The organism is Streptomyces sp. NPDC085927 (assembly GCF_044540975.1).
Classification (GTDB): Bacteria; Actinomycetota; Actinomycetes; order Streptomycetales; family Streptomycetaceae; genus Streptomyces; species Streptomyces hirsutus.
The window spans coordinates 57,672-114,157 of sequence record NZ_JBITSN010000009.1 but is presented as its reverse complement, the minus strand read 5'-3'; the positions used below and the strand labels follow the sequence as shown (position 1 = coordinate 114,157).

At 71.6% G+C, this 56,486-nt stretch carries 52 protein-coding genes and 1 pseudogene; 29 read left to right on the top strand and 24 right to left on the bottom strand.

Annotation, left to right across the window (positions count from 1 at the left end):
- Positions 1-306 precede the first annotated feature (306 nt).
- The 6 genes from ACIF80_RS23455 (at position 307) to ACIF80_RS23430 (ending at position 6,733) form a co-directional block, all read left to right on the top strand.
- On the top strand, positions 307-2,127 hold the full coding sequence (locus ACIF80_RS23455; RefSeq protein WP_399807802.1) for an AMP-dependent synthetase/ligase: 1,821 nt from the start codon (positions 307-309) through the stop codon (positions 2,125-2,127).
- Between the two features lie 59 nt (positions 2,128-2,186).
- A complete protein-coding gene (locus tag ACIF80_RS23450) occupies positions 2,187-2,819 on the top strand; it encodes a TetR/AcrR family transcriptional regulator (protein ID WP_399807800.1) in 633 nt (210 codons plus the stop codon).
- 323 nt (positions 2,820-3,142) lie between these two features.
- A complete protein-coding gene (locus ACIF80_RS23445; protein WP_399807798.1) occupies positions 3,143-3,424 on the top strand; it encodes a polyprenyl synthetase in 282 nt (93 codons plus the stop codon).
- Entirely contained in the window at positions 3,417-4,469 is a 1,053-nt protein-coding gene (locus ACIF80_RS23440) for a polyprenyl synthetase family protein (RefSeq protein ID WP_399807796.1), read from the top strand. Before ACIF80_RS23445 ends, ACIF80_RS23440 begins: the two co-directional genes overlap by 8 nt.
- Before the next feature lie 82 nt (positions 4,470-4,551).
- Positions 4,552-5,715: an oxygenase MpaB family protein gene (locus tag ACIF80_RS23435; RefSeq protein WP_399807793.1), complete on the top strand. Its 1,164-nt coding sequence runs from the start codon at positions 4,552-4,554 to the stop codon at positions 5,713-5,715.
- Positions 5,716-6,067: 352 nt separating this feature from the next.
- A complete protein-coding gene (locus tag ACIF80_RS23430; RefSeq protein WP_399807791.1) occupies positions 6,068-6,733 on the top strand; it encodes a maleylpyruvate isomerase family mycothiol-dependent enzyme in 666 nt (221 codons plus the stop codon).
- Between the two features lie 37 nt (positions 6,734-6,770).
- On the opposite strand, the gene ACIF80_RS23425 is transcribed toward ACIF80_RS23430, so the two are convergent.
- The 5 genes from ACIF80_RS23425 to ACIF80_RS23405 all read right to left on the bottom strand — a co-directional run bounded on the left by ACIF80_RS23425 (position 6,771) and on the right by ACIF80_RS23405 (position 11,113).
- A complete protein-coding gene (locus ACIF80_RS23425) occupies positions 6,771-7,694 on the bottom strand; it encodes a LysR family transcriptional regulator (RefSeq protein ID WP_399807788.1) in 924 nt (307 codons plus the stop codon).
- A 27-nt stretch (positions 7,695-7,721) separates the two neighbouring features.
- Positions 7,722-8,861, bottom strand: coding sequence for an NAD(P)/FAD-dependent oxidoreductase (locus tag ACIF80_RS23420; RefSeq protein WP_399807785.1), 1,140 nt, complete (start codon positions 8,859-8,861; stop codon positions 7,722-7,724).
- Positions 8,858-9,046 carry a ferredoxin gene (locus tag ACIF80_RS23415; RefSeq protein ID WP_399807783.1) on the bottom strand — a complete coding sequence of 63 codons (189 nt, stop codon included), beginning with the start codon at positions 9,044-9,046 and terminating at the stop codon, positions 8,858-8,860. The genes ACIF80_RS23420 and ACIF80_RS23415 overlap by 4 nt, the downstream gene beginning before the upstream one ends.
- Complete coding sequence (locus ACIF80_RS23410) at positions 9,043-10,215, bottom strand: cytochrome P450 (RefSeq protein WP_399807781.1); 1,173 nt, start codon at positions 10,213-10,215, stop codon at positions 9,043-9,045. The genes ACIF80_RS23415 and ACIF80_RS23410 overlap by 4 nt, the downstream gene beginning before the upstream one ends.
- A 376-nt stretch (positions 10,216-10,591) precedes the next feature.
- Positions 10,592-11,113, bottom strand: coding sequence for a cupin domain-containing protein (locus ACIF80_RS23405; protein ID WP_399807779.1), 522 nt, complete (start codon positions 11,111-11,113; stop codon positions 10,592-10,594).
- Positions 11,114-11,274: 161 nt separating this feature from the next.
- Between ACIF80_RS23405 and ACIF80_RS23400 the strand changes: the two genes are divergently transcribed.
- On the top strand, positions 11,275-11,991 hold the full coding sequence (locus ACIF80_RS23400) for a TetR/AcrR family transcriptional regulator (RefSeq protein WP_399807777.1): 717 nt from the start codon (positions 11,275-11,277) through the stop codon (positions 11,989-11,991).
- 222 nt (positions 11,992-12,213) lie between these two features.
- Here the strand turns inward: ACIF80_RS23400 and ACIF80_RS23395 are convergent, their stop codons facing one another.
- From ACIF80_RS23395 to ACIF80_RS23385, 3 genes are all read right to left on the bottom strand, one after another.
- Positions 12,214-13,611: a globin domain-containing protein gene (locus tag ACIF80_RS23395; protein ID WP_399807774.1), complete on the bottom strand. Its 1,398-nt coding sequence runs from the start codon at positions 13,609-13,611 to the stop codon at positions 12,214-12,216.
- Between the two features lie 439 nt (positions 13,612-14,050).
- Positions 14,051-15,400, bottom strand: coding sequence for an LAETG motif-containing sortase-dependent surface protein (locus ACIF80_RS23390; RefSeq protein ID WP_399807771.1), 1,350 nt, complete (start codon positions 15,398-15,400; stop codon positions 14,051-14,053).
- Between the two features lie 81 nt (positions 15,401-15,481).
- Positions 15,482-17,146 carry a sigma-70 family RNA polymerase sigma factor gene (locus ACIF80_RS23385; RefSeq protein ID WP_399807768.1) on the bottom strand — a complete coding sequence of 555 codons (1,665 nt, stop codon included), beginning with the start codon at positions 17,144-17,146 and terminating at the stop codon, positions 15,482-15,484.
- Between the two features lie 556 nt (positions 17,147-17,702).
- Between ACIF80_RS23385 and ACIF80_RS23380 the strand changes: the two genes are divergently transcribed.
- The 10 genes from ACIF80_RS23380 to ACIF80_RS23335 all read left to right on the top strand — a co-directional run bounded on the left by ACIF80_RS23380 (position 17,703) and on the right by ACIF80_RS23335 (position 28,791).
- Positions 17,703-18,368, top strand: coding sequence for an urease subunit gamma (locus ACIF80_RS23380; RefSeq protein WP_399807765.1), 666 nt, complete (start codon positions 17,703-17,705; stop codon positions 18,366-18,368).
- Entirely contained in the window at positions 18,349-20,181 is a 1,833-nt protein-coding gene (locus ACIF80_RS23375; protein WP_399807762.1) for an urease subunit alpha, read from the top strand. The genes ACIF80_RS23380 and ACIF80_RS23375 overlap by 20 nt, the downstream gene beginning before the upstream one ends.
- Before the next feature lie 82 nt (positions 20,182-20,263).
- On the top strand, positions 20,264-20,938 hold the full coding sequence (locus ACIF80_RS23370; RefSeq protein ID WP_399807759.1) for an urease accessory protein UreF: 675 nt from the start codon (positions 20,264-20,266) through the stop codon (positions 20,936-20,938).
- A 27-nt stretch (positions 20,939-20,965) separates the two neighbouring features.
- Positions 20,966-21,661 carry an urease accessory protein UreG gene (ureG, locus tag ACIF80_RS23365; RefSeq protein ID WP_399807756.1) on the top strand — a complete coding sequence of 232 codons (696 nt, stop codon included), beginning with the start codon at positions 20,966-20,968 and terminating at the stop codon, positions 21,659-21,661.
- A complete protein-coding gene (locus ACIF80_RS23360; RefSeq protein ID WP_399807753.1) occupies positions 21,658-22,500 on the top strand; it encodes an urease accessory protein UreD in 843 nt (280 codons plus the stop codon). Before ureG ends, ACIF80_RS23360 begins: the two co-directional genes overlap by 4 nt.
- A gap of 190 nt (positions 22,501-22,690) precedes the next feature.
- Positions 22,691-24,970 (top strand): catalase, encoded by a 2,280-nt coding sequence (locus tag ACIF80_RS23355; protein WP_399807751.1) that lies wholly within the window; start codon positions 22,691-22,693, stop codon positions 24,968-24,970.
- 185 nt (positions 24,971-25,155) lie between these two features.
- The gene (locus ACIF80_RS23350; protein WP_399807748.1) at positions 25,156-26,634 is read left to right on the top strand and encodes an aminotransferase class I/II-fold pyridoxal phosphate-dependent enzyme; all 1,479 of its coding nucleotides are present in this window, start codon (positions 25,156-25,158) and stop codon (positions 26,632-26,634) included.
- A gap of 220 nt (positions 26,635-26,854) precedes the next feature.
- Positions 26,855-27,541, top strand: a complete 687-nt coding sequence (locus tag ACIF80_RS23345; RefSeq protein ID WP_399807745.1) for a HemK2/MTQ2 family protein methyltransferase — start codon at positions 26,855-26,857, stop codon at positions 27,539-27,541.
- Positions 27,525-27,803 (top strand): CDGSH iron-sulfur domain-containing protein, encoded by a 279-nt coding sequence (locus ACIF80_RS23340; RefSeq protein ID WP_399807742.1) that lies wholly within the window; start codon positions 27,525-27,527, stop codon positions 27,801-27,803. Before ACIF80_RS23345 ends, ACIF80_RS23340 begins: the two co-directional genes overlap by 17 nt.
- Complete coding sequence (locus tag ACIF80_RS23335) at positions 27,784-28,791, top strand: iron-containing redox enzyme family protein (protein WP_399807739.1); 1,008 nt, start codon at positions 27,784-27,786, stop codon at positions 28,789-28,791. Before ACIF80_RS23340 ends, ACIF80_RS23335 begins: the two co-directional genes overlap by 20 nt.
- Before the next feature lie 73 nt (positions 28,792-28,864).
- Here ACIF80_RS23335 and ACIF80_RS23330 read toward each other — a convergent pair whose 3' ends face one another.
- From ACIF80_RS23330 to ACIF80_RS23315, 4 genes and pseudogenes are all read right to left on the bottom strand, one after another.
- Positions 28,865-30,397, bottom strand: coding sequence for an FAD-dependent oxidoreductase (locus ACIF80_RS23330; RefSeq protein WP_399807737.1), 1,533 nt, complete (start codon positions 30,395-30,397; stop codon positions 28,865-28,867).
- Positions 30,398-30,539: 142 nt separating this feature from the next.
- Positions 30,540-31,208, bottom strand: coding sequence for a histidine phosphatase family protein (locus ACIF80_RS23325; RefSeq protein ID WP_399807735.1), 669 nt, complete (start codon positions 31,206-31,208; stop codon positions 30,540-30,542).
- Positions 31,209-31,368: 160 nt separating this feature from the next.
- Positions 31,369-31,545 (bottom strand): annotated as a pseudogene (locus ACIF80_RS23320) (response regulator transcription factor); the annotation flags it as partial.
- A gap of 347 nt (positions 31,546-31,892) precedes the next feature.
- Positions 31,893-33,026 carry a glutathione-independent formaldehyde dehydrogenase gene (locus tag ACIF80_RS23315; protein WP_399807732.1) on the bottom strand — a complete coding sequence of 378 codons (1,134 nt, stop codon included), beginning with the start codon at positions 33,024-33,026 and terminating at the stop codon, positions 31,893-31,895.
- Between the two features lie 164 nt (positions 33,027-33,190).
- Between ACIF80_RS23315 and ACIF80_RS23310 the strand changes: the two genes are divergently transcribed.
- Positions 33,191-33,382 carry a hypothetical protein gene (locus ACIF80_RS23310; protein WP_364745500.1) on the top strand — a complete coding sequence of 64 codons (192 nt, stop codon included), beginning with the start codon at positions 33,191-33,193 and terminating at the stop codon, positions 33,380-33,382.
- Between the two features lie 22 nt (positions 33,383-33,404).
- Here the strand turns inward: ACIF80_RS23310 and glpK are convergent, their stop codons facing one another.
- The 3 genes from glpK to ACIF80_RS23295 form a co-directional block, all read right to left on the bottom strand.
- Positions 33,405-34,922, bottom strand: a complete 1,518-nt coding sequence (glpK, locus tag ACIF80_RS23305; protein ID WP_399807729.1) for a glycerol kinase GlpK — start codon at positions 34,920-34,922, stop codon at positions 33,405-33,407.
- A gap of 191 nt (positions 34,923-35,113) precedes the next feature.
- Entirely contained in the window at positions 35,114-36,001 is an 888-nt protein-coding gene (locus ACIF80_RS23300) for an MIP/aquaporin family protein (protein WP_399807727.1), read from the bottom strand.
- Between the two features lie 218 nt (positions 36,002-36,219).
- On the bottom strand, positions 36,220-36,672 hold the full coding sequence (locus tag ACIF80_RS23295) for an MmpS family transport accessory protein (RefSeq protein WP_399807724.1): 453 nt from the start codon (positions 36,670-36,672) through the stop codon (positions 36,220-36,222).
- A gap of 218 nt (positions 36,673-36,890) precedes the next feature.
- Here ACIF80_RS23295 and ACIF80_RS23290 point away from each other — a divergent pair, with 218 nt between their 5' ends.
- The 6 genes from ACIF80_RS23290 (at position 36,891) to ACIF80_RS23265 (ending at position 43,398) form a co-directional block, all read left to right on the top strand.
- Positions 36,891-37,904: a GlxA family transcriptional regulator gene (locus ACIF80_RS23290; RefSeq protein ID WP_399807722.1), complete on the top strand. Its 1,014-nt coding sequence runs from the start codon at positions 36,891-36,893 to the stop codon at positions 37,902-37,904.
- Positions 37,905-38,013: 109 nt separating this feature from the next.
- Positions 38,014-38,652, top strand: a complete 639-nt coding sequence (locus ACIF80_RS23285) for an HD domain-containing protein (protein WP_399807719.1) — start codon at positions 38,014-38,016, stop codon at positions 38,650-38,652.
- Between the two features lie 256 nt (positions 38,653-38,908).
- A complete protein-coding gene (locus ACIF80_RS23280; RefSeq protein ID WP_399807717.1) occupies positions 38,909-39,136 on the top strand; it encodes a DUF2945 domain-containing protein in 228 nt (75 codons plus the stop codon).
- Positions 39,133-39,474 carry a DUF3140 domain-containing protein gene (locus ACIF80_RS23275; protein ID WP_399807715.1) on the top strand — a complete coding sequence of 114 codons (342 nt, stop codon included), beginning with the start codon at positions 39,133-39,135 and terminating at the stop codon, positions 39,472-39,474. Before ACIF80_RS23280 ends, ACIF80_RS23275 begins: the two co-directional genes overlap by 4 nt.
- 331 nt (positions 39,475-39,805) lie before the next feature.
- Positions 39,806-42,301, top strand: coding sequence for a glycoside hydrolase family 2 protein (locus ACIF80_RS23270; RefSeq protein WP_399807712.1), 2,496 nt, complete (start codon positions 39,806-39,808; stop codon positions 42,299-42,301).
- Between the two features lie 80 nt (positions 42,302-42,381).
- The gene (locus ACIF80_RS23265; protein WP_399808238.1) at positions 42,382-43,398 is read left to right on the top strand and encodes a LacI family DNA-binding transcriptional regulator; all 1,017 of its coding nucleotides are present in this window, start codon (positions 42,382-42,384) and stop codon (positions 43,396-43,398) included.
- Between the two features lie 78 nt (positions 43,399-43,476).
- Here the strand turns inward: ACIF80_RS23265 and ACIF80_RS23260 are convergent, their stop codons facing one another.
- From ACIF80_RS23260 to ACIF80_RS23250, 3 genes are all read right to left on the bottom strand, one after another.
- Positions 43,477-45,156: a multicopper oxidase family protein gene (locus ACIF80_RS23260; RefSeq protein WP_399807709.1), complete on the bottom strand. Its 1,680-nt coding sequence runs from the start codon at positions 45,154-45,156 to the stop codon at positions 43,477-43,479.
- Between the two features lie 272 nt (positions 45,157-45,428).
- Positions 45,429-45,671 (bottom strand): hypothetical protein, encoded by a 243-nt coding sequence (locus ACIF80_RS23255; RefSeq protein WP_399807707.1) that lies wholly within the window; start codon positions 45,669-45,671, stop codon positions 45,429-45,431.
- The gene (locus ACIF80_RS23250; RefSeq protein ID WP_399807704.1) at positions 45,668-45,928 is read right to left on the bottom strand and encodes a hypothetical protein; all 261 of its coding nucleotides are present in this window, start codon (positions 45,926-45,928) and stop codon (positions 45,668-45,670) included. Before ACIF80_RS23250 ends, ACIF80_RS23255 begins: the two co-directional genes overlap by 4 nt.
- Positions 45,929-46,210: 282 nt before the next feature.
- Between ACIF80_RS23250 and ACIF80_RS23245 the strand changes: the two genes are divergently transcribed.
- A complete protein-coding gene (locus tag ACIF80_RS23245) occupies positions 46,211-47,047 on the top strand; it encodes a helix-turn-helix domain-containing protein (protein WP_399807702.1) in 837 nt (278 codons plus the stop codon).
- Positions 47,035-47,244, top strand: a complete 210-nt coding sequence (locus ACIF80_RS23240; protein ID WP_399807699.1) for a DUF397 domain-containing protein — start codon at positions 47,035-47,037, stop codon at positions 47,242-47,244. The genes ACIF80_RS23245 and ACIF80_RS23240 overlap by 13 nt, the downstream gene beginning before the upstream one ends.
- Positions 47,245-47,537: 293 nt before the next feature.
- Here the strand turns inward: ACIF80_RS23240 and ACIF80_RS23235 are convergent, their stop codons facing one another.
- From ACIF80_RS23235 to ACIF80_RS23225, 3 genes are all read right to left on the bottom strand, one after another.
- Positions 47,538-48,392 (bottom strand): alpha/beta fold hydrolase, encoded by an 855-nt coding sequence (locus tag ACIF80_RS23235; protein WP_399807696.1) that lies wholly within the window; start codon positions 48,390-48,392, stop codon positions 47,538-47,540.
- Between the two features lie 214 nt (positions 48,393-48,606).
- Positions 48,607-48,810, bottom strand: a complete 204-nt coding sequence (locus ACIF80_RS23230; protein ID WP_399808236.1) for a TOBE domain-containing protein — start codon at positions 48,808-48,810, stop codon at positions 48,607-48,609.
- Between the two features lie 62 nt (positions 48,811-48,872).
- Positions 48,873-49,832, bottom strand: a complete 960-nt coding sequence (locus ACIF80_RS23225; RefSeq protein ID WP_399807694.1) for an ABC transporter substrate-binding protein — start codon at positions 49,830-49,832, stop codon at positions 48,873-48,875.
- An 84-nt stretch (positions 49,833-49,916) separates the two neighbouring features.
- Between ACIF80_RS23225 and ACIF80_RS23220 the strand changes: the two genes are divergently transcribed.
- Genes ACIF80_RS23220 through ACIF80_RS23210 form a run of 3 tightly spaced genes read left to right on the top strand, consistent with a single transcriptional unit; the run spans position 49,917 to position 52,881 of the window.
- Positions 49,917-50,915, top strand: a complete 999-nt coding sequence (locus ACIF80_RS23220; RefSeq protein ID WP_399807691.1) for a FecCD family ABC transporter permease — start codon at positions 49,917-49,919, stop codon at positions 50,913-50,915.
- Positions 50,912-52,021: a FecCD family ABC transporter permease gene (locus ACIF80_RS23215; protein ID WP_399807688.1), complete on the top strand. Its 1,110-nt coding sequence runs from the start codon at positions 50,912-50,914 to the stop codon at positions 52,019-52,021. The genes ACIF80_RS23220 and ACIF80_RS23215 overlap by 4 nt, the downstream gene beginning before the upstream one ends.
- Positions 52,018-52,881 (top strand): ABC transporter ATP-binding protein, encoded by an 864-nt coding sequence (locus ACIF80_RS23210; RefSeq protein ID WP_399807685.1) that lies wholly within the window; start codon positions 52,018-52,020, stop codon positions 52,879-52,881. The genes ACIF80_RS23215 and ACIF80_RS23210 overlap by 4 nt, the downstream gene beginning before the upstream one ends.
- 282 nt (positions 52,882-53,163) lie before the next feature.
- Here the strand turns inward: ACIF80_RS23210 and ACIF80_RS23205 are convergent, their stop codons facing one another.
- From ACIF80_RS23205 to modA, 3 genes are read right to left on the bottom strand one after another with little or no spacing between them, the layout of a single operon-like run.
- The gene (locus ACIF80_RS23205) at positions 53,164-54,264 is read right to left on the bottom strand and encodes an ABC transporter ATP-binding protein (protein WP_399807682.1); all 1,101 of its coding nucleotides are present in this window, start codon (positions 54,262-54,264) and stop codon (positions 53,164-53,166) included.
- The gene (gene modB / locus ACIF80_RS23200; protein ID WP_399807679.1) at positions 54,261-55,124 is read right to left on the bottom strand and encodes a molybdate ABC transporter permease subunit; all 864 of its coding nucleotides are present in this window, start codon (positions 55,122-55,124) and stop codon (positions 54,261-54,263) included. Before modB ends, ACIF80_RS23205 begins: the two co-directional genes overlap by 4 nt.
- Positions 55,121-55,942: a molybdate ABC transporter substrate-binding protein gene (gene modA, locus ACIF80_RS23195; protein ID WP_399807677.1), complete on the bottom strand. Its 822-nt coding sequence runs from the start codon at positions 55,940-55,942 to the stop codon at positions 55,121-55,123. The genes modB and modA overlap by 4 nt, the downstream gene beginning before the upstream one ends.
- Between the last annotated feature and the right edge of the window lie 544 nt (positions 55,943-56,486).

Here is a 56,486-nt window from a genome sequence, read left to right as displayed (position 1 = left end):
TCGGCGAGGACGGCCATGGACGGCTACTGGCTTCCTGTCAATAGTCCGGGAGGCGTCAACTCGCCTATGACAATTGAGGTGTTGGGCTTCCTCTCACCGGTCGACGAGGGGTTTCGGATCGCCTTGTGCGCACTGTTGACGAGTTGCCAAGAGTGACTCACTGTGGGGACCCGCCCGAGGAGTCCGCTCGAGGACTTTGCCCGTGGGGTCCGCCCGTGGCGTCCGCCCATGAGGTCCGCCCGAGGACTCCGCGCGAGAAGTCCGTTCAACGAGTCCGTGCACGGTTCGCGATGGAGGGAGCCCGCCGTGGCCACAGCGGAGCACATGTCCGAGTCCGTCGAAGGGCTGACGATCCCCAGGCTGTTGCGCCGGAACGCCCGGCAGTTCGGCGACCGTCCCGCTCTGACCACCGGCCCCGGCCCGGAGGCCGGAACCCTGCTGTGGTCGCAGCTGCGCGCCGAGGTCGCCGCTCTCGCCCGCGGTTTCGGCGTGCTCGGTCTCCAGCGCGGCGACCGGATGCTCATCGCGATGTCCAAGCGGGCGGAGCACTGGATCGCCGACCTGGCCGCCGTCCACGTCGGCGCCCTGCCGTGCAGTACGTACGACACGCTGAGCACCGAACAGATCGGAGCCGTGGCCCGGCACAGCGCGGCCACCGTCCTCGTCCTGGAGGGCGAGGAGCAGATGCGGCGCTGGCAGCCGGTTCTGGACGACCTGCCGCACCTGCGCGCCGTCGTCCTCCTCGACTGGAGCGCCGCCCCGGCCGGCGGCGATCCGCGCTTCGTCAGCTACACGGCCGTACGCGGCGCGCTGCCTCCCGACGACGCGGGGTTCGAGGCGCTCACGGACGCCGTCACCCCCGACCAGCCCCTGGCCCTGGTGTACACCTCGGGCACGACCGGTGACCCCAAGGGCGTGGTGCTCTCCCACCGCAACGTGATCCACGAGTCCCTGATGCAGGACCGGCTCTTCCCCGTCCCGGACCACCCCCGGTCGGTCGCCCACCTGTCGATGGGACACATCGCCGAGCGCGTGCTCGGAATCCACCTGCCCGTCTGCAACGCCGGCCACGTCACGATCTGCCCGACGCCCGAGCAGCTCCTGCCCACCCTCCTCGCGGTGCGCCCGCACGGCTTCTTCGGAGTGCCCCGGGTGTGGGAGAGGCTCGCCGCCGCCCTGCGGGCCGGGCTCGCCACGCTGCCCGAGGGGCGGGCCACGGCCGTGGAGCAGGCGCAGAAGACCGCCCTGGAGGCGTACCGCCTGCGCTCCGAGGGCAAGGACGTCCCGGCGGACCTCGCCGAGACACTGGAACAGCTCGACGCGCGGGTCATGCTGCCCGTCCGGGCCGCCGTCGGGCTCGATGACTGCCGCCGGGCCTTCAGCGGCGCGGCCCCGATCCCGGTCGGCGTCCTGGAGTTCCTGGCGAGCGTGGGACTTCCGGTGTACGAGGTGTGGGGTCTGAGCGAGACCACCGGTGCGGCGACGGTGAGCACACCCGAGGCGTTCGCCCCCGGTGCGGTCGGCCGGCCGGGGCCGGGCATCGAGGTCAGGGAAGCCGGCGACGGCGAGCTGTTCGTCCGGGGCCCCGTCGTGTTCGCGGGCTATCTGCGAGCCGACGGCCGCATCGAACCCGGGACCGACGAGGAGGGGTGGCTGCCCACCGGTGATGTCGGAACGGTCGACGCGCGTGGCCTGGTCACCGTCACCGACCGCAAGAAGGAGATCGTCGTCACCGACGGCGGGGAGAACATCGCACCGACCAGGATCGAATCCCTGCTGCGGGCACACCCCCTGGTCGCCCATGCCGTCGTGATCGGTGACCGGCGGAGCTACCTCACCGCCCTCCTGGTGCTGGACGAGGAGAGGGCCCCGCTCTGGGCACGGGAGAACGGGATCACCGCCTCCGGCCCGGACGCGCTGGCCCGCCACCCGCAGGTGCTCGCGGCCCTGGACCAGGCGGTCGCCGAGGCGAACGCGGTGCTCTCCCGCGCGGAACAGGTGAGGAAGCACCGTGTCCTGGCCGGTCCCTGGACCGTGGAGACCGGCGAGCTCACGCCCAAGCTGAGCCTGCGCCGCCGCGCCATAGACGAACTGCACACCGCCACGATCGAGTCGATGTACCCGTAGGCCTGCACCCCGCGTACTTGTAGGCCGGTACCCCGCGCCCCCCGGAAGGAGCCCACCCCATGGGCGTTCAGCGCCAGGCCCGGCGACGTCGCATGGAACCGGACGCCCGGCGCGCCGAGATCCTCGGTGCCGCGCGCGGGCTGTTCGGGGCCAGGAGCTACGGCACGGTGTCCCTCGCGGACATCGCGGCGGAGGCCGGCGTGACCCGTGCCCTGGTGAGCCACTACTTCGGCAGCAAGCGCCGGCTCTACCTGGAGGTGGTCCGGCAGATGATGGTCGTCCCGGCCTCCGTCTCCGCGAGGCTCCCGCCGGCCACCGCGGAGGAGCGGGTGGCGATCTGCGTCGACCGGTGGCTCGAGGTCGTGGAACGCAACCGGGAGATGTGGCTCTCGGCGATCGGTCTGGAGGCGCTCGGCAACGATCCGGAGATCGACCAGATCATGCTCGAGGCCGACGAGATCGCCACGGACCGGGTCCTGGAGGCCGCGATGATGGCCGACGTCACCGTCGGCCGGCAGAAGCTCCGGGCGATGATCCGCGCCCACAGCGGCATGCTGAAGGCCGCCTCCCGCGAATGGCTGGTCCGCGGCACCCTCAGCCGTGGTGACCTGCACGTGATGCTGACGCGCACCGTGCTCCACCTGGTGCACACCGTGTTCCCCGCCCTGAGGGACGACCGGGAACACCCGTGAGTCCCTGCCCCCGCGGCCCCTCGCCGAGGAGAGACGAGGGTCGTGCCCCGAGTCCTGACCGGCGAACGGCGTGACCCGGTCAAGGCGGTGGCCGCCCTCTGCCGCCGCGGCCGACGGTTCGCCGGCGCTCACGTCCGCGGCCCGGCCCGGCCCGCAGGGCGGGGCGCGTACGGAGGGGAGGGGCCGCGGCTCGTACGTCTGTCCCGGTCTGTCGCTCGATCCGGTAAAGCGCTCCCTGCGCGGTGACCGTGGAGTCAAGCTGTCACCGACGGTCGTCGCCGGTCGGCGGCCACGGTGAGTGAACCGGTACGGGGGGCATCGACATGACAGGCACTCCAGGAAGTGGGCCGCGCGCCGACGAGCAGGTGGTTCTGCTCGTCGCAGGGCTGGCGGACCTGGCGGTGAGCACCGTCGGCTCCGCCGTCGGGACGGTCCGGCAGCTACTGCGCCGTTCCGACGGCGCCGACATCGCCAAGGACGCGCAGCAGGACCTGATGTCCCGGGGCCGTATCGCGCTGGACCGCCACACCGTCGCCCCCGCGCACCTGGAGGTGCTGGCCCAGCACGTCCTGGCCCGGCGGGCGGCGTGCGGTGGCGATGTCTGAGCGGTGGGATCCGGCCGCGTTCAAGGAACGCGTCGACACGCTCCTGGGGGATTTCCTTGCCGAGGAAGCCGGACACCTCGTCCGGATCGACCCCGCTCTCCAGCCGGTGGCCGACCACCTGCGGGTGGCGGCCAGGCACGGCAAGCGGCTGCGCGCGGCCTTCTGCTACTGGGGGTGGCGCGCCACCGGCCAGCCCGACAGTGACGCCCTGCTGCGAGCGGCGGCCTCCATGGAACTGGTCCACGCGGCGGCGATCGTCCACGACGACCTCATCGACGACAGCCCTCTTCGCCATCACCTGCCCACCGTCCACGTCTCCCTGGAGACCGCCCTGGCCGGGCGATCGCGGGCGCGTGCCGCCGCCCGCTCCCTGGCCATGCTGATCGGTGATCACCTGGTGGCACTCGCCGGGCAGTTGTTCGCCGTGAGCGGTCTGCCCGCCGCCTACCTCGCCCGGGCCCGGCCGATGTGGGCGCGGCTCGCCCGGGAACTGGTCGCGGGGGAGTGCCTGGAGATCCTCAGCACGGGCACCGGCCCGGACCCGGACGTGTCCATGAAGGTCGTCCGCTACAAGACCGCCAAGTACACCGTCGAGCACCCCCTTCTCATCGGGAGCCTGCTCGCGGGTGCCTCCCCCGCCCTGCGGGCCGGCCTGTCCGCCTACGGGCTGCCGCTGGGGGAGGCGTTCCAGCTGCGCGACGACCTGCTGGGGCTGTTCGGCGAGCCCGGGGAAACGGGCAAGGACAGCCTGGACGACATCCGGGGCCATCGGCCCACCACCCTGCTGGCCAAGGCCTGGCAAGCCGCTCCTCCCGCCCAGCGTGAACACCTCGCCCGCGTGTTCGGACGCCGGGACCTCGACGAGGAACAACTGAAGGAAGTAAGGGAGTTGATGACCGCACTCGAGGCGCCCCAGGAGGTGGAACACATGATCGTCTCCCGGGTGAGGGAAGCAGTCGGCCACCTCGACGGGCTCGGCATGTCCCGGCACGCACGGGGGGCCCTCACCGATCTGGCCCGCTCCGCCACCGACCGCCGCACCTGACGCCACCGACCGACCCGACTGATCCGCCCGTAAAGGTTGTCGGCCCAGGTGCCGTGCCACCCGATGGACAAGGACCGCTGACATGGCCTACACCGAAGCCTCGATGAACGCCCTGCGCCACTCCGGCGACGAACTCGCCGACGCCGTCGTGGCCACCCTGTTCGAACGCGGGGAGGTGGGCACGTTCAACACCTTGATGCGCCACGTCTCCACCGCCGGCTCCCCCCTGCCCGACGGGCTGCCCTACGTCGCCCGCGAGTACCTGCAGACCACCGGCATGCCGCCGTCCTGGGTGGACTGGGGCGAGATGGAGAAGGCGCGGCTGTTCTTCGTCGACAACAACGTCCACATCTCCACCGCGCTGTCCTTCGCCTCGATGCCCGCCTGCTACGTCGTCCCGCACGTCGCGCGGCTGCTGTCCGCCACCCACGGGCTGGACTACCCGTCCAAGAGGATGGCGGAGACGGGCCAGTTCACCGTCTACCTGATGCAACCCGACGCCTTCGAGGCCGGCAGCCGCTTCCTCCCCGCCGCACAGAAGGTGCGCCTCCTGCACGCCTCGATCCGTCACCACCTCAAGCGAGAGGGCCGCTGGGACACCGGGACACTCGGAACGCCGATCTGTCAGGAGGACCTGATCGGCGGCCAGATGTTCTTCTCGCTCCTCGTCCTCGACAGCCTGCACCGCCTGAACATCCACATGTCCACCGAGGGCGCCGAAGCGTACTTCTACGCCTGGCGCGTGGTCGGAGCGATCCTCGGCGTCGACCAGGACGCCGTACCCAAGAACCTGGAGGAGGGCCGGCAATTCCTCGACCTGTACATGATCCGCCACATGGGCCCCTCCGAAGAGGGTGCCCACCTGACCCGGCAGCTGATCGACCTGTACGAGGAGGTCGTCCCCGGCACCTTCTTCGACCCCATCGTCTCCGCCCTCATCCGCCACCTCATCGGCGACACCTGTGCCGACTGGCTCCAAGTGCCCCGCACCGCCTGGGACAACGTCGCCAAGGCGGTCCCCTCCCTGCTCGGTGTCCTGGAGGGAATCGAGGACCGCTCGTCCCTGGGCGCCTGGGTCCTGGACCGCCTCGGCCACCTCACCACCGTGCTCGAGCTGTCCTCCCTCACCCGCGGCCGCGTCATGCACTACGCCATCCCCGAACAGCTGAAGAAGGACTACGGGGTCAGTGACAGCGTGCACCGCTCCCACCGCTGGACTCCTCCCGCGCCCACGGTCACGACCTGAGGGGCGCCGCAAGTGCTGAATCCGCACGGCGCGGTGGGAGCAGTTGTTCCCGCACCTGGCCCATCGCACGTCCTGCGACTGATCCCAGGTCAGAGGTGGACCATCGGGCGCGGCTTTGCTGCCCCGGCCTTGCGCGGGTGGGGGCACGCAGCGCCGCTGGTGAGTTCGGCGTGCCAACTGCGGTAGTGGCCGGTGCGCGTGCGTTCCGGGTTCGGGCGCCGGAGAAAAGATCGCTCACTGGCGATGACTTTGCTCCGGAGCGAGAGTCTCCTTCGGGAACGCCCTTGCCGGACGTCCACTGTTCGGGCCGGGGACACCACAGATCACGATCCTTGGCAGGAGTCCAGCCCATATGACCGATCCGGCAGTGACAGCAGACCGCCATCGCGAGACCGGGGTCTGGCCCTTGATCCGCACCGAGCGAGCGGCGCTGGCGGCCGATCTCGCAGATCTGACGGACGAGCAGTGGGCGACGCCGTCGCTCTGCGCCGGTTTGACGGTGCGTGAGGTGCTGGCTCACCTGACCGCGGGCGCGAGCCTCAACACCGTGAGCTGGCTGGCGGGTGTGATCCGCTGCCGGTTCGACTTCGACAAGCAGGTGGCCGTGCGGCTGGCCGAGCAGCTCGGCGCGACCCCGGGCGAGACCCTTGAACGTTTCCGGCGCATCGTCCCGAGCACGACCAAGCCTCCCTTGCCCGCCATCGCCGTGCTGGGCGAGACGATCGTGCACGGAGAGGACATCCGGCGCCCGTTGGGCATCCGCCGCGACTATCCGATCGGGGTCGTCACGGAGACGGCCGAGTACTACCAGGGCTCAGACCTCGTGGTCGTTGCCAAGGGACGCATCGGTGGCCTGAGACTCGTAGCGGATGACGGCCCGTTCACGACCGGTTCCGGGCCTCTCGTGTCCGGTCGCACCTTGACCCTGGTGATGGCCATGACTGGGCGCGCGACGTACTGCGACGATCTCGAAGGCGACGGTGTGGAACTCCTCCGCAGTCGCTGCGGGACAGCGTGAGTCGCGGGTGACGGGCCCACGCCCGTCGGTGTCCGCGTCAGAGCTGTGCCGCGGCGTCGAACAGCAGCGTCCGGAGCCACTCCATGAAGTACTGGTCGGACAGGCGGGGGTTCCAGACCATGTCGATCCCGAGGCCGGGCAGCGGGAACGGGAACTCCTCGATCCGCAGGTCGGTGAGGGTCCGCATGGTGGCGGCCACCTGGTAGCGGAAGAGGGCGACGCCGCCCGCGCGGGCGACCAGGAAGGGGACGAGCAGGAAGTCGGAGCTCAACTGGCCGACGCGGTACGGGATGCCCTTGTCCTCGAGCACGGAGTACGGGAAGACCCGCCGGTCGGTGTCGACGACGATGTGGGGCTGGGTGGTCAGGAGGTCGAGTGCGCTCGCTTCCGGTGGCGTGTCCGGTGAGGCCACCACCACACAGCGGTCGTTGTACAGCCGCTCGCGCGGGTACGGGGAGAAGTGCCCCTCGGAGATCAGCACGACGTCGACGCCCATGTCGGTGAAGGTGGCCTCGGTGGGGACCGTGATCGTCCGCAGGCGCAGCGTGGTGTGAGGGGCGCGTTCGGCCATGAGCCGTGTCAGTCGGGGGCCGATGACGAACGCGGTGCTGTTCGTCAGGGCGACCGTGATGACGCGCCGGTCCGTGGCGGGGTCGAAGGAGGGGAAGTTCACGATGCGTGCCGCCTGTTGCAGCGCACTGCGCAGCGGTGGGATCAGCTCCAGGGCGCGCGGGGTCAGCGTCACGCCCGTCCCTTGCCGGACGACGAGTTCGTCCCCCAGCAGGCGCCGCATTCTCGTGAGGGCGTGGCTCATCGCCGGCTGCGACAGACCGACCCGCTGCGCCGCCCTGGTCACCGAACGCTCTTCGAGGAGCGCGAGAAGGGGCACCAGCAGGTTGAGGTTGACCGATGCCAGCCGGTCCAGCCCCGAACCCGTGGTGCCCTCTTCTTCGTCGCCCATGAAACCGACCTTACGCGGCCGCCCGAGTCATACGTCCTGAGTCATACGGCGCAGCCGGGGAATGGGGATCCGGTAGTTGAGCGCCGCGGCCACACTGGTGCCGTGCTCCTGCGACCAGCGCATCAGCGCCGGCCCGCCGCCGGGCTCCCCGTCGACGTACTCGGGTTCTCCTTCCAGCGGCAGATGGCCCACCGCCTTGAGGCTCAGTCCGAACTGCTCGGTCCAGAAGTACGGCTGGAGCCGGAGCGGGGGCGCTTCCTCGCCCCTGACCAGAGCCCTCGCGGCGACCTTCGCCTGTTCGATCGCGCTGCTCCAGAAGGGGACGCGGCGCAGACCGTTCGGGGTGTGGACGGCCGCGAGGTCGCCGACGGCCGCCACGTCGGGGCGGACGAGCCCACGCGAGTCGACCGCGATGGCGCCCTTCGCCGCGAGGCCCGTGTCCGCGAGCCACTCCGTGTTGGGCACGTCGCCGACGGCGGACAGGAGGATCTCCGCCTCGAGGACCGGGCCCTCGTCCAGGACGACCCGGGCGCTCTCCCCATGCCGTTCCAGCCGTGCCGCCGCGGTCTCGACGATGGTGAGCCCCAGGTCCAGCGCGGCCCGGACGAAGACACCGGCGAGGTGCGGGCCGAGCTGGAGGGCCAGTGGGGCCCCTTGGGAGACGAGGGTGACCCGGCAGCCGGCGGCCAGGCATCCCGAGGCGATCTCCATGCCGAGCGGGCCTCCGCCGACCACGACGACCGACGGCCGGCCCGCCAGCCGCTTCCGCAGGGCGAGGGCGTCGTCGAGCCCGCGCAGGGTGAGCTCCTCGGGGAGGCCGGACAGCCGTCGCGCCCGGGAGCCGGTGGCGAGGACGACGCGGTCGTACGGCAGAGCCGTACCGTCGTCGAGCGTGACCAGCCGGCGGTCGAGGTCGAGTCCGGTGGCGCGGACGCCCAGGAGCTCGGTCGCCCCGTGGCCGGCCGGCGGGAGCTCGTGCGACGACAGGTCGTCGCCGTCGAGCAGGAGCGCCTTCGACAGGGCCGGGCGGCTGTACGCCGGATGCGGTTCGTCGCCGACGACGGTCAGCTCGCCGTCGAAGCCGGTCTCGCGGAGCGTGTCGGCCGCGGTGAGCCCGGCGATCCCGTTGCCGACGACGACGACGCGGTCCGGGGTGCCGCCGCTCATACGACCCTCAGCGCCGCGACCGGGCACACGCGGGCGGCGGCGTTCGCCAGGGCGGCGTCGGCCTCGCCGACCTCTTCGCGGTCGAGGACGAGCTCGCCGTCGTCGTCGAGGTGCATGAGCTGCGGGGCGGCCTCCTCGCACAGGCCGTGGCCCTCGCAGCGGGGGCGGTCGAGAACGATCCTCATGCGGGGATCACCTCCAGGACGGGGAGCTCTTCGATGCTCCGTGTGGTGTTGCTGGGAACGCGGACCTCGGGTCCGACGACGAGGCGCTTGACGCGCCGGGAGAGGGCCTCGATCACGGCGTGGGCCTCCAGGCGGGCGAGCCCCTGGCCCGCGCAGCCGTGCGGGCCGTAGCCGAACGAGAGGTGGTCGACCGGATTGCGCTCGACGAGGAAGGCGTCCGGGTTCTCGTAGTGCCGGGGGTCGCGGTTGCCGGCGCCGAGCAGGATCGCGATCTGCGCCCCTGCGGGGACGACGGTTCCGTCGAGGTCGACGTCCTTGGTGGCGCGTCGGCCCCAGGCGTGGATGGGCGCCCAGAAGCGCAGCACCTCGTTGAACGCCGCCGGCACTCGCGAGGGGTCCTCGCGGATCAGGTCGAGCTGGTCGGGGTGCGAGCCGAAGAGGGCGACCACGTTGCCGATCGCCGCCATGGTGGTGTCGACGCCGGCACCGAGGTACTGGTGGATGATGTGGCCGGCCGTGTCCGGCGGGATGGTGCCCCGCGCCTCGGCGTCGAAGATGCCGCGGCCCACGGACCCTTCGGCCAGGTCGGCGGCCCGGACCTGGGAGCACCACGCGTAGAGCTCACCGGCGATGGGGAAGTTCTCGGCCGTGCGCTGGTTCATCGGACCGAGGACCTGCATGGCCGCCTGCCCCCAGCGCAGCATGTTGTCGCGCACGTGCCCCTTGAAGCCGATCAGGTCCGCGACGACCTCCAGCGGGAACGCCCGGGCGAGGGCGTCGATCGCCTCGAAGGAGCCCTTCTCGACGAGCTCCGCGACGAGAGCGTCCGCCTTCGCCTCGATCTGCCCCTTCAGACCGCGCAGCGCGCGCGGCGAGAGGTTCTCGGTGAGCGTGGCGCGCAGCTGGGTGTGCACCGGCGGGTCGGATGCGAGCGAGGTGCCGGTGAGCGCCTCGTTGGCCATCGGGTTGAAGGCGATCGAGGTCGAGGAGAACGACTCCCAGTCCGCGAGTGCGCCGCGGATGACGTCGTACCGCGTCAACGCGTAGACGTCGTTCTCAGGGAGATGGACGACGGGGCCCAGCTCCCGCAGTTCGGCGTAGACGGGGTAGGGGTCGACCAGGACGTCGTCGGCGAAAAGGTCGACGTCGGAGGCAGGGGGAGGAGTCATGCCCCTAGTGAAGTGTCCGGCCTCACATCCAGCAAATGAATGATTCGCATGGATCGACATGCATACCGTTCATGCTTCAGCGAGGTCCGCATCGGCCGCTCGCCCCGACGGTAGCTGTCGGGGCGAGCGGGACGCGCACTTCCTGAAGGGGGCGCCGGCCCCGTACCGGGCCACCCGCAAGCCGGAGACCGGCGACTCCAGTGCCTCTCGCGTCAGGGCTGGTCCGGAGAGGGGGTCGTCGGCGTCTTCCCCGGCCGGAAGCCGGCCGACGCGTCCGAGGAGTGACCCGTGCCGGCTTCGGCGCCGTCTCCACCGACCGGCGGCATGCGGGAAACACTCCCCTCGGCCGGCAGCCGGCGGGGCCTCGGGCGGGCGCTCAGTGCCAGTCGTCGTCCCCGGGCAGGAGCACCATGTTGTGTGCGCCGAGGATGTCCACCATCTCGTTGAACTTCTCGTCGGGCCAGGGTTCCGGGGCGCGGTCCGTCTCGCCGTGGGCCAGGAAGAACGACTCGGGTCCGGCGGGCGTGTAGAAGACCAGGAGCCGGGCCGGTTCCTGGCCCAGGTTCCTGAAGCCGTGACGTGTGCCCCTGGGGATGTAGACGAAGTCCTCGGGACCGGCCGTGAACCTCTCGGCCCCGTTGATGAACTCGAACTCGCCGGACAGGACGTAGAAGGCTTCGTCCTCCTTCGAGTGGACGTGCGGGACGTTGCCGTGGCCGGGTTCGACGGTTCCGTCCATGAACGCGAGGGCGCCGTCCGTCTCTTCTCCCGTGACCTTGACCGAGAACGTCTCGTGCCCCGTGAGCCGGACGACGCCCTCGTTCCTGCGGACGACGAAGCCGTTGGCGGACGTCCAGACCGGGTCGTCCTCGGCGGGGAGCGGTAAGCGGAGAACCATGTCGCGGTCCCTTCTCGCGGCGTCGCCCGAGCGGCATGCCGCAGCCTGTGTTGACCGTAAGTCATTGACTGGCAATCAATCAATGGTCCCGGCGCAGGAGGCCGCCCGGGCCTCGCATACGCTGCGGGACGACAAGTCGCCCTCGCCGGGAAGGAACTGACGTGGCCCCGCCCGAAGCAGGTAAGCCGCCGACCCGGCGGCAGCTGGCTGCCCAGGAGACACGCCAGAAGCTGTTGCGGGCGGCGTTGGAGAACTTCTCCCGCCGTCCGTACGGGGAAGTCACCGTCGGGGACATCGCCCGGACGGCGGGTGTCGCGCACGGACTGCTGTCCCACCACTTCAAGGGCAAGGAGAGCCTCTACGCCGAGGCCGTGCGAGAGATCGACCAACAGTTGCGGACCGCGACGGAGTTCGCCTCCGAAGGCCCCGTGGTCGACCGGCTGCGGCGGCATTTCACCGCGCATCTGGTTTTTCTGGCAGAACACGAGGACATCGCGCTGAATCTCATCCTGCGCCGCGCGCAGGCCACCGACGTGGCGTCGGCGGCCTTCGAGTCGACACGGGAGGAAGGCGTCCGGACCATCTGCGTGTTGCTCGGCCTCGACGCCGACGACCCCGCACTCCTCCTGGCCGTACGGGGGTTCGGCGCCGCCTGCGACGAAATGTCCCTCCTCTGGCTGAGGAACGGCCGTCCTGTGGAGATCGGCGCACTGGCCGAAGCCTGGATCACCTTGCTGGCGGGCTCCATCCGGGCCGCGTACGGTTTCGCCCCGCGCCCCGCGCTGCGCGAGGCACTCCACACCCTCGGGTGGGAAGGCGTCCGGTCAACGGCGGATCCGATGGCCGAGGAGACGCCGGAGGGCCGGGACTGCCGGTGAGCCCGGGTCGGTCCGGCCCTCAGGGGTCCTCAGGGGGTCCTGCCGCATACGGAGACCGACGGGCAGCCGGCCGCGAGGATCGCCCCCGGAACCCGAGGCGAGGGCCCGCGACCGACCGGCGGGAGTGGTTGTCGCGGCAGCTCGCCGAGCGGGCGCCGAAGTCTGCCTCGGAGTGCGGGAGCACTGACCACGTCGGCCAAGAAAAGCGCGATCCTGCCGGGCTCAGCTCGCGGCGCGTGGTCGTGGGGGTGTGTGCCGGTCCGCGTCCCGGCGGCCGGTTCGGGCGGGGACCTGCTGCCCCGGGGGCATGAAGTCCCCGGCAGGCCCGTGTCCTTGCGTGAACCGTGGCAGGACGGGCGGGCCGACCGGCAGCGGGTCGTGGACGATGCGGCCGGCGGAATGCCCGGCGTGGACGAGCCCGTCCGTCACCGTACGGACCATGTCCGGCGGCCCGGCGACCAGGGTGCGGCCCTCCGGGAGGGGGGTGCTCCGGGTCACCGCGAGGACCAGCCGGTCGTACATGCCCTCGCCCGGCGCCCTGCCCGCCATCGGGACCACGGTCAGCCATGAGTGGCGTTGTTCGAGGCCGGTCAGGTACTCGGTGTCGTGGAGGTCGGACAGCGAGTCGGCGCCCAGGAAGAGCCGCACCCGGCGCACACGGTGTGCGGGTGCCCGCCGCACATGACTGTCCAGCTCCTGCAGCAGCGCCTTCATCGCGGCCCAGCCGGTGTCCCAGGCGACCAACTGCAGGGTCTCCAGGGGCTCCGCGCCGAGCGTGAGGTTGCCCTTCGGCGGCCCGAGCCGTACCTCGTCCCCGGGTGCGGTGTGGCGTACCAGCATCTCGCTGACCCCGCCGGGGCCGGTGCACCGGACGTGCAGCTCGATCTCCCCGTCCGGGCCGGGCCCGTCGGCCAGGTAGTACGGGCGCCAGGTGTGCGGCAGCCGGGCGGACTCCAGCGCGGTGTGCTGGCCGGCCCGGTACCGGAAGGGCTCGTGCGGCAGGAGACGGAGGACCGCCAGGTCCGGCCCGTGCATCCGATGGCCCGTCACCGTGGCACGCCAGCACGGCGGTTCGCGCAGCGCGGACTCCGCGCCCCGGACCATGGCGGTGACGCCGAGCTGCAGCATCCGCGTCCACGCCTGTTCGAGCTCCGGGCTCCAGTACTCGCCCGCGCGGACCCGCAGCGCTTCACACAGCGCGTCCTTGAACGCCGCGTACTGCGCCGGGCGCACGCCGAGTTTGCGATGGTCGCGGCCGAGCTGGGTGAAGGTCTCGGTGATCTCCTCGGGGCGGTCCAGATGCTCGATCAGATACCAGAACGCCCGCGCCAGATGCTCCTGCTGGAACGCCATCGTGGCGGGGAAGAGCGACCGCAGTGAGGGATGCCGTGCGAACAGCGCCCGGTACAGGTCGGTGATCAGCTCGTCGAGCGGAGCCACCAGGTCCAGGTCGCGCATGATGATCTGCCGGCCGGCGGCCGCGTCGTACGTCTCCTCGGCCGGGGACCGGCCGCTGTGGCCGGTGCGCGGGTCGTTCCCGGGGGAGAGCAACTGCTGACGCAGCCGCATCGCATCGTGCCGGGCGAGAAGCGTGTGGTACGTCCTGTCCTCCGTACTCATGGTCGGCGGGCCCTCTCCGTCTCGCGCCCGACGACGGCGACCCGCACGGAGCCGGGTCCGCACCCGGCCCGGGCGGCGACCGGAGCGGGAGCCCACCGGCCCGGTCGGTCCGGGGCCTTCGCCGGAAGCAGGCGGAAGAGTCGGGGCATGGCTGGGCTCCTTGAGGAACGGATCGGGGGAACGGGGGCGGTTCGACGGTGGACAGACACCGAAACTGCGGGTCCTGACGGGGAGAAACCGCAGGTCAGTATGGCATCGGAGGTATGTGCCCCAAGGGCCCTGGGGGGCAGGGCCCTTGGGGCCCTGGACAACGGGGAGCGCGTGTGCGACGCCCGGCCTGTACGCCTGAAAGCGGAACGCCCCGCCCCCACCCACGGAACCGGGTCCGGGAGCGGGGCGGGGCGCTCGGCGGTGCGGGGAGCGGGCCCCGCTGGACGGGTCAGGCGCGCTTGCGGCGGCGCATCAGGACGACGGTTGCCGCGCCGGCCGCCACCAGGGCGGCACCGCCGGCGGCGAGCGGCAGGGTGCTGGAGTCGCCACCGGTGGCGGCGAGGTTCTCACCCGAGTCCGAGTCCGAGTCCGAGCCCGCGCCGGTGTCGGTGCCCGAACCGCCGGCCGGCTTCTGGCCGCCGATCTGGGGCTCGGCGCCCGCGCCCGCGTCGGTCTCCGTACCGGTGTGCTCCGGGTCGGGGGCCGCGGTCTCCTCGGGGGCGTCCACCACGGCGGAGAGGTCCTCGCCGTTGAGGGCGACCTTGACCTCGGCCCGGCCGTTGCCGGAGGAGAGGACGGCCACCGAGATCTTGTTCGCCTTGTCCGTCACGGACGTGATGGCGTCCGCGTCGGCCGGGGCGTCGTTGCCGGACGTCTTGTTCGCCTCGGTCACGTCGATCAGCGAGGAGGAGCCGTAGTTGCCCTTGGGCACCCGGTAGGCGTGCACGCCTTCGATGTCCTGGTCGAAGGAGCCTGCCGCGTGGCGGTACTCGACGACGAGCCGGTCCTCGCCCATCGGGATGTCCAGGGCGCGCGTTCCGCTGCCCTCGCCGTGCAGCGACCGCAGCGTGTGCGTCCCCGACTCGGCGACCTCGACCGCCTCGTCGTCGGAGAGCCACCCGGCCCGGATCATCTCGGGCGCGGAGATGCCGGCCGCCGGACCGCCGCCGCCCATCAGCGACTTGGCGCTGGTGCCGTTCGCCTCGCAGTCGACCAGGTCTCCGTCGGCGCACATCGAGCGCCCCTGGTGGCCGAGGCCCAGGTTGTGGCCGAACTCGTGCCCGAGCACGGGCAGTCCGTTGGCGGTGCCGACCAGGTTGAGCCAGGTGTAGGGGCCGGGAACGGAGCCGAGACCGGCCCAGGCGCAGCCGGCCTTCTGCGCCGGGAAGGTGATGGACAGGCTCTCGTAGTCCTCGCCCATCACCAGGCCCTGCTTGGTCAGCTCCTCCCGGGTCAGCTTGTTGATCTGGTTGTAGTCGCAGCCGGCGGCGTTCATCGGCAGCTTGACCGGCCCGACGACCCCTTCCTCGACGGCGGGCACCACGGTGTACCGGCCGCGCGACAGCTCGGAGAAGAACGAGGCGAGCGAGTCCTTCCGCGTGCCGAAGTAGGTGTCCGGCGTGCCCGCCTTCACCTGGTCCGGGTGCTGGAAGGCGCTGTCGCCGAACTCCACCAGGACGGGGAGGGTCTTCCTCTTGACCGGGGCGTCGTCCGCCTGCGCCGTGGCGGGGAGGACGCCGACGGTCAGCGCGGCGATGCCGGTGGCCAGGGCGATGCGGCCAAGGGCAGATGTCTTCATGAGGTCCTTTTTTCCTTCGGAAGTGCTTCCGAAGGGGGAGAGGCGGCCTCCCGCCCGCCATCCCGCGACTTTGCCGTTCTTTTACTCTGGAAGCAGTCGGGGTTCGAAGAGGAACCTCATGGAGGCCGACCCGTAGTAGTACCTCGTGGTACCGATCCCGGGCCCGTGCTCCTGGTCCTTGTCCGCCCGGGCCCATTCGACGAGTCCCAGGTACCGGGTGCCGCTGCTGTCCCGCAGGGCCAGCTCGCCCCTCGCGGGGTCCGCCCACAGGTTCCACAGCTGGTTCGCCCGCTCCGCGTCGCACGGTTGCTGGGTCACCGGCGCGTGGTCCTGTGTACTGCCCGACCGGGTCAGGCACAGTCCGGTCGCCTCGTTGCGTACCTGCGTGCGAGCCCGGTCTCCGGAGTACGGCTCCAGCAGCACCCACCGCTGTGCCGCGCCGCCGTCGCAGGCAGCCTCCTCGGGCTGGATTCCGGCCCGCGCGACACCTTCCGGGATCTCCATGCAACGACTGTTCGACACGAAGCGCAGTGTGCCCGGCCCGCCCAGGGCGGGGAGTTGGGGGTTCGGGGTCACCGCGGACGTGGACGGGGACGCGGATGCGGAGGGGGACGTGGACGGGGAGGCGGACGGCGACGGGCTCGTGGTCGCCGAGGACGTCCGTGAGGGCCGCGGAGTCTGCGGGGCGGCGGAGAACACCTCGCCGCTCACCGCGGACGTGGGCCGGTCCCGCGCCTCCCCGCCCCCGGGCCACAACGCCCATCCGCCGAACAGCACCGCTGTGGCGCCGACGGCGAGCACGGTGGTCTTCGCCCCTGCCACCCCGCCGCCCGCGGCGGGGCCGGCCGCCCCCGTCGCCGCTGCGGCACGGGACTCCAGGTAGGCAGGACCGCCGAACAGCAGGACCGCCCCGGGGAGCACCGTACGCAGCCTCTGATTGAGGTCGGTCAGCTCCCGGGCCGCTCTGCGGCACCGCCCGCACCGTTCCAGGTGCCGTTCCAGGTGGACGTCCCGACGCGGACGGGACCGCCGTACCGCCGCCGCGAGCCGGCCGCTGCACCTGCGGCACTCCTCGTCGGCCGCGCCCTGCTCCGCATGTGCGGCGAGGTACGCCTCCCGCAGCCCTTCGCGAGCACGTGCCGTGAGCGAGGCCACGCCACTGGCGGTGAGGCCCAGCAGGTTTCCCACCTCCGCCGCGGGTTCCTCCTCCACCACGCAGTGCCAGAGCACCGCCCGCCACCGCTCGGGCAGGGACCGGAAGGCGGCCGCGATCATGTCGCCGTCCACCGCGCGCACCACGCGGTCCTCGCCGTCCTCCTCATGGACCATCGCGTCCGGGCCCCCGTGCCGTGCGGCGGCGTCCAGCCATTCGCCGAACCCGGGGGAGAGGTCGACCCGTCGGGCCCGGTCCGCCCATTCCGCCGCGGTGTGACGTACGACGGCCAGCAGATAGGGGCGCCACGCGTCGGCGGGCCCCTTGCCGTCGCGCACCGCCTGCACCGTGCGGGTGAACGCCTCGGAGGCGAGGTCCTCCGCCGTGTGCGGGTCGCGGCAGCAGGTGCGGGCGTACGCCAGGACGGCGGGGGCGTGGCGGCGGTAGAGCTCCTCGGTCGCTCCCGCGTCACCACTGTCGCGTATCGCGGCCGTCAGCAGCGCGTCGGGCCGTTCGTCCCCGGCGCCACCCGTTCTGTGCCGCCCCTTGGCGGCACCTTGATGCCTCCGGCCGGCGATACCGCGGTCGGTCATGGTCCTGCACTCCGAATTCGTACGACAGTCGGTGCGCAGTCTCGCAGACCGTCGACATCGGTGGTGGCGGGGACGGTGACGGCGGCGGCGGTGAGCCGGGTGCGGAACCGGCCCGCATCGGCGCCCCCGTACGGCAGGCGGGTCCGGCCGGCCACTCCGCCGGAGGCCCAGGCCCTGCCCGCCGCAAGAACCAAGTCGCCGGCCCCGCCTTCCGCGTCGGGCTCCTCGCTGCCGCTGCCGCTGCCGCTGCCGCTGCCGCTACCCGTACCCGCCCCGTGGGCGCACCCAGGATTTCCTCCGAGCGGGTCAGCGGGTCTCTCGGCGACGGACCGGAAGAGGAGGCCGGAAGGGGCGGCCGGCGTGCCCGCGGCTGCGCCCCGTGTGCCACCCGTGCCCCCGGTTCATTCGATCAGGGCCTTTGGGGGCGATTCCTCCGCATCGGAGTCCTTTGCTCTTCGATGATCGGCCTGCGGCGGACGCAGGAGAGGCGTCGCACCGTGCTGCTCCGAGGAGCCGCGCGGCCCGGGAGAAGCGACGAACAGGAGAGGGGGACGACATGCACCTGACTCCGCATGAGCAGGAGCGCCTGCTGGTCCACGTGGCGGCGGATGTCGCCCGACGACGCCGTGAGCGAGGACTGCTGCTGAACTACCCCGAGGTCATGGCGCTGTTGACGGCGCACGTCTACGAGGAGGCGCGAGCCGGGGCGACGGTCGACTCCGTGATGGAGTCCGGGCGTCATGTGCTGCGGCGCGGTGACGTCATGGACGGCGTACCGGAGATGATCACCAACGTCCAGGTCGAGGCGACGTTCCCGGACGGAACGAAGCTGGTGACTATTCACGAGCCGTTCGACGCGCCCTCCACCGAGGTCGACGTCCACCCGGGCAAAACGGAACCGCTGCCGGACGAGGACGAGTACAGGGTGGCCTTCAACGAGGGCTCCACGCCCGTGCCCCTGTGCGTGTCCAATCCTTCGGACCGTCCGATCCAGGTGGGCTCCCACTTCCACTTCGCCGAGGCGAACGAAGGACTCGACTTCCCCCGCGAGGCCGCCCACGGCATGCGGCTGCACATCGCGTCCGGCACGTCCGAGCGGTTCGAACCCGGTGACGAGCGGACCGTGTCGCTGGTGCCCATCGCCGGTGACCGGATCGTCGGCGGACTCCAGGCCGGCAAGAGCGAAGAGGAGAAGCACCTCGATGCCCGACGAGACCGATAACCCTTCGGCCCCACTGCTGCGGTCCCGCTACGCCGACCTCTACGGCCCCACGGCCGGCGACCGGGTCCGGCTCGCCGACACCCATCTCGTCCTCAGGATCGAGGAGGACTGGTGCGGTGGCCCGGGACGCAGCGGTGACGAGATGGTCTTCGGCGGCGGCAAGGTGATCCGCGAGTCCATGGGCCAGTCGCACATCCCCCGCGACGATCCGCGCAAGCCGGTGGACACGGTGATCACCGGCGCTCTGATCCTGGACCACTGGGGTGTGGTGAAGGCCGACATCGGACTGCGCGACGGCCGGATCCAGGCGATCGGCAAGGCGTACAACCCCGAGACCATGTCGCCGCGCCCCAACGGCGACCCGCGCGCGTCCGACTTCGTCGTGGGGCCCGAGACGGAGGTGATCTCCGGAAAGGGGCGCATCCTGACCGCCGGTGGCGTCGACACGCACGTGCACTTCCTGTGCCCCGGCCAGATCCACGAGGCGCTCGCCTCGGGCGTGACGACACTGATCGGGGGCGGCACCGGTCCCGCCGAGGGCAGTACGGCCACGACCGTCACGCCCGGCAAGTGGCACATCCAGCGGATGTTCGAGGCGCTCGACGCCTACCCGGTGAACATCGGCCTGCTCGCCAAGGGCAGCACGGTCTCCGAGAAGGCGCTGCTCGACCAGGTCGCCGCCGGCGCCCTCGGCTTCAAGATCCACGAGGACTGGGGCGCGACCCCCGCGGTGATCGACGCGGCTTTGACGGTGTGCGAGGAGACCGGGGTCCAGGTCGCCCTGCACGCCGACTCCCTGAACGAGTCCGGCTTCGTGCAGAACACCTTCGCCGCCACCAAGAAGGACCGCCGCACCAAGGACGCCAAGTACCGCAGCCTGCACATCTTCCACATCGAAGGCGCCGGCGGCGGCCACGCGCCCGACATGATCAGCCTCGTGAGCAAGCCGAACGTGCTGCCCGCGTCGACGAACCCCACCCGGCCCCTGACGATCAACACCGTCAAGGAACACGTCGACATGATGATCGTGTGCCACCACCTCAACCCCGAGGTGGACGCCGACATGAAGTTCGCCGACTCGCGGATCCGGCCCTCCACGATGGCCGCCGAGGACCTGCTGCACGACATGGGCGCCATCTCGATGATGTCCTCCGACGCCCAGGCCATGGGCCGCATCGGAGAAATGATCATGCGGACCTGGCAGACCGCGCACGTCATGAAGTCCCGCTACGGCCACCTGCGGGAGGACGACGCCGGCGCGGACAACTTCAGGGCCCGGCGCTACGTCGCCAAATACACCATCAACCCGGCCCTCACCCACGGCATCGGCCACGAGGTCGGTTCCGTCGAGCCGGGCAAACTCGCCGACCTGGTCCTCTGGGAACCCAAGTTCTTCGGCGTGAAACCCCACATGGTCATCAAGGGCGGCCAGATCGCCTATGCGCAGATCGGCGACGCCAACGCCTCCATCCCCACCCCGCAGCCCTATCTGCCGCGCCCGGTCTGGGGCTCCCGGGGCCGGTCCCCGGCGGCGAACTCCTTCAACTTCGTCGCGGAGGCGGCCCTCGACGGCGAACTCTCCCGGACCGGACTGCTCAAGCCCCTGCGCGCGATCCGTTCCACCCGGGAGGTCACCAAGGCCGACATGGTGCACAACAACGGCCTGCCGGACATCGTCGTCGACCCCGACACCTTCGAGGTCACCATCGGCGGCGCCACCACCTCCGACGTCCGCACCACGGTGGACGGACACGAGGTCGGGCGGAACTACGCGACGGAACTGCCCATGGCCCAGCGCTACTTCCTGTTCTGACCGTTCCGAATCCCCCCGATCCGGGCCGGCCGCACCGACGTGGGCCGGCCCCGCGCCCCGCGAAAGGAGGGCCCGCCACCCCATGAGCCGCACCACCCTGCTCATCCTGGCCGACGGCCGCTTCCCCGCCGGCGGGCACGCCCACTCCGGCGGGATGGAGGCCGCCGTCGCCTCCGGAGGCGTGCACGACACCGCGAGCCTGGAGACGTTCTGCCGCGGGCGGCTGCACACCGCCGGACTGACCGCGGCCGGCCTGGCCGCCGCGGCCGCCACCGGATACGACGCCCTGGCCCTGGACGACGCCGCCGACACCCGCACTCCCGCACCGGCGCTGCGTCGCGTCGCACGCCGCCTGGGCCGGCAGATGATGCGCGCGGCCCGCGCCACCTGGCCCTGCGCCGGCCTCGACCACCTCGCCCGCCATCGGCCGCAGGGGGCCCACCAGCCGGTCGTCCTCGGCGTCACGGCCCGCGCCGCCGGACTCACCGCGCTCGACGCCGCCCACGCCGCCGTGTACGAGAGCGTCGGCGGCCCGGCGACCGCGGCGGTACGCCTGCTGAGCCTCGACCCCTTCGAGGCCACCGCGGTGCTGGCACGGCTCGCCGGCGACCTCGACGCCGTCGCCGGCGCCGCGTCCGACGCGGCGGGGCGCGTCGCCGCCGAGGGCGTCACCGCCCTGCCCGCCGCGTCCGCTCCCCTGCTGGACATCACCGGCGAGCAGCACGCCGCCTGGACCGTTCGCCTCTTCGCTTCCTGACCATCCCCGGACCGACCTGGAGCCCCCGTGCATCTGGACCACCCCGTGACCATGCCGCACCGCCACACCTACAGCGCCGAGCCCCGGCGCCCGGACGGCAGCCGCCGCGCCCTGCGGATCGGCTTCGGCGGACCGGTCGGCTCGGGCAAGACCGCGACCGTCGCCGCACTGTGCCGCACGCTGCGGGACCGGCTGTCGATCGCTGTGGTCACCAACGACATCTACACCCAGGAGGACGCGGCGTTCCTGCGCCGCGAGGCGGTGCTGCCACCGGAACGGATCACCGCCGTGGAGACGGGGGCCTGCCCGCACACCGCGATCCGCGACGACATCTCCGCCAACCTCGAAGCGGTCGAGCAGCTCGAGCAGACCCTGGAACCGCTCGACCTGATCCTCATCGAGTCCGGAGGGGACAACCTCACCGCGACCTTCTCCCGCGGACTCGTCGATCACCAGGTCTTCGTCATCGACGTGGCCGGCGGCGACGACATCCCGCGCAAGGGAGGCCCGGGCATCACCACCGCCGATCTCCTCGTGGTCAACAAGACCGACCTGGCTCCGTACGTCGGGGCCGACCTGGACGCCATGGCGGCCGACTCCCGCAGGCAGCGCAAGGACCTGCCGTTCACCTTCACCAGCCTGAGGACGGCCGACGGGGTCCGTCCGGTCGCCGACTGGGTCACCGGGTGCCTCGCCGCCTGGCATACCGGAGCCACCCGGTGAGGGACGCCGCACTGCTGCCGGCCGCCCGCCCCGTCGTCCCTCACACCGTCGACCCCGCCCCTGCCCACCCCGCAGGCGTCCGCGCCACCGCCCGCCTGCGAGCCACCCACAACGGCCGCGCCACGACGGTCCCGCTCCTGCACAGCGACGGACCCTTCCACCTGCGCCGGCTCCGGCCCCGTGGAGAGCGGGCACGGGTCTGTGTGCTGGGCGCGATGAGCGCGCCCCTCGGCGGAGACAGACTCGCGCTCGACATCACCGCCGAGGCGCGCACCCGGCTGGAGGTGACCACAGCCGCCGCCACCATCGCGCTGCGCGGTCCCACCGCCGACCCCGCCACCTACGACGTACGGCTCACCGTCGGAGAGGACGCCTCCCTGCGCTGGCTGCCCCAGCCGCTGATCAGCACCCGGGGCAGCACCGTGCACCAGACGTACCGGGTGGAACTCGCCGGCAGCTCCCGGCTGCTCCTGCGCGAAGAACAGCTCCTCGGACGCACCGCCGAGCCGCCGGGCCACCTGTCCACGCGGCTGACCGTGCGGCGCGACGGCCGGCCGATCCTCGACCAGCACGCCGTCTACGGTGCCCCGGCGCCGGCCTGGGACGGGCCCGCCGTGCTGGGCGGCCACCGCGCGACCGGCCAGCTCCTCCTCGTCGACCCCGGGCTGGACGTGCCCCCGGCGGCCGTCCTCCTCGGCGACCCGGTGGAGGGACACTGCGTTCTGGTACCGCTCGCCGACGGCCCGGCACTGCTCGCCACCGCTGTCGCACCGACCCCCGCTCAGCTGCGCCGCCTGCTCGACGCGGCTCTCGCCCGGGTGTCCGGCGCGGAGGCGTAGCCCGGGGTGCGGCTCGGCACACCCCTGTACGGACCTGCACGAAAGCCGGCACATCCACGGCCCCGGACGGCGCTGTGGATGTGTCGGCTTTCGTGCCGAGGGGTACCCGCAGCCAGTCGATGTCGTCCCCGCTCGGTGCCGATCGCGCTGCGCGGGACGCTGCCCGTCGCGTCGTGAGGATCGGAACCAAGTGAGCGAGAAGAAGACGCCAGTGTCGGCCGCCGCGGAGAAGATCGTGGAGAAGGTGCAGGAGGTCGTCAACGGGCCGCACGAGATCCCCGGCGCCCCGGGACCGGAAGCCGCGCCGTTCGAGGAGCCGACCGAGGCGCGTGAGCCGCTCCCGCCCAAGCGCGACCAGCGCGGACCGGACACGTACAGTCCCACCGGCCAGCCCACCGGAGCCCGGCAGGGCCGGATGGCCCAGGACGGTGCGTACCTCACCACCGCTCAGGGCGCGCGCCTGTACGACACGGACCACTCGTTGAAGGCGGGGCCCCGCGGCCCGGTGCTGCTCCAGGACCACCACCTGCGGGAGAAGATCACCCACTTCGATCACGAGCGCATCCCCGAGCGGGTGGTGCACGCCCGTGGCGCCGCCGCCCACGGGGTCTTCCGGAGCTATGGCATCGCGGCGGGGATCACCAAGGCCGGCTTCCTGGCCGAGGGTGTCGAGACGCCGGTGTTCGTCCGCTTCTCCACGGTGCTGGGCTCGCGCGGCTCGGCCGACACCGTGCGGGACACGCGGGGCTTCGCGACGAAGTTCTACACCGACGAGGGCGTCTTCGACCTGGTCGGCAACAACATCCCGGTGTTCTTCATCCAGGACGCGATCAAGTTCCCCGACGTGATCCACGCGGGCAAGCCGCACCCGGACCGGGAGATCCCGCAGGCGCAGAGCGCCCACGACACGTTCTGGGATTTCGTCACCCTCCACACGGAGGCGACGCACCACACGCTGTGGAACATGTCGGACCGCGGCATCCCGCGCTCGTACCGGACGATGGAGGGCTTCGGGGTCCACACCTTCCGGCTGGTCAACGCCGAGGGCGCCACCACACTGGTGAAGTTCCACTGGAAGCCGAAGCTGGGTGTGCACTCGCTGGTGTGGGAGGAAGCGCAGATCGCCGCGGGCGTGGACCCGGACTTCCACCGCCGTGACCTCGCCGACGCGATCGAGGCGGGTGCCTTCCCCCAGTGGGAGCTGGGCGTGCAGACCTTCCCGGACACCGAGGACCAGATGTTCGAGGGCATCGACCTGCTGGACCCGACGAAGATCGTGCCCGAGGAGCTGGCGCCGGTCCGCCCGATCGGCCTGATGACCCTCAACGCCAACCCGTCGAACTTCTTCGCCGAGACCGAGCAGGTCGCCTTCCACGTCGGTCACCTGGTTCCCGGCATCGACGTCACCAACGACCCGCTGCTGCAGGGGCGTCTGTTCTCCTACCTCGACACCCAGATCAGCCGGCTGGGCGGACCCAATTTCGGGCAGCTGCCGATCAACCGCACGCACGCGCCCGTCAACGACATGCTGCGGGACGGCATGCACCAGACCGCGGTACACCGTGGCGTGGCGCCGTACCGGCCGAATTCCCTCGACGGGGGCTGCCCGTTCCTCGCCGGAGCGGACACCGGGGCCTACATCGAAGTGCCCGCCGAGGTCCCCGCCGCCCGCAAGGTGCGGGACGCGGCGGCCTCCTTCGACGACCACTTCAGCCAGCCCCGGCTGTTCTGGCTCAGCATGTCCCCCACGGAGCGCGAGCACATCGTCGCCGCCTACACCTTCGAGCTGGGCAAGTGCTGGGAGACGTCCATCAAGGAACGGGGGCTGCAGACGCTCGCCAACATCGACCCGGACCTCTGCAGGCAGGTCGCGGCAGGCCTGGGCCTTCCGGCCCCCGAGCCGACCGTCCCCCTGGCCGCGGCCGAGCCGAGCCCCGCGCTGTCCCAGCTCGGTGAGGACTGGCCGGTCGACGGCCGGATCATCGGCATCGTCACCGACGGCGCGGAAGACCTGGACGGCGTACGCGAGATGCGTCGTGCGGTCCTCGACGCCGGTATGGTCCCGCTGGTCGTCGCACCGGCGGGCGGCAGCCTGGACCCCGACGGTGACCCGGTCACCGTGCAGCGCACCTTCACCACCGCCCGGTCCATCGAGTTCGACGCGATCCTGCTGGCCGGCGCGCCGGCTCCGGCCGCCGACGCCCACGGGGCCCGCGACGCCAAGGCCGACGCCGGTGCCGCCGCGACCACCGGCCTGGACCCCCGGCTGCTGCTGATGGTCACCGAGGCGTACCGCCACGGCAAGGCCCTCGGGGCCTGGGGCGGAGGGGCCGGTGTCCTGGAGGCGGCCGGCCTGTCCGCGGACTCCGCGGGCGTGGTGGTCGGTGAGCGGGCGGCCGCGGTGCTGCAGGAGGTGACGGATCTGCTCGCGGGACACCGCGCCTGGGACCGATTCACCCCCGCCGTCTGACGGGTACGTCCGGCCGGGGGACGAACAGATGAGCCCGTTCCGGAACACGGAGGGAGGGGCGGCACGGGTTCCGGGGACTCCCGCGCCGCCTCGCCCGCCCGCGGACACCTCCTGGAGCCTCCGCCCGCCTCCCCGCGCAGCCCGCCCGAAGCGTCGTCGCCCCCTCCACCGGAAAGCCGCACCCCATGGACCACTCGACAGCTCCCGTACTCGACGCCCTGACGGCGTACCAGGCACAGCAGCAGCTGCCGTTCACCCCGCCCGGCCACAAGCAGGGCCGGGGGGCCGACCCCAGGGTCCGGGCCGTCCTGGGTGACACCCTCTTCAACGCGGACGTGCTCGCGGTGTCCGGTCTGGACGACCGGACCATGTCCCACGCAATCGTGGAGCGGGCGGAAGAGCTGATGGCCGACGCCGTGGGCGCCGAGCACACGTTCTTCTCCACCTGCGGCAGTTCGCTGTCGGTGAAGGCCGCCATGCTCTCGGCCGCCGGGCCGCACCAGAAGCTCCTGGTCGGACGCGACGCCCACAAATCGGTGGTCTCGGGCCTGATCCTCGCGGGTATCCAGCCCGTGTGGGTCGACCCCCAGTGGGACCCCGATCTCCACCTCGCCCACCCGCCGGGCCCCGAGGCCTTCCGGGCGGCCTTCGCGGAACATCCGGAGGCACGGGGAGCGCTGGTCACCAGCCCCACGCCGTACGGCACCTGCACCGACATCGGAGCCGTCGCGAGGGTGTGCCACGACCGGGGCGTACCGCTGATCGTGGACGAGGCGTGGGGAGCCCACCTGCCCTTCCATCCCGACCTGCCCACCTGGGCCATGGACGCCGGCGCCGACGTCTGCGTGACGTCGGTCCACAAAATGGGCTCCGGACTCGAACAGGGGTCGCTCTTCCACCTGCAAGGCGATCTGATCACCACGCAGACCCTCGCCGCCCGCGCCGACCTGCTGGACACCACCAGCCCGTCGGTCCTCCTCTACGCGGCCCTCGACGGATGGCGCCGCCAGATGGTCGAGCAAGGCCGTGAGCTCCTGGGCGAGGCCCTTTCGAGGGCCCACCGTGTACGGGCGGCCATCGAGGACATCGAGGGCCTGCACGTCAACGGCCGCGACGACTTCTGCGGCGAGGCACGCGCCTTCGACATGGACCCCCTCCAGGTCTTTATCGACCTGAGCGGGGTCAAGTTCAGCGGCTACGACGCCGCCGACTGGATGCGCCGGAACCACCGCATCAACCTGCACACCTCCGACCACCGGCGCATCAACGCCCAGCTCACCCACGCCGACGACGACACGACGACCGCACGGCTCCTCGACGGCCTGCGCGACCTGGTCGCCCACGCCGACGAACTGCCCCCTGCCCCGGACGTCCGCATCCCGGCCCCGGGCGACCTCCGGCTGCGGCAGGTGACGCTTCCGCGGGACGCCTTCTTCGGTGAGGTCGAGCAGGTGCCCGCGGACCGGGCCGTCGGCAGGGTCTGCGCCGAGATGCTCACGCCCTATCCGCCGGGGATCCCCGCGGCCCTTCCCGGCGAACTGCTCGACCAGGCCGTGGTGGACTACCTGCGGACCGGCGCCGAGGCGGGGATGCTCGTTCCCGATGCCACCGACAGCACCGTCGGCACCATCCGCGTGTCCGTGCACGACGCGGGCGCCGACTGACCGGACACCGGCGCCAGGGCCCCACCCTGCGCACACCTCGCCCCTTGTGCGGCATGGTCACCAGCACCTCAGCATGTGACAGCAGTCCCAGGGCAGAAGATCGGAGACCGCTGCTCGAGTGGCGGCTGACCGTAGGCGCACGGAACCTGAGTGGGATGGGCACGCGCCTGGTGAGACGGACGAAGACCGGTACCTGCTCGTACCCTCATGGAGGCTCCAGATGGCGACTGCTGCCGTACGCACCGCCGACCTCGGGAACCTGTGGACCCTGCCCGGGGTCTACGCCCCCCAGGCCGACACCCACCTGCTGGCGCAGGCGCTTCACGCCGAAGGCGTCACACGGGACACGGACGTCCTCGACGTGTGCACCGGAAGCGGCGCGCTCGCCCTCCTGGCCGCCCGGATGGGAGCCCGGGTGACGGCGACCGACATCTCGTGGCGGGCGGTGATGACGGCCCGGATGAACGCCGCCCGTGCCGGGCACCGCGTCCGGGTCCGGCGCGGCGACCTCACCGGGCCGGTGGCACGGCAGCGCTTCGACGTGGTGGTGAGCAACCCGCCGTACGTGCCCACACCCCACGCGCACCGCCCCCGGCGCCACAGACCAGCGGTCGCCTGGGACGCGGGTCACCGCGGACGGCAGGCCGTCGACCGGATCTGCGCGCACGCCCGGGACGTGCTGCGACCGCACGGCGTCCTGCTCATGGTGCACTCCGGGCTCTGCGACGTGGAGGAAACGCTGAAACAGCTGACCGACAGCGGGCTGCGCTGCTCGGTGACGGACCGCTCCTACGTGCCCTTCGGCCCCGTGATCACCGAGCGACTGCCGTGGCTGCGGGCCCAGGGCCTGATCGGTGCCGGCGAGGACAAAGAGGAACTGGTGGTCATCCGTGCCGAACGAAGCTGACCGGCCCAGGCGGGTGACCGTCGACGGCAACGGGCCGATGCTGATCGAAGGACCGGTGGAGATCGTCCAGGAGGACGGCACGATCGCCACCTCCGACCGGTTCGTCGTCGCCGTCTGCACCTGCCGCCGCAGCCGCATCCTCCCGTGGTGCGACACCAGCCACCGCCGCCGCAGGAAACCCCCCGGCACCGCGCCTCGCGAGGACGGCGAGCAGCCGCACGACCACGACCCGAAGGACACCCATGACGGCGACCACCACTGACCACAGCCCCGCCGCCGCCTCCGTGCCCGCCCCCAGGGGACCGCTCTCGGCCGGCCTGTTCGCCGCCCTCGCCTCACCGGGCCAAGCCCCTCCCGACGCGGGCGGGGCCGCGGTCGCCGACCCGTACGGGGAGGACCTGCACCTGGCCCTCTACGTGCTCTACGAGCTGCACTACCGCGGTTTCGCCGACGTCGCGGAGGACCGTGAGTGGGACCCCGCGCTGATGCCCCTGCGCCGGGCCCTCGAAGAGCGCTTCCTCGGCGCCCTGCGCGCCGATGTGCCCGCCGGCCGCACCACGGACGAGGCGTTCGGCGAGCTGCTGGTGGAGCCCACCGACCACAGTGACAGCGTCGCCCACCACCTCGAGCACCACGGGGAGCTGTGGCAGATCCGGGAGTACGCCGCGCTGCGCTCGCTCTACCACCTCAAGGAGGCGGACCCCCACGCATGGGTCATCCCCCGGTTGCGCGGGCGGGCCAAGGCGGGCATGGTCGCCATCGAGTACGACGAGTTCGGAGCGGGCCGGGCCGAGAACATTCACGCCCAGCTCTTCGCCGAGCTGATGGCGGACCTGGGACTGGACACGCGCTACGGCCACTACCTGGAGGCGGCGCCCGCCCCCGCCCTCGCCGTCGTGAACGTGATGACGCTGTTCGGCCTGCACCGCGCGCTGCGGGGAGCACTCGTCGGCCACTTCGCCTGTGTCGAGGTCACCTCCTCGCCGGGCTCCCGCCGGCTCGCCGCGGCGATGCGGCGCACCGGCGCCGGCCCCGCGGCCGAGCGTTTCTACGCGGAGCACGTGGAAGCGGACGCCGTGCACGAACAGGTCGTACGCCGGGAAGTGATCGGGGGCCTGCTCGCCGACGAGCCGCACCTGGAGCCGGACGTGGCCTTCGGAGCGGATGCCACCGTCCACCTGGAGAACCGGCTGGCGTCCCATCTCCTGAAGGCATGGCGCAACGGGCGGTCGGCGCTGCGTCAGGGATGACGGCCGGGGCTGCGTCGGGGACGGCGGCCGGGGCGCCTCACCGCGCCCCGGCCGTCCGGCCGTCGGCGGGCGCTCACACGGTCCGTGGGGGCAACGGTCGCAGTGCCGGGCCGTGGAGCACCTCGCCGTCGACGCCGAAGCGTGAACCGTGGCAAGGGCACTCCCACGCGGTTTCCGCCTCGTTGAAGGCGACCAGGCACCCGAGATGCGTGCACCGCGCCGACACGGCGTGCACGCTTCCGCCCTCGTCGCGGTAGACGGCGCAGCGCCGCCCCTCGACGCGCACGACCGCACCCGATCCGGGGGCGATCTCGTCGACGGAGTCGACGTGGCTGCTCTTCAGCCGGTCACCCACGAAGTGCCGGGCGACCTCCGCCTGTTGCTTCAGCAGCGTCGCGCCCTCCCGGACGGTGCTCTTCAGCCGGCGCGGATCGTAGAGTCCCGCCCACTCGGGTTCCGTGCCGGTGATCAGCGACGCCAGCAACTGCCCGGCCATGGCGCCGCCGCTCATGCCCCAGCCGCCGAACCCGGTCGCCACGTACACATGGTGCGCGCCGGGACGGAAGGGGCCCACCAGCGGCACGGTGTCGCTGGCCTCGTTGTCCTGGGCGGCCCACCGGTACGCCGTGTCGCCGACCGGGAAGTGCTCGTGCATCCAGGCGTCCAGCCGGAGGAACCGCTCGTGGCTGTCACCCGTGCCGGGTGTGAACTCCTCGCCCGTGACGATCAGCAGACGCCTGTCCTCGTCGAGCGGAGCGGTACGGACCGACCGCTTGCCCATGTCGTCCGTGATGTACATGTGCTCCGGCGCGGCAGAGGCCGGCAGGGGAGCGGCGACGACCAGTTCCCGGGTCGGTGACAGGCGCGCGAAGAGGAGAGCCCGGTCGAAGACCGGGTAGTGCGTGGCGACGACGACGTCCTTCGCCGTGATCGTCGTGCCTCGTTCGGTCGTCACCTTGCACGGACTGCCCTCGGTGAGGCCGGTCACCCGGGTCCGCTCATGGATGACACCGCCTCGTGCGGTGATGTCGTCGGCGAGGGCGAGCAGGTACTTGCGCGGGTGGAACTGCGCCTGGTGCGCGACGCGCACGGCCGCCGCCACCGGGAGGGGGAGGTCGGTCTCCGTGACGAAGGACGCGTCCAGCCCCGCTTCCGCGGCCGCCTCGGCCTCGGCCTCGAACACGGCGCGGTGCTGCGGGTCGGTGGTGAAGGTCAGGGCCGACGCCCGCTCGAAGTCGCAGTCGACGCCCAGTTCGGCCGCCACCGATCCGACCCGTTCCACCGCCGCCTGCTGGGACCGGGCGTACTGGCGCGCGCCCTCCGCGCCACGGGTGCGGCGCAGCCGCTCGTACACGAGGGAGTGAGCGGCGGTCAGCTTCGCCGTCGTGTAGCCGGTCACCCCGGCGGCGACGCGGTCCGCCTCCAGCACGACCACCTTCCGCCCGGCCCGGGTCAGTTCCCAGGCGGTGCTCAGGCCGGCCATGCCCGCCCCGATCACGGCGACGTCCGCCGTGGTGTCGCTCTCCGAAGCGGGCCATCGGGTGCCCGGTGCGGTGGCCATCCAGTACGACTCGGGCATGCCGGGCAGTTCATCTCGCATGGTCATGGACCACGTGTTCCCCTCGCGGCCGGATGGAGACGTGGCGGGCCTTTTCTTCCCCTGAGCGGCCTTTGAGCCGCCGTATGCACCGTCAAGTCACCGAACAGGCTGTTCCGGGCCTGTGCGGGGCACGGACGAACGAGACCGGTCAGGCCTCGAATCCGTCCACGGCTTCCCCCGCGGGCCCGCTCGCACCGGGGGTGCCGGCCGCGGGACCGACGGACCGGCCTGCCCAGGTGTGGACCCGCCAGCCTTCGTCGGGGGCGCCGGAGAGGATGACGACGCCGGTGTTCCGGAGCGCGTGCCGGGCCGCGAAGCCGACGTCGATGTTCTCGGCCCGTGCCGCCGCCCACATGCGGATGGCGGCACCGTGACTGACCATGGCCACGGTGCCCGCCCCGGTGCCCGCGGCCTCCTCGACCACCGTGTCGAAGCGCCGCAGCGCCTCCACGCCGTTCTCCCCGCCCGGCATGCGGAGTCCGGTGTCTCCCGCCGACCAGGCGAAGGCGGTGGTCAGGTACGTCTCGACGGCCTGGTCGTCGCCCCGCATCTCCAGGTCCCCGGCCGACAGTTCCCGGATGCCGTCCCGCACCCGGACCTCCAGCCCCGTCCGGGCCGCCAGAGGTTCGGCGGTGAGCTGGGTGCGGAGCAGCGTGGACGCGTAGAGCGCGCCGATCTCCTCCTCGGCGAGTGCCGTGGGGAGGGCGTCCGCCTGCTCCCGGCCCAGGGGGGTCAGCCCCGGCCCCGGTGCGGCCGTGTCCAGCAGGTGCTTGAGGTTGGACGGGGTCTGACCGTGACGAATGAGCAGCAAGCGCATGTGGACGGGCCTGTCTCCAGGGAAGCGGGTGGCGGGTTTCCACTGTGCCACCTGGAGACCTCGTCCGGGTCGGCGGGGCCGCGTGGGGCTGCCCGTTGCCTGTGCACGCATGCCGTGAGGAGTGAGGTCTTCACGAGTGCGCCCGGCCGGGGAGTCGCGGCTACAGCCGGCCGTGGTGTTCAGCGATGCGGACCGCGTCGACGAGGGTGCGGGCGTGGAGTCTGCCGACGGCGGACGACAGGCGGTTGCGTACCGTGCCGACACTCAGGAAGAGTTCGGCGGCGATGTCGCGGGCGTGGGCGCCGGTCGCCGCCGGCCGGAGCACTTCGGCCTCCCTGTGGAGGGCGCGGTGGCGGACTGTCTGCGCTCGGTGCTGCACGAGGCGGTGGGCAATGTGCTGGAGCACAGCCGGGCCACGTGGTGCGAGAGGGAACTCCGTACCGGTGCCGGCCACATACGGCTGGCCGTGCGCAACGACGGCGTCGCCGCAGACCCGGCGTCCCCCCCGCCCTTCGGCGACCGGCCGATGGGGTACGGGCCCGGCCGGACTCAAGGGCCGGGCCGTCGCGCTGGGCGGAACCCTGTATGCCGGGCCGAAGGGCGGGAGTTCTCGGTGGCGGTGGTGCTGCCGTTGGGCCGACGCCGACCTGCGACCGGGGATGCGTCACTCGAAGGCTTGTGGTGTTACGGGTGCAGCACCACCTTGGTGTAGCCCTCGATCCGCTTGTCGAACTTGTCGTAGGCCGACGACGCCTGGTCCAGGGGGAGTTCGTGGGAGACGACGAAACTGGGCTTCGCCCTGCCCTCGATGATCATGTCCCGCAGGAACCGGTTGTAGCGCTTCACGTTGCACTGTCCCGTCCCCATCCGCAGGCCCTTCTCGAAGAGCTTGCCGATCGCGACGAGGAGCATGCCGTGCTTGGCCTGCTCGTCCGGGCCTCCCGGGTCGGACGGGACATAGAGGCCGGGCACGCCGAGCGCTCCGGTGGCCCGGACCGTGGCGATGAGCGAGTTCAGGACGGTCGCCGGTTCTTCGTGGTCCGCGCCGTGCGCCGTCGCCTGGTAGCCGACGGCGTCGACGCCCTTGTCCGTGCCGATGCCCTCGGTCTGCTCCTTGATCTGCTCGGCCGGGTCGCCCTCGGCGAAGTTGATCGGAACCGCGCCGATCTCCTCGGCCTTCTGCAGCCGCTCGGGGACCCGGTCCACGGAGAACACCTTCTTCGCGCCGCGCAGCAGAGCCGAGTAGGCGGCCATGAGCCCGACCGGCCCCGCGCCGTACACCGCGACGCTCTCGCCGGGGCGCACCTGGGCGAGTTCACAGCCGTGGTAGCCGGTGGGGAAGATGTCGGCGAGCAGGATGAAGTCGGTCTCGTGCTCCTGTCCCGGCGGCAGCTTCAGGCAGTTGAAGTCGGCGTAGGGAACGCGCAGGTACTCGGCCTGGCCACCCTTCCACGGCCCCATGGCGACGTAGCCGTACGCGCCGCCCGGGAAACCGGGGTTGACGGTCAGGCAGTAGCCGGTGAACCCGTCGACGCAGTTGACGCAGAAGCCGCAGGCGACGTTGAAGGGCATGACCACGCGGTCGCCCTCCTTGAGCGAGGTGACGCCCTGGCCGACTTCCTCGATGATTCCCATGTTCTCGTGGCCGAAGACGATGCCGGGCTCGGCGGCGGTGCGGCCCTCGTACATGTGCAGGTCGGAGCCGCATATCGCGGTGGAGCTGACCCGTACGATCACATCGTTCGGATGCTGGATGCTGGGCTTGTCGACCTCTTCGACCGCGACGGTGAACGGTTCTTTGTACACGACGGCCTTCATGGATGCGACCTCCTGCTCGATGGCACACGTGTCCGGTCGCCACGCCCCGGCCCGCTCTCCGCGTGACTCATCTCTCATGATTCTCCGGTCTGCCGGATCGGGCAAACCGGTAATCTCGGGGCGTATAAGTTTTCGGCGCCGCACCGGGAAGGGAGTGACGGACCATGGCAGCGCAGAGGCTGGGAACCCTGCTTGTCCCCGTGCCGGGATTGTCAGGCATCACGTACCCGCCAGGAACAACCGTCACGGTCCGTGGTCGCGGCGCGACCGTCGACGCCTTCGTCAACGGCGACTGGCTTCCTCTGTCGTGGTGGGAATTCTCCGACGGCCTCCGCGAGGACATCGCCGACCGCTGACAGCCGCGTCGGCCGCCGGTCCTCAGGTGACCTCGACCCAGTCCAGGGTGCGTTCCACGGCCCGCTTCCAGTCCTGGTAGCCGCTCTGGCGCTGCTCCTCGCTCCACACCGGGCTCCAGCGCTTCGATTCCTGCCAGTGCGAGCGCAGTTCGTCGGTGTCGCGCCAGAAGCCGGTGGCGAGGCCGGCGGCGTAGGCGGCGCCCAGCGCGGTGGTCTCGGCGACCACCGGACGGCTGACCGGCACACCCAGCACGTCGGCCTGGATCTGCATGCACAGGTCGTTCGCGGTCACGCCGCCGTCGACCTTGAGCACGTCCAGGTGGACGCCCGAGTCCTGTTCCATGGCGTCGACCACGTCGCGGCTCTGGTAGCAGATGGCTTCCAGTGTGGCCCGTGCGATGTGACCACCGGTGTTGAAGCGGGCCAGACCGACCATGGCGCCTCGGGCGTCGGAGCGCCAGTACGGGGCGAACAGGCCGGAGAAGGCCGGCACGAAGTACATTCCGCCGTTGTCGTCCACCGAGCGCGCCAGTTCTTCGCTCTCCGGGGCGCTCTTGATGATCTTCAGCTGGTCGCGCAGCCACTGCACGGCCGCGCCGGTGACGGCGATGGATCCCTCCAGCGCGTAGACCGCGGGGCTGCCGTCGAACTGGTACGCCACCGTCGTCAGCAGCCCGTGCCGCGAACGCACCAGCTCCGTGCCGGTGTTGAGCACCAGGAAGTTGCCGGTGCCGTAGGTGTTCTTGGCCTCGCCGGGGGAGAAGCAGACCTGGCCGACGGTCGCCGCCTGCTGGTCGCCGAGCACACCGGTGATCGGCACGGCGGCACCCAGCGGCCGGGAGGTCCGGGCCTGGCCGTACGCCTCGGGATGGGACGAGGGATGGATGGACGGCAGCATCGCGCGCGGGATGCCGAAGATGCCCAGCAGTTCCTCGTCCCAGTCCAGGGTCTCCAGGTTCATCAGCATGGTGCGGCTGGCGTTGGTCACGTCGGTGGCGTGCACACCGCCGTTGGGCCCGCCGGTGAGGTTCCACAGCACCCAGGCGTCCGTGTTGCCGAACAGGGCGTGGCCCGCCTCGGCGGCCTCGCGCAGTCCGTCCACGTTCTCCAGCAGCCACTTGATCTTGCCGCCGGAGAAGTAGGTGGCCGGCGGCAGGCCGGCCTTGTGCCGGATGACCTCGCCGTGACCGTCGCGTTCGAGGGCGGCGGCGATGCTGTCGGTGCGCGTGTCCTGCCAGACGATGGCGTTGTAGTACGGGCGGCCGTTGCGCGGGTCCCAGACCACGGTCGTCTCGCGCTGGTTGGTGATGCCGATGGCCTTCAGATCGGTGGCCGACAGGTTTCCGGCACGGAGGGCGTTCTGGATCACCGTGTTGGTGCGTTCCCAGATCTCCACCGGGTCGTGCTCGACCCACCCCGACCGCGGCAGGATCTGGCGGTGCTCGAGTTGGTGCCTCGCCACCTCGTTTCCCGCGTGGTCGAAGATCATGAAACGTGAACTGGTGGTGCCCTGGTCCACCGCGCCGACGAATTCGGGCATCGTGGCCACCTCTTCTCGTGGTCGTGCGGGAGGGTGCGCTCCGGAGCAGGGAGCGCGTCGCTGCTCCGGCCTGCCCCGGCCCGCCCCGGTAGGGTCCAGTCTGCCCCGGCCTGATCCGGTCTGCCCCAGCTCGATCCGATCTGCCCCGGCCTGATCCGGCCTCTGGTCCGGTCCGGTCCGGACGAAAGGCTCTAGGGCTCCTCGGTGGCCGGGCCCTCTTCGGTCGCCCCGAGCCTGGCCTTGATCACCGGGCTGATGAGCAGGTCGTACACACCGGTCCCGACGACTCCGCCGATGAGGGGGCCGACGATGGGGATCCACCAGTACCCGCTGAACCACTGGAAGCTTCCGGGCAGGGCGATGGAGCCCCAGCCTTCGAAGAAGGTGAACAGCCGGGGCCCGAAGTCCCGGGCGGGATTGATCGCGTATCCGGCGTTGGTGCCGAACGTCAGACCGATCGCGACGACCACCAGACCGATGAGGAACGGGCCCATGTTGGACATCGGAGCCGTATTGCGGGTGTCGATGAGGGCGCAGATCAGCAGCAGCAGAATCGCGGTGCCCACGATTTGGTCGAGCAGGGGGCCCCACCAAGAATTTCCGAAGTATTCGGCGGGGAATGTGGCGAAGATCGAGTAGGTCGCCAGTGATTCGTCCCGCGGGATCCCCGCCTTGGTGTTGGCCGCGTCGATCGCCCACCGGTAGCACGCGTAGACGAGCGCGGCGGCGACGAACGCCCCCACGACCTGTGCCAGCCAGTAGGGCAGGACCTTCCGCCAGGGGAAGTCCCGTCGAGCGGCGAAGCTCAGAGTCACCGCGGGATTGAGGTGGGCGCCGCTGATACCGCCGGCCACATACACGCCGAACACCACGGCGAGACCCCAGCCCCACGAAATGATGAGCCAGTTGGCGGGGCCGAAGTCCGCGGTCTGCCGACCCGATCCGGGCAGGCCGACGACGGCGACGGCCACCGATCCGATGCCCAGAAGAAGCAGGACGAAGGTCCCCAGGAACTCTGCGAGCATCTCACCGGCGAGGCCTTTTCGATAACCACGCCGATGGATTATGCGTTCGGCCATCGGTTCTCCTCGGCTGGAATGGCACAGGCTTTCCCTCCCCATTGCAGGAAACTTATGCCGACCGAGGGGATCCCGCCTGCGCGGCGCCGAATTTCCCTCCCATGGAGTAATGGCGCTTTTTGGCTCCCGGCCCGGGGCGATCAGGCCGGGGCGGCGAGCGGAGCCGGGGGAAGACGTTCAGCCGAGTGGCGCCGTCCCCGTGGGGTGCAGGCTCGGGCTCAGCCGACGATCGGTGAGACGGCGACGCATCCGGCCACGGAAACCGCGCCCGCACCGGACTTCTCGACCAGCACCTTGCCCTGGTACACGATCTTGCAGGAGATCTCGCCGGAGCCGTCGTTGACGTCGACGGCCAGCGGCATGACGGTGGGCGCCTCGATGCCGCGCAGCTTCACCGTCTTCTTCCACGGCAGCGCGGGGCTGTCCACCGTCTCGAACTCCGGATCGGACGCGTCCCCGCCTCCGGCGTTGAAGTCGATGGAGTCGACCTTCTCCCCGGTGACCTCGTAGGTGACCTCGTACTCCCGGTCGATCTGCTCGTCGACTTCCTCGAGGGCCGCGTCCTCCGCTTGCTGTGCGGCCTTTTCGGTGGTTTCGGAGCAGGCGCCGAGGCCGAGCACGAGGCCGCCCACGACGAGTGCGGACACGACGGTGCGGCGGATGTGGTTCATACGGAAGACCCCCCGGACATGCGGACTGTGGGGGAGTAGACAACAGTCGAACGGTGAGCGGAGTCAACCCGTTTCACCTGCGCGAACTCGCCGACCGCGGTCTCACCGACCCCTTGAGCGATACTTGGTCACTTCACCGTTCCCGCGCCACGGCCAACGGCTCCACGGGCTGACGCGCACGGCGGCCGGGGAACCGGTGGAAGGCGGAGGAGGAACGAGTGGCGGCGGCAGAGCATCGCGTGGGCGTTCTGGTGTTCGACGACATGAAGATGCTCGACCTGTCCGGGCCGGCGGAAGTCTTCAGCGAGGCCAACCGGTACGGGGCGAACTACCGGCTGAGCGTGGTCTCGGTCGACGGGAACCCGGTGCGCACGTCCATCGGTCTGCGGGTGCCGGTGGACTCGGACACGGAGTCGGCCCCCGCCTTCGACACCCTGCTGGTCGCAGGGGGCGACCTGCTGCCGGGCCGTCCCGTCGAGCCGGGTCTCAGCGCGGCCGCGCACCGGCTCGCGGGCAGCGCCGGACGGGTCGCCTCGATCTGCACCGGCGCGTTCATCCTGGCTGGGGCGGGACTGCTGGACGGCAGACGCGCGACCACGCACTGGCAGCACACCGCGTTGCTGGCCCGTGGTTATCCGTCGACGCGGGTGGAACCGGACGCCCTCCACGTGAAGGACGGTTCGATCTACACCTCGGCCGGTGTCACCGCGGGGATCGACCTGGCGCTGGCCCTGCTGGAGGAGGACCACGGCCCCGGCCTGGCCCGCGACGTCGCCCGCTCCCTGGTGGTCTTCATGCAGCGGCCGGGCGGACAGTCGCAGTTCTCCGCCTCGCTCCAGGGCCCCGCCCCCCGGACCCCGGTGCTGCGGCTGATCCAGGACCTGGTGCAGGCCGACCCGGCCGCCGACCACACCCTGGAGACGCTCGCGGAACGGGCCCGGGTCAGCCCCCGGCACCTGACCCGCATGTTCCGCACCGAGCTGAGGACCACGCCGATGAAGTACGTGGAACTGATCCGCTTCGACATGGCCAAGGCCCTCCTCGACTCCGGACACGGTGCCACCGAGGCCGCCTCGCTGTCGGGTTTCCCCAGTTACGAGAGTCTGCGGCGCGCCTTCGCCCGTCACCTCGGCGTGTCACCGACCCGCTACCGGGACCGCTTCACCACCACGAGGCCCGCACCCCGCCGTCCCGTGCCGCCCACCGGCCCGGCCGGCCGCGAGGGGCCATGACCGTTTCCGAGGTGTTGTCGGCCATCCGGTAGCGGACACGGCGGACGGTTCCGGCGCAGTGTGGAAGGACAGCGAACCACCCACGTCACCGTTCCCCAGGGAGGCCACCGTGACCGAGAAGATCGCCGGCATCGAGATCCCCGACAGCAAGCTCGCCCAGGACGCCACCGAACTGATCCGCGACACCACCCCGCCGCTGATCTTCCACCACTCCCGGCGGGTCTACCTCTTCGGCAGCCTCCAGGCCCGGGCCCTGGGCATCCGGCCCGACCCGGAGCTGCTGTACGTGGCGGCACTCTTCCACGACACGGGTCTGGTGCCGCCGTACCGCAGCGACGACCAGCGGTTCGAGATGGACGGCGCGGACCAGGCACGTGCCTTCCTGCTCAGCCATGACATCCCGGCCGGCGACGCGGACACGGTGTGGACGGCCGTCGCCCTGCACACCACGCCGGAGGTGCCGTACAAGATGGCCCCCGAGATCGCGGCCACCACCGCGGGCGTCGAGACCGACGTACTCGGGCTGCGCCTGGCGAACGTCAGCCGCGCCGAGATCGACGAGGTCACCGCCGCGCATCCCCGCCCCGACTTCAAGCAGCAGATCCTGCAGGCGTTCACGGACGGCTTCAAACACCGGCCCGACACCACCTTCGGCACGGTCAACGCGGACGTGCTGGAACACTTCGTCCCCGGTTTCCGCCGCACCGACTTCGTCGAGGTCATCCAGAACTCCGCCTGGCCGGAGTGACCGCACCTCTCGGAGCCGCCCGCCGGACCGGCCGGACGACTCCGGACCGGCCGGACGACTGTCCCGTCACCGGTCGCCCCGCTGCCCGCGGGGCGACCGGGCCGCGTCGTGAGCGGAGCGGCAGCCGGGCGGTCGGGCCCTCTTCAGGGGGGACGTCCGTGGCAGTGCTCCGCCGGAATGCGCCGAGCCGTGAACGGCGGGACAGTGAAGAACGTCGTCCGTCGTGGGGGAGCCGAAACCGAGGGAGCGCACGATCATGGCAAAGGACAAAAGGCTCCGCAAGGGTGACCAGGTCTCCTGGAGCAGTCACGGACAGAGCGTTCTCGGGAAAGTGAAAAAGAAGATCACGGAACGCACCGAGGCGGCGGGACGCACCGTCGACGCCTCGAAGGAGGAACCGCAGTACGAGGTCGAGAGCGACAAGTCCGGTCGCAGGGCCGTCCACAAGCCGCGGTCCCTCCGCAAGAAGAGCGACGGCTCATGAGCGGGAAGAGTGACACGGGCCGGGAGGACGTCATCGACGAGTTCGGCACAGCCGTCAACATGACCCCCGGTGACCTCAGGAAATGGCTCGCCACGGACGACTCGAAAAGCGTGGGTCAGTCGGACGGCGGGGACGAGAGCGTGGGGCATGCGTCCGGGCGCCGCATCGTGGAACTGCTGGAGAAGAAGAAGGCCGACCTCACCGACGACGACATCGCGCACATGCGCAAGGTCGTCGGCTACGTGCACCGGCACCTCGGGCAGCGGCCCGACGGCGATGTCACGGACTCCCGTTGGCGGTACTCCCTCATGAACTGGGGCCACGACCCGGAGGCGTGACGAGCCGGTGGGCCCGGTGCCGGTCGTGACGGGACGGAGAGCGCGTGGATTCCTTCACCCCGGGCACCCCGGGCGCTCCTGGCGCTCCCGGCACCCCTGGGTGCCCTTGAGCGGGCCTTGCTGGTGAACCGGTAAAGCCGAGAATGTCTCCGCGCTGCCCGTGGTCGTCCGTTGGCCGACGCGGCAGTGCTCTGTGAGCTGTCCTCCACCTGCGCTTTTCCTGGAACGGTTCCCGCGCCTCGGATACGGCACCAGGGCGTACTGGACCGGTTCAGTCGGCTGCCGTTAGTTTGAGCGGAGCCGTCGGACCGTCCTGCCGAAGGAGCCGTACATGAAGGAATCCGTCCAGCTCGCCGAAAGATGGAGCCTCGACCACGACGGGAGCCCCCTGCCCGCTCGGGTCCCCGGCTGTGTGCACGTCGACCTGCTCGCGGCCGGCCTGATCCCGGACCCCTGCGTCGGCCTGAACGAGACCGAGGTGGCCTGGGTGGGCCGCCGGGCCTGGACCTACACCCGGGAACTGGCGCCCGGCGAGACGGCCGCGGAGCGCCACGAGCGGACCGACCTGGTCTTCGACGGCCTCGACACCGCCGCCGTGATCACCCTCGACGGGTACGAGCTCGGCCGGACCCGGAACATGCACCGGCGCCACCGCTTCGACGTCACGGGCCGGCACGGCCCGCTGCACGTCGCGTTCACGTCCGCCTACGAGGAGGCCGCGGCGGTGCGGGCCCTGACCGGGGAACGGCCCAACGCCTACCCCGAGCCGTTCCAGTACATCCGCAGGATGGCGTGCGGCTTCGGCTGGGACTGGGGGCCGACGCTGGTCACCGCCGGGATCTGGCGCCCGGTCCGGCTGGAGCACTGGTCGACGGCGCGTCTGGCGGCCGTCCGCCCCCTGGTGACGGTCCGCGACGGCCTGGGCAGGGTGGAGGTGCGCGTCGACGTCGAGCGCACCGAGCGGGGCGCGGACCGCCGCCTGGAGGTACGCGCCGCAGTGGGCGGCGTGCAGGCCCGTGCCGCGGTGGACGGGACCGGCGCGGTGCTGACCCTCCAGGTGCCCGGCCCGCGGCTGTGGTGGCCGCGCGGATACGGCGAACAGCCGCTGTACGACCTGGAGGTGACCCTCGTCGACCAGGCGGCGGCATCCGCCGAAACCCCCGCGGGGGGCCGGCCGCTCGACTCCTGGACGCGCCGGATCGGGTTCCGCGACGTGACCCTCGACCGCTCACCGGACGAACACGGCACCGCGTTCACCTTCGTCGTCAACGGCTTACCGGTCTTCGCCCGCGGCGTGAACTGGATCCCCGACGACGTCTTCCCCTCCCGCGTCACCCCCGAGCGCTACCGCACCCGGCTGCGCCAGGCCGCCGACGCCGGCGTGGACCTGGTACGGATCTGGGGCGGAGGCATCTACGAGGACGACGCCTTCTACGACCTCTGCGACGAGCTGGGCCTCATGGTCTGGCAGGACTTCCTCTTCGCCTGCGCCGCCTACCCGGAGGAGCAGCCCCTGCGCGGCGAGGTGGAGGCCGAGGCGCGGGACAACGTGGTCCGGCTCATGCCGCACCCGAGCCTCGTCCTGTGGAACGGCAACAACGAGAACCTGTGGGGGTTCCGCGACTGGGACTGGGAGCCCGGACTGCGGAGCGACTCGTGGGGCGGCGGCTACTACCTGGACCTGCTGCCCCGCGTCGTCGCCGAACTCGACCCCACCCGCCCCTACACCGCCGGCAGCCCCTGGTCCGGTTCCTGGGACCACCACCCCAACGACCCCGCGCACGGCACCCACCACTCCTGGGAGGTGTGGAACCGCCGCGACTGCACCGGGTACCGCGACAGCGTGCCGCGCTTCGTGGCGGAGTTCGGCTGGCAGGCACCACCGGCGCTGGCCACCCTGAGGCGTGCGCTCCCCGGGGAGCGGCTCGCCCCCGACTCGCCCGGCATGCTCCACCACCAGAAGGCCGAGGACGGCAACGGCAAGCTGAACCGGGGCGTGGCGCGCCACTTCGCCCCGCCCGGGGACGACTTCGACCGCTGGCACTACCTCACCCAGGTCGTACAGGCCCGCGCGGTCGCCGCCGGGATCGAGCACTGGCGGTCGCACTGGCCGGTGTGCGCCGGCACCGTGGTCTGGCAGCTCAACGACTGCTGGCCGGTGAGCTCGTGGTCCGCGGTGGACGGCGACGGCCGCCTCAAGCCGCTGTACCACGAGCTGCGCCGCGTCTACGCCGACCGCCTGCTGACACTCCAGCCGGGCGCGGACGGCGACACCGACCACCCGGTGCTCGCCCTGGTCAACCAGTCCGCCGCGCCGTGGCACACCGCCGTGAGCCTGCGCCGCTTACGCGCGGACGGCACCGTACTGCTGGAGCAGGTCCTCGACGGCCTGACCGTCCCCGCACGCCAGGTGAGCCGCCGGACCGTGCCCGGTGACCTGGTACCGGACGCGCCGTCCGCGAAGGAGTTCCTCGTCGCGGACGCGGACGGCCTGCGCGCGCTGTACTTCCCCGTCGCCGACAAGGACTTCGCCTACCCCGCCCCGCGCTACGACGTCGTCGTGCGGGCCCCGGTCGGACCGACGGGTCCGGCCGGCGCGCGAGACGGCGCCGGTGGCGGTGGCGGTAGTGTCGAGGTCGTGGTCACTGCGCACACCCTGGTACGGGACCTTCTCCTGCGGGCCGACCGGCTCGGCCCCGACGCCGTCTGCGACTCCGGACTGCGCACCCTGCTGCCCGGCGAGACGATCCGGATGCGGGTGAGCAACGCCGTGGACACCGGCGCCAACGCCGTGCGCAGCGCCTTCTCCAGCGTGGAACCGGCGTGAGCACACCACCCGGCACACCCGGTACGCCCGGTACGCCCCCTGCGCCCGGTGCTCCGGGCGCACCCCCCGAACGCGTCACCATCAAGGACGTCGCCGCGGCCGCCGGAGTCTCCAAAGGCGCGGTGTCGCTGGCGTTCAACCACAAATCGGGGGTGTCCGAGGCCACCCGGGACCGCATCTTCGCGGCGGCCCGCCGACTGGGCTGGGCGCCCAACGCGTCCGCGCGCAGTCTGTCGCGGCAGTCGGTCGACACCATCGGCCTGGCCATCTGCCGGCCCGCCCGGCTGCTGGGCCTGGAACCCTTCTACATGGAGTTCATCTCCGGCATCGAGAGCGTGCTCGCCGAACGCAACTGCTCCCTGCTGCTGCGCCTGGTGGGCTCGATGGAGGAGGAGATCACCCTCCAGGAGCGCTGGTGGAAGGAACGCCAGATCGCGGGGTCCGTCCTGGTCGACTTCCACCGACGGGACCCACGGATCGCTCCGCTGCGGGAGCTCGGGCTGCCCGCGGTGGCCGTCGGGCACCCGGACCTCACCGGCGGCTTCCCGTCGGTGTGGACCGACGACGCCCCTGCCGTGGCCGAGGCCGTGCGCTATCTCGCGGCCCTCGGCCACCGGCGCATCGCCCGGGTGGGCGGGCCCGCCGGACTCGGCCACAGCACCATCCGGGCGGAGGCGTTCGAGCGGACACTGGAGGAACTCGGCCTGGAGGGCGGCCGGCACGTCGAGACGGGCTTCTCGGGGGAGGAAGGCGCACGGGCGACCCGCTCGCTGCTGCTGACACCGGACCGCCCCACGGCGATCGTCTACGACAACGACATCATGGCCGTCGCGGGACTGGGCGTGGCGGCCGAGATGGGCGTCTCCGTGCCCGACGACCTGTCCCTGCTGGCCTGGGACGACTCCCAGCTGTGCCGACTGACGCATCCGACCCTGTCGGCGATGAGTCACGACGTGCACGGATTCGGGGCGGAGGTCACCGAAGTCCTGTTCGACGTGATCGCCGGTGAGGAGGTCCGGCCCCGGCCCGTGGCGACCCCCTCACTCGTGCCCCGCCGCTCGACGGCACCGCCCCGGGCGCAGGGCGCGCGCCTCTAGGGCCTTGTCCGGCGGGTCACGCCCGGTCCGCTCCGGTCCCATGTGCTTCGCACCTCGCCGGGGGAGTCGCCGCCGTGGTCACTTCCGGTAGCCGAGGATGGTCATCATTCCGGATTCGGAGTGGTACTGGTTGTGGCAGTGGAGCATCCACAGGCCCGGGTTGTCGGCGTTGAAGTCGAAGACGAGTTTGCGGTGCGGCAGTACCAGGGCGGTGTCCTTGCGGGCTCCGCCCGCATGGCCGCTGGTGAGGGCGAAGGTGTGGCCGTGCAGATGGATGGGGTGCCACATGTCGGTGGCGTTGAAGAACGTCAGGCGGACCCGTTCTCCCTCCCGGACCGGGTGGCGTTCTTCGACGGAGTAGGGCCGACGGTCGAAGCTCCAGTCGAACTTCCTCATGCTGCCGGTCAGTCTGAAGCACAGCTCGCGGTCCGGGGGGCGCTCGCAGAGGGCCACGGATTCGTGCGGCACGAACCGTCTGGCCGGCACGAACCGGCCGTCGAGCTCATCCGGATGCGCGGAGCGTCCGGGGAGGCTTCCACTGCTGGTGCGCAGGACTGCCAGGGCCCTCGCGTTCTTGCCTTCGGCGAGCGCGACCAGCGGGAACACTCCGTCCTTGGCGGTGACGAGCACGTCGTAGCGTTCGGCCATGCCCAGCACCAGTGTGTCCGCCCGCATGTGCTCGACCGGGTAGCCGTCCGTGTGCGTCACGGTCATCTCGTGGCCGCCGAGTGACACCCGGAAAGCCGTGTCGCTCCCGGCGTTGATGATCCGCAACCGGATCCGGTCCCCGGGGCGGGCCCGGAAGACCGAAGGGGATGTGGGGAGACGGCCGTTGATCAGGTAGTACGGGTGGTCGACATGACCGCCCGCGCTGCGCAGCAGGTGACTGTGCCCCTTGTGCAGGACGCGGGAGGGGCCGACGGGCTTACCGGGGGAGTGGGTCGAGCCGTGTGTGCCGACGGACCCGTCGGGTGCGATGTCCTCACCCATGTCCATCGGGATCTCCCTGCCGTCGTGCAACTGCGTGAGCACACCGTCCGGAGTGGAGCCCTCCACGCCGTCCAGCCAGTCGTCCAGGACGACGACCCATTCCTTGTCGTAGGACAACGGTTCCTTGGGGTCCTCGACGATCAGCGGGGCGTACAGACCGCGGTCGAGCTGCATCCCCGAGTGTGAATGCAGCCAGTACGTGCCCGGATGCGCCACGGCGAAGCGGTAGGTGAAGTCCGCGCCGGGATTGACGGAGGGCTGGGTCAGGCCCGGCACGCCGTCCATGTCGCAGCGCAGACGGATGCCGTGCGAGTGCAGCGTCGTCACCACGGGCAGGTGGTTGACGAGTTTGAGATCGAGGATGTCCCCCGCGGTGACCCGGACTTCCTTGCCGGGCAGCGCGTCACCGTACGCCCATGACTTGACGGTCCGCCCGCCCAGGTCGAGGGGCGTCTCGGTGGCGGTCAACGTGAACGTGCGCAGGGGCCCGGACCCGCGTTCCCTCTCGGCGGCGACGACCTCGGGATCGGACGGGTTCACGTATCCCTTGGGCCCCCTGGGAACGAAGCCACCGCTGCGGTGGCCGGGGCTCCTGGTCGTCGGAGGGGCGCCGGCTCCGGAGGGTGAAGCGGACGCGGAGTGGGGGCCGGGCCCGGGGTGCGAACCGGGTCCGGAGTGCGAGCCGGACCCGGAGCAGGCGGCCAGGGCCCCCGAGCCGATGGCCGCGATCGATGCACCGAGCAAGGTGCGCCGTGTATGTGAGTGCATGCCTGAATAACACATGTCGTATAGTCATATATGCGGTAAATGGATCGGCGCGTCCCACAATTCACCTGTGCCGCCCAACGAGGCTTCCGTCAGCCCCCCGGCAGCTGCCGCCCCACGGCCCTGCTGGTCACACCGGCCCGGTCCGAGGCCGGTCACGTCGGTGGCGACAAGGCCTGCGGTTCCCGCCGCGAGCGCCGCCACCTGCGAAGACGCCCGGTGGGACCCGCCTCAGCGGCGACGCCCCCAGGCATGCCCATGGCTGCTGAGCGCTGTCACCCCGGCTGTCTGCTGCGGGCGTTCGCCTCGGCGACGAGGGCGCTCAGCAACTCGGAGGGGGTGAGGGGGCGCAGGTGGAGCGGCTCGGCGTCCCATTCGCGGCCACCGGTGAGCGGGCGGAGCTGGACATAGGGGCCCACGTGCCCCATGACCCGTCCGACGCGGTCGCGCACGGTGTCGCGGACGGCCGCGCCGATACGGGGGATCCGGCCGGCATCGGGGCTGATGTCGTCCGTCACTCGACGACCCCCTCCGCGCTGCGCACCGCGCTTCCCTCCGCAACCCCCCTTGCGATCACGTCCGCGAGCGCGAGGGCGACCGGGGCCGAGCACACGCCGAGGTGGACGAGGGCGTACGGGGCCTCGCCGGTTCTGCGGTCGTCCGCCCACGGCGTGCGGATGTCCATCGCGGGGAGCTGGATACCGGCCCGGGTGAGGGCGGTGGCGAGGACGTCACGGGCCTCGAGGGCTTCGTGGATCTTGGGGGTGTGCGGCATGGGGACCTCGTCAAGGTGCGGTGGGCCGTGTGCGGGCGTGCGGCGATCGACGCGGTTTCGCCGATCTCCCGACCCGACTGCGCTGGGTGGATTACGCTGCGTAGTCCGGTCGTTACAAGGATGCCCGGGGTGCGGGCGCCCACGCCGTGGACGGGGCAGTGGGTCCCCGGCGCGCGGAGGTGGTTCCACGGAGTCCACGCGCCCCACGCGGTCACGTCGTTCATCAGCCATCAGCCATCAGCCATCAGCCATCAGCCATCAGCACGTCCCGGAAGGAGCGGTATGTCGCAGCGACGCGCCATCACCGGCCGCAGCCAGGAACCTCGCCGGCGGTTCGCCGAGGAACTGCGGACGTTACGGTCCGCGAGCGGTATGAGCCTGCGGGCGCTCGGCGAACGGCTGGGCTGGGACTGGTCGTTGTTCGGCAAGATGGAGAAGGGCGAGACGCTCGGCAGCCCGGAGGTCGTCCAGGCCCTCGACACCCACTACGGGACCCCGGGCCTGCTGCTGGCCCTGTGGGAACTGGCGGCCGGGGACCATACGCAGTTCCGCGAGCGGTACCGCCGGTACATGGCCCTGGAGGCGGAGGCGGTGAGCCTGTGGCACTTCGCGGTGAGCGTGCTGCCGGGACTGTTGCAGACACCGGGCTACGCACGGGAGGTGCTGGCGGCGGGCGGCCTGAGGGGGAAGGGACTCGACCAGCAGATCGACGCCCGGATGGGACGGCGGGAGTTGTTGGAAGGGGAGGGCGCACCACGATTTCGGACCATCCTCTCCGAGGCGGTCCTGCGCACCGCCCTGCTGAACACTTCTGAGTGGCGAGGGCAGTTGGAGTACCTGGCCGAGATGGCGGAGCGCCCGAACGTCGTCGTTCACGTGCTGCCCTTCAGCTCAGGCCCGTACGGGCTCGACAGCACCGACGTCTGGTTTCTGCGCTTGCGGCAGGGGCGGACCGTGGCATACACGGAGAACGCCTACCGTGGTGACCTGATTGAGGACGGTGAGGCGGTCGAGAAACTGCAAGGTGCCTACGATGCGGTTCGTGACCTGGCGCTGACCCCGGCCGAGTCGCAGAAGTTCGTCCTGCGAATGTTGGAGGAAATGCCGTGCGAACCATAGATCCGAGCGTTGTCACGTGGCGCAAGAGCAGTTACAGCAACTCGGACGGCGGCGCGTGCGTCGAGGTCTCCGGCGACTTCGCCGCCGTCGTCCCCGTGCGGGACAGCAAGGCCCCGCGCGGTCCGGTGCTCGTGTTCCCGGCTGTTGGCTGGGCGTCCTTCGTTTCCGCTGTCAGGGGCGGGCAGTTGAGAGCCTGAGGGGCGGGGCCGTTCGGTCCGGGGACGGGCCGGGTGTCCGCGCGGTGCGTGACACGCACATCGGATTCGGCAGCACGAGCCGGGGCGGCCGTCGCCGATACGTGTCTGCGCGACGGGCCCCGGACGGCGGATCACCTCGCCTTGTACACCCTCCCGCCCACCGGTGCACCGGCCTGTGCCGGCTCATGCGATGCGGCCCGGCGCGACTACCGAGCCGGGCCGCATCGCGTACTGCGGTGACGCGAAGGCCGGCGGTACTGCCCCTGCGGCACCGCCGATTGTCCGACGGGGTGTCAGCGTGTTGCGAGGTTCGCGAGCAGTTCGGCGGCGGGCTTCGGGTGGACGAGCCAGCGCAGGTGGCTCCCTTCGAGTGTCCGGACCTCGAAGGGGTTGTCGGGTGTGAGCGCGTCGGCTTCGCGGATCATACGGTCCTGTATGGCGAGCGGAACGCTGGCGTCGTCGGCCAGACGTACATAGGTCTTGGGAATCCGGCCCCAGGTCGTGGCCTGTGCCCGGTCGGTGGACGTACCGACGTCGAGATTCTCGTCGGGCTGGAAGGTGTTCAGGAACGTCCGGAACTCGTCATCGGTGAGGTCGGCGGCGAAAGCCTGCTTGAACGCGGCGAGTACCGCCGGGTCGGCGGTGCGGAAGTTGGTCCGGAGCAGACCGAGTTCGGCGGGGTTCCCGGCGATCGCCGGAGCGAAGGCGCCCGGGTCGACTCCCGCCATCTCCGGCTCGGCGTAGTAGGCACCGACGTCCAGGTCGACCGGGCACCAGGCGGAGACGTAGGCGATCCTGTCGATCAGCTCGGGCCGGGCGTTTCCGGCCGCGGTGATCGTGGCGCCGCCCCTGCTGTGGCCGACGAGTACGGTCGGCCCGTTGCGCTTCGCCCGTTCGAGGACGTCGATCACGCGGGCGGCATTGTCGGCGAGTGTGACTCCCTTGATGCTCCCCGGTGCCGCGGCGAGCGCGTGGAGATCCTGAGGAGCCTGGTAGGCCGCGGGGAACGTCGCCTCGAACCCGTGCCCCGGAAGGTCGACCGCGACCGAGCGGTGCCCGAGCAAGGCGAGTTCGGCCTGCAGCGGCGCGAACGAGAACGAGTTCGCGAAGGCCCCGTGGACAAAAATGAATGTCGGCAGATTCCGCATGCCTCAGCCTCCAACAGAACGATCTTCGGAGCAAGCCCAAGTCGGTTGGTTCGCAGTGACGTTCAGCCGACGGCTGCGGTGCGACGGAGCCGTACGCGGGTGATCGCCGCGATGACCCGGAGGCCCGGAGGCCCGAGAGCATGCCGACCGCTGACCCTCTCCAGGACAGCTGCCAACGGGCCATGCGGAACACGGTCCAGGCGCGTAGGTGCGTTCACGGCGGTGAACGGCCGATCCGGTTCCGTCCAGGTCGGACCGGACAGGCGTGGGTCTGGGCCGCCTTGAGCGTGGCCCAGACCCACGCGCCCGGGTGGAGGCCGAGTTCGGCGGCGGCCGTGGTGCGTGTGGTCCCGGCTGTCGGCCGGGTGTCCTTCGTGTCCGCTCTCGGACGTGGGCGGTCGGGCGGCTGATCGGGCAGGGCGACGGCCCCGTGTCCTTCTCGGATCAGCGGGGCCGTCGGTCTGACCGTGCCGGCTCAGGTCACTTGCCGAGGGCCTTCTCGATGTCGGTGATGACCTTTTCCATGGCGATCGGGCCGTTGCTGCTGCTCCAGACCTGGCCGTCGACCCCATGGTCCTGGCCCGCCTCGACGGCCTTCATCCGGGTGAAGGCCTTCTCGGAGCGGGCGGCCTCCAGTGCCTTGTCCCCCTCGGCGTTCAGCGTGGCGATGAAGACGTGGTCGGCGTCGGCCTTGGTGAGGTTCTCCAGGGACAGCGGGTCCGAGTGCGGCTGCTTGCCGAGGTCCTTGGCGAGCGGCAGCGGCGACAGGCCGGCCTTCTCCAGCATCGCGGTGGGCATGTTGGCGGAGTTCATCACGATCGGGCCGCCCGGCATCCAGCGCATCACGACGCCCGTGCCCTTGGCGCCGCCGCCCGCCTCACCGGCGCGCTCGACCAGGGCGTCGATCTTCTTGCCGAGTTCGTCGGCCTTGCCCAGCGCCTCGCCGTAGGTGTCGAGGCTGGAGCGCCAGTCACCGGCGGCCGGGACGATGGTGGGGGCGATGGCGGAGAGCGTCTCGTACTGCGACTTCTCCAGGTTGGGGCCGGTGAGGATGATGTCCGGCTCGGCCTTGAGGATCGCCTCGGTGTTGGGTTCCCGCACCGTGGCGACCAGTGGGATGCCGGCGGCCCGGTCGCTCAGGTAGGCGGGAGCGCCTTCGGCGCCCCGGGCGGCGCTGGTGCCTACCGGAGTGACGTCGAGCGACAGGGCGGTGTCCAAGGAGACGTCACTGAGGGTGACGACCCTCTTCGGGGTGCCGTCGATCTTCACCTCGCCGAAAGCCGTCTGCACGACCCGCTCGGTCCCGTCGGTCGCCGTCTTTCCTTTGCTGTCATCCGAGTTGGCGGAATCGGACCCGCCGCAGGAGGTGAGGGTCATGACCAGCGGGGCGGCGGCGAGAGCCAGGGCGGCGGAGCGCAGCGGAGATCGGCTTCTGGACATGGATGTCTCCAGGGGAGGTGGATGCATAGCGAAAGCGAAGTTAGGTTAACCTCACCTTGGTTGAATCTGAAAGGAGGGGCGGTTGTGACGCTGCGTGCACTGTTCCTGCGCGGCCTGCTCCCCGGCGGCGGCATCCTGCTGGCCGCGGTGATCGCGAGCCTGCTCCTGGGGGCGGGCGACGTCGGACCGGGGCGTGCCCTGTCCGCCCTGCTCGGCGGCGCCGACGGCGACGCCCGGTTCACCGTGCTCGAACTGCGGCTGCCCCGCACCCTGGTCGCCGTCGCCGTCGGTCTGGCCCTGGGGATCGCGGGAGCCCTGCTCCAGGCCGCCGCCCGCAACCCGCTGGCCGAACCGGGCCTGCTCGGAGTGAGCGCGGGCGCCTCCTTCGCGGTCGTCGTCGCCCTGGTGTTCGGCGCCTCGGCCGCCACCCTCGGCCCCTACGTGGCCGTCCTCGGGGCCGGCACAGGGTGCCTGCTGGCGCTGGGCGCGGCCCGCCTGCGCGGCGCCGGGGACGACCCCGTCCGCCTCGTGCTCGCCGGGGCGGCCTTCAGCGGACTGATGGCCGCCGGCTCCTCGATGATGCTGCTCGTCGACGCCCGCGCCGCCGACGAGATCCGCTTCTGGACCATCGGATCGGTGGCCGGCCGGGAACTGGCGGACCTGTGGGCCGTCGTTCCCGTCGTCGCTCTCGGACTCCTCCTCGCCGTCCTCGTCGCCCCCGCCCTGACCGCCCTGAGCCTCGGCGACGACGTGGCCACCGGTCTCGGCCACAAACCCGGCCGGGTCAGGGCCGTCGCGGTCGCCGCCGTGGCCCTGCTGGTCGGCGGTGCCACCGCCCTGGCCGGCCCCGTCGCCTTCGTCGGACTCGTCGTGCCGTTCGCCGCGCGTGCCCTGGTCGGCCCGGACCTGCGCCGGCTGCTGGCCGTCTCCGTCCTCCTCGGCCCCGCCACCGTGCTCACCGCCGATGTCGTCTCCCGGCTCGTGGCCCGCCCCTACGAGATGCCCCTCGGCGTCATGACCGCGCTGCTCGGCGCGCCCGTCCTGGTGGCCGTCGTCCGATCCCACAGGTTGCCCTCGCTGTGACAACGCATTCCGCCCCGCCCGGACCGGCGTCGGGGACCAAGCCCGCGGCGCCCGCCCGCCGCCCGCCGCTCGCCGTCCCCGGAGCCTGGCGCCCGGCTGTCGGCCCCTACGCCGTCCTGATCCCGCGCAAGCCGCTGCTGGGCACCGCCGCCGCCCTGGTCGTGCTGATCGCGGCGAGCGCGGTGCACCTGGCCGTCGGCGAGATCTTCGTCCACCCGCTGGACGCGCTGCGCGCCCTGTTCGGCGACGGCACCCCCCGCGACCTGCTCGTCGTCGAACGCCTGCGGCTGCCCCGCCTCCAGGCCGGCCTCGCCGTCGGTGCCGCCCTCGGCGCGGCCGGCTGCCTGATGCAGACCCTCGCCCAGAACCGGCTGGCCACCCCCGACACCGTCGGCCTCAACGACGGTGCCGCGGCCTTCGCCGTCGCCTCGGTCACCGGGCTCACCACCGGCCTCCTGCCCAGTGGCGCAGCCCTGACCGGCGCCGCCACCGCCGCCGCCCTCACCCTCGCCCTCAGCGGCGGAGCCGGACGCGGAGGCTACCGCTTCCTCGTCGTGGGCCTCGGCGTCGGCGCCGTCTTCGGTGCCGTCACCAGCCTCGTCCTCGCCCGCTCGGCCGCCGACGCGGCCAACGCCGCCTACGGCTGGACCGTCGGCACCCTCAACAGCCGCGACCAGGATGCCGTGGCCCTGCTCGCCCTCGCGCTGCTCGTCGTCCTGCCGCTCGCCATGGTCCTCGGCCGCCGACTGCTCCTGCTGCGCCTGTCCGACTCCGTCGCCCGCGGTCTCGGCGTCCGCATCAAGGGCCTGCGCCTGGCCGTCATCGCCCTTGCCGTCGTCCTCGGCGGCCTCGCCGTCGCCGTCGCCGGGCCGCTCGGCATGATCGCCCTCGCCGCTCCCGAGGCCGCCCGCCGCATCGCCGGGCCCCGCACGGTCCCCGTCCTGCTCTCCGCCCTCGCCGGGGCGGTCTTCACCCTCCTCGCCGACCTGCTGGGCCGGACCGTGCTCGCCCCGCTGGAGATTCCCGTCGGCCTGGTCACCGCCGTCGTCGGCGGCCCGTACCTGCTCTGGCTGCTGCTCACCACCCGTACCAGGAGGTCCCTGTGAGCTTGGACCGGGAGCTGTCCGCGCACCCGTACCAGGAGGTCCCTGTGAACCCGGCCGAGACCGACAGCCGCCTGCGCACGCGGGACCTGCGCCTGGCCCACGGCTCCAGGGTCGTCGTCGACGGCCTCGACCTCGCGCTGCCCGAACGCCAGGTCACCGTCATCGTCGGCCCCAACGGCTGCGGCAAGTCGACCCTCCTCGGCGGACTGGCCCGCACCCTGCCCGCGCGCGGCGGCGCCGTCCTCCTCGACGGCCGCGAACTCACCAGGATCCCCACCCGGGAGATCGCCCGCAGCATCGGCATGCTCCCCCAGTCCGCGATCGCCCCCGACGGCCTCACCGTCCGCGACCTCGTCCGTTACGGCCGCCGGCCCCACCAGGGCCTGCTGCGCCAGTGGTCCGCCGACGACGCCCGCGCGGTCGAGGAGGCGCTCACCGCCGCCGACCTGCACGACCTCGCCGGCCGCCCGCTCGAGACCCTCTCCGGCGGGCAGCGCCAGCGCGCCTGGATCGCCATGGCCGTCGCCCAGGAGACCCCGATCCTCCTCCTCGACGAACCCACCTCGGCCCTCGACATGGGCCACGCCCTCGAAGTGCTCGAACTGGTCCGCTCACTGGCCGCCCAGGGCCGCACCCCGGTCCTGGTCCTCCACGACCTGACCACCGCCTGCCGCTACGCCGACCACATGATCGCCCTCAAGGACGGCGCGATCGTCGCCCAGGGTCCGCCGTCCACCATCGTCACCCCCGATCTGGTCCGGGAGCTCTACGGCGTCGAGAGCGCCATCCTCACCGACCCGCTCCACGGCACCCCGGTGATCTGCCCCCTACGCGTCACCCCCTCCGGGACGGACGCCTGAACCCGCCCCGGACGTCCGCAGGAGACGCGGACGAGTTCTCTGCGCCAGGGCCTGGACCCATACGATGATCACGAGAATGAGTGCGCAACCCATGTCTGCGCAACCCATGTGCGGGGCACTCCCGGCGCCCACACAAGGATCAGGATGCCTGGGAATCCGGTGGCCCTCGCCCGCGCGACGAAGCAGGTTCGCGCCCTCCCGGCGAGCCGCTCGAACTGACCGGGCCCGGTATCGGGCCCGGTCCTGCTCAGCTGAACCGGGCCGGTCCGGTTCCGTCCCAGGTCAGACCGGATAGGCTTGGGTCTGGGCCGCCTTGAGCGCGGCCCAGACCTCCGCGCCCGGGTGGAGGCCGAGTTCGGCGGCGGCGACCGTGGTGAGGTCGGCGGCCAGGGCGAGTTCGCCGGTGAGGTCCACGCGGATCTGGTCGCCGTGGGTCTCCATTCCGGCGACCTCGCAGTGCCAGAGGTTGCGCGCGCTGGAGCCGGTGGGGCGGCTGCTGTGGAGGGTCACGGCGCCGGGCGGGAACGCGACGAAGACCTGGCCGGCCAGATCCTCGGTGGTGGTGAGCGCCGGGCCGCCGTCCAGCCGTACGGTGTGGCCCTCGGCCCGGCCGGTGTAGAGGTTCAGGCCGACCAACTGGGCGATGTAGTCGGTGCGCGGGTGACGGGCGATGTCCCGGGGCGTTCCCTCCTGGACGACCCTGCCGTGCTCCACGACCACCAGACGGTCGGCCAGCACCATCGCGTCGAGCGGGTCGTGCGTGACCAGAACGGCGACGGCCTCGAATTCGGCCAGATGGCGGCGGAGTTGGGCGCGTACGTCCAGGCGGGTACGGGCGTCCAGGGCGGCGAGGGGCTCGTCGAGGAGGAGCAGTCGGGGGCCGGTGGCCAGGGCACGGGCGAGGGCCACGCGCTGGGCCTGGCCGCCGGAGAGACGGCGGGGCTTGGCGGCGGAGTGCTCCGCCAGACCCATGCGGTCCAGCCACGCGGCGGCCGTCGCCCGTGCCTGGGCCTTCGTGGCTCCCTGGCAGCGGGGGCCGAAGGCCACGTTGTCCAGGGCGGTGAGGTGCGGGAAGAGGAGGTAGTCCTGGAAGACGACACCCACGGGGCGGGCCTCGGGCGGCCTGCGGGTCAACTCCGTTCCGTCCAGGTGGAGATGGCCGGTGGTGAGGGGCGTCAGCCCGGCCAGGGCGCGCAGCGCCGTGCTCTTGCCGGCACCGTTCGGGCCGAGCAGGGCGACGACCTCGCCCGGCGCGGCGGTGAGCGCGATGTCCAGGCGGAAGGTGCCGTGGTCGACGACGAGACGGGCGTCGAGGCCCTCGGGTGCGGGGGCGCCGGTGTCGTCGCCGGTGAGGTCGTGTCCGGGTGTACCGGTGCGGGTCATGACGCGGTGATCCAGCGGTCGCGCAGGCCGGCCAGCACCGCGATCGAGACGGCGAGCAGGACCACACTGAGCGCGATGGCCGCCTCCGGGTCGCTCTGCAGGGCGAGGTAGACGGCGAGGGGCATGGTCTGGGTCCGGCCGGGAAAGTTGCCGGCGAAGGTGATCGTCGCCCCGAACTCGCCCAGCGCCCGCGCCCAGGCCAGCACCGAGCCCGCCGCGATGCCGGGTGCGATCAGCGGCAGCGTGACCCGGCGGAACGCGGTGAAGCGCGACGCGCCCAGCGTGGCCGCGGCCTCCTCGTACCGGCGGTCGGCGGCCCGCAGCGTGCCCTCGACGCTGATGACCAGGAACGGCATCGCCACGAACGCCTCCGCGACCACGACCCCCGCCGTGGTGAACGGCAGGCTGATACCGAACCAGGCGTCCAGCCACTGCCCGACGATGCCGTTGCGGCCCAGCGCCATGAGCAGGGCGACACCGCCCACCACCGGCGGCAGGACCAGGGGAAGTGTCACCAGCGCCCGGACCAGGCCCCGGCCGGGGAACTCCGTGCGGGCCAGCAGCCAGGCCAGCGGTACGCCGAGGACCAGGCTCACCGCCGTCGCCGCGGTGGCGCACACCAGGGAGAGCCGCAGGGCCTGCCACACGGCGGGGCTGGTCAACTGCTCGGGCATGCTCTGCCACGGGGCCCGGACCAGCAGCGCGAGCAGCGGCACCAGCAGGAACGCCAGCGCGAGGAGCGCGGGGAGCAGCAGGAGCAGTGGCACGCCCTGTCGGCCGCCCGCTCCCGGACGGCGGCGCCGCGGTCCGGCACCCTTACGGGTGCCCTCATGGGCGCCGGAGGTGTCCACCGGGGTCACGGCGCCAGGAACCCGGCGTCCGCCAGCACCCGCCGGCCCTCGCCGGACCGCACGTACGCGATGAACGCCTCGGCCGCCTCGGCGTTCGGGGCGTTCTCGAGCAGGGCGATCGGGTAGTCGTTGACGGCCTCCGCGGCCTCGGGGAAGTCCACGCCCTCCACCTTGTCACCTGCCGCGCGCACGTCCGTCCTGTACACGAGGGCGGCGTCGGCCTCCTTCAGCTGGACCTTCGTCAGCGCGCTCTTGACGTCCTGCTCGTACGACACCGGGGTGAGCTCCAGGCCGGAGGCGTCCAGCGCCGTCTGCGCGGCGGCCCCGCACGGCACCCCCTTGTCGCACAGGACGACCTTCAGCTCCGGATCGGTCAGGTCCCTCAGTGAGGAGACGCGGTGCGGGTTGCCCGGCAGGGTGGCGATCTCCAGCTGGTTGCGGACGAAGGTGGCCGGGGTTCCGGAGGCGTCCCCCGCGTCCGTGACGATCTTCATCGTCCTGGGGCTGGCGGAGGCGAAGACGTCGGCGGGGGCACCGCTGGTGATACCGGCGGCGAGACTGTCGCTGCCGCCGAAGCTGAACGTGACCTCGGTACCGGGGTTGGCCTTCTCGAACCGCTCGCCCAGCGTCGTGAAGCTCTCCGTGAGGGAGGCCGCGGCGAACACGGTCACCGTGCCGGACGGCTCACCCGGGGCGGAGCCGGACCCGGAGCCGGCCCCGCCCGCGGACGACGAGCAGGCCGTCGCGGCTCCCAGAACCAGCAGCACGGCAGCACCGGCACCGGCCCACCGGGGCAGGCGGGTCCGGGGTGCGGGGCGGGTCGTCACAGGACTTCTCCCTCTGCTCACTGCTGCTCGCGGACCGGTCCAGCGGGAACGCATGAGCTGATGATAATGCCGCAGATGCAAGCTGCACATGTCCTTTCGCATGGCACCAGCTGGCTATGTGAAATCGAGGGATGGCATGTGCGGGTTGTTCGGTACCGCTGCCCGGGTGCCGTCCTCCGGGAGGTGGTGATCCATGAGCACCCGGAACCGCGCAGGGCCGACCTCGACGCGGGTCCCGGCCTCTTCGCCGCCCGGAGCCGGTCCGAGGTCCAGAGGGGAGCTCGGGCGGCCTTCCTCCGAACTCCGCTCCTCCCGGTATGAGATGAGCGCGAACGGCTGCTGGTGTATGAGATACGAAAGAGCGCACCCATGGTGTCCGGAGCCTTGCCAGGCCGACGGAGGCCGCCTTATTCTCGCGGTGAGAAAGCGCTTTCCCCCGGTTGTCGGTTCGGGGCCAGTGGAGGGAAGCCGCCGCATCCGCCGGTGGCTTCGCGCACGAGCCGCCACAGGTCCGGCGTGGGAGTACGGCCGCGGTGATCCCGTG

Excerpts from the sequence above, each read along its gene's own strand:
- ACIF80_RS23450 (WP_399807800.1), top strand. The coding sequence starts at position 2,187 with ATGGGCGTTCAGCGCCAGGCCCGGCGACGTCGCATGGAACCGGACGCC.
- ACIF80_RS23445 (WP_399807798.1), top strand. The coding sequence starts at position 3,143 with ATGACAGGCACTCCAGGAAGTGGGCCGCGCGCCGACGAGCAGGTGGTT.
- ACIF80_RS23440 (WP_399807796.1), top strand. The coding sequence starts at position 3,417 with ATGTCTGAGCGGTGGGATCCGGCCGCGTTCAAGGAACGCGTCGACACG.
- ACIF80_RS23435 (WP_399807793.1), top strand. The coding sequence starts at position 4,552 with ATGGCCTACACCGAAGCCTCGATGAACGCCCTGCGCCACTCCGGCGAC.
- ACIF80_RS23430 (WP_399807791.1), top strand. The coding sequence starts at position 6,068 with ATGACCGATCCGGCAGTGACAGCAGACCGCCATCGCGAGACCGGGGTC.
- ACIF80_RS23425 (WP_399807788.1), bottom strand. The coding sequence starts at position 7,694 with ATGGGCGACGAAGAAGAGGGCACCACGGGTTCGGGGCTGGACCGGCTG.
- ACIF80_RS23420 (WP_399807785.1), bottom strand. The coding sequence starts at position 8,861 with ATGAGCGGCGGCACCCCGGACCGCGTCGTCGTCGTCGGCAACGGGATC.
- ACIF80_RS23415 (WP_399807783.1), bottom strand. The coding sequence starts at position 9,046 with ATGAGGATCGTTCTCGACCGCCCCCGCTGCGAGGGCCACGGCCTGTGC.
- ACIF80_RS23410 (WP_399807781.1), bottom strand. The coding sequence starts at position 10,215 with ATGACTCCTCCCCCTGCCTCCGACGTCGACCTTTTCGCCGACGACGTC.
- ACIF80_RS23405 (WP_399807779.1), bottom strand. The coding sequence starts at position 11,113 with ATGGTTCTCCGCTTACCGCTCCCCGCCGAGGACGACCCGGTCTGGACG.
- ACIF80_RS23395 (WP_399807774.1), bottom strand. The coding sequence starts at position 13,611 with ATGAGTACGGAGGACAGGACGTACCACACGCTTCTCGCCCGGCACGAT.
- ACIF80_RS23390 (WP_399807771.1), bottom strand. The coding sequence starts at position 15,400 with ATGAAGACATCTGCCCTTGGCCGCATCGCCCTGGCCACCGGCATCGCC.
- ACIF80_RS23385 (WP_399807768.1), bottom strand. The coding sequence starts at position 17,146 with ATGACCGACCGCGGTATCGCCGGCCGGAGGCATCAAGGTGCCGCCAAG.
- ACIF80_RS23380 (WP_399807765.1), top strand. The coding sequence starts at position 17,703 with ATGCACCTGACTCCGCATGAGCAGGAGCGCCTGCTGGTCCACGTGGCG.
- ACIF80_RS23375 (WP_399807762.1), top strand. The coding sequence starts at position 18,349 with ATGCCCGACGAGACCGATAACCCTTCGGCCCCACTGCTGCGGTCCCGC.
- ACIF80_RS23370 (WP_399807759.1), top strand. The coding sequence starts at position 20,264 with ATGAGCCGCACCACCCTGCTCATCCTGGCCGACGGCCGCTTCCCCGCC.
- ACIF80_RS23350 (WP_399807748.1), top strand. The coding sequence starts at position 25,156 with ATGGACCACTCGACAGCTCCCGTACTCGACGCCCTGACGGCGTACCAG.
- ACIF80_RS23345 (WP_399807745.1), top strand. The coding sequence starts at position 26,855 with ATGGCGACTGCTGCCGTACGCACCGCCGACCTCGGGAACCTGTGGACC.
- ACIF80_RS23335 (WP_399807739.1), top strand. The coding sequence starts at position 27,784 with ATGACGGCGACCACCACTGACCACAGCCCCGCCGCCGCCTCCGTGCCC.
- ACIF80_RS23330 (WP_399807737.1), bottom strand. The coding sequence starts at position 30,397 with ATGACCATGCGAGATGAACTGCCCGGCATGCCCGAGTCGTACTGGATG.
- ACIF80_RS23325 (WP_399807735.1), bottom strand. The coding sequence starts at position 31,208 with ATGCGCTTGCTGCTCATTCGTCACGGTCAGACCCCGTCCAACCTCAAG.
- ACIF80_RS23315 (WP_399807732.1), bottom strand. The coding sequence starts at position 33,026 with ATGAAGGCCGTCGTGTACAAAGAACCGTTCACCGTCGCGGTCGAAGAG.
- ACIF80_RS23310 (WP_364745500.1), top strand. The coding sequence starts at position 33,191 with ATGGCAGCGCAGAGGCTGGGAACCCTGCTTGTCCCCGTGCCGGGATTG.
- glpK (WP_399807729.1), bottom strand. The coding sequence starts at position 34,922 with ATGCCCGAATTCGTCGGCGCGGTGGACCAGGGCACCACCAGTTCACGT.
- ACIF80_RS23300 (WP_399807727.1), bottom strand. The coding sequence starts at position 36,001 with ATGGCCGAACGCATAATCCATCGGCGTGGTTATCGAAAAGGCCTCGCC.
- ACIF80_RS23295 (WP_399807724.1), bottom strand. The coding sequence starts at position 36,672 with ATGAACCACATCCGCCGCACCGTCGTGTCCGCACTCGTCGTGGGCGGC.
- ACIF80_RS23280 (WP_399807717.1), top strand. The coding sequence starts at position 38,909 with ATGGCAAAGGACAAAAGGCTCCGCAAGGGTGACCAGGTCTCCTGGAGC.
- ACIF80_RS23275 (WP_399807715.1), top strand. The coding sequence starts at position 39,133 with ATGAGCGGGAAGAGTGACACGGGCCGGGAGGACGTCATCGACGAGTTC.
- ACIF80_RS23270 (WP_399807712.1), top strand. The coding sequence starts at position 39,806 with ATGAAGGAATCCGTCCAGCTCGCCGAAAGATGGAGCCTCGACCACGAC.
- ACIF80_RS23260 (WP_399807709.1), bottom strand. The coding sequence starts at position 45,156 with ATGCACTCACATACACGGCGCACCTTGCTCGGTGCATCGATCGCGGCC.
- ACIF80_RS23250 (WP_399807704.1), bottom strand. The coding sequence starts at position 45,928 with ATGCCGCACACCCCCAAGATCCACGAAGCCCTCGAGGCCCGTGACGTC.
- ACIF80_RS23245 (WP_399807702.1), top strand. The coding sequence starts at position 46,211 with ATGTCGCAGCGACGCGCCATCACCGGCCGCAGCCAGGAACCTCGCCGG.
- ACIF80_RS23235 (WP_399807696.1), bottom strand. The coding sequence starts at position 48,392 with ATGCGGAATCTGCCGACATTCATTTTTGTCCACGGGGCCTTCGCGAAC.
- ACIF80_RS23225 (WP_399807694.1), bottom strand. The coding sequence starts at position 49,832 with ATGTCCAGAAGCCGATCTCCGCTGCGCTCCGCCGCCCTGGCTCTCGCC.
- ACIF80_RS23205 (WP_399807682.1), bottom strand. The coding sequence starts at position 54,264 with ATGACCCGCACCGGTACACCCGGACACGACCTCACCGGCGACGACACC.